Source organism: Embleya hyalina, from assembly GCF_003967355.1.
Classification (GTDB): Bacteria; Actinomycetota; Actinomycetes; order Streptomycetales; family Streptomycetaceae; genus Embleya; species Embleya hyalina.
This window is the reverse complement of record NZ_BIFH01000026.1, coordinates 225,617-280,851: the sequence shown is the minus strand read 5'-3', so window position 1 is coordinate 280,851 and position 55,235 is coordinate 225,617. Positions and strand designations below refer to the sequence as shown.

General features: G+C 73.0%; 56 protein-coding genes (1 of these 56 cut by a window edge). 25 read left to right on the top strand and 31 right to left on the bottom strand.

Going from position 1 to position 55,235, the window contains the following annotated elements; translation table 11 throughout:
- Positions 1-57: 57 nt before the first annotated feature.
- Both EMA17_RS29035 and EMA17_RS29030 read right to left on the bottom strand, forming a co-directional pair.
- On the bottom strand, positions 58-426 hold the full coding sequence (locus EMA17_RS29035) for a hypothetical protein (RefSeq protein WP_126640094.1): 369 nt from the start codon (positions 424-426) through the stop codon (positions 58-60).
- A 248-nt stretch (positions 427-674) separates the two neighbouring features.
- Positions 675-1,625, bottom strand: a complete 951-nt coding sequence (locus EMA17_RS29030; RefSeq protein ID WP_126640093.1) for a tyrosine-type recombinase/integrase — start codon at positions 1,623-1,625, stop codon at positions 675-677.
- Between the two features lie 232 nt (positions 1,626-1,857).
- Between EMA17_RS29030 and EMA17_RS29025 the strand changes: the two genes are divergently transcribed.
- Together EMA17_RS29025 and EMA17_RS29020 are read left to right on the top strand one after the other, a co-directional pair.
- Positions 1,858-2,298 (top strand): Lrp/AsnC family transcriptional regulator, encoded by a 441-nt coding sequence (locus tag EMA17_RS29025; RefSeq protein WP_020549917.1) that lies wholly within the window; start codon positions 1,858-1,860, stop codon positions 2,296-2,298.
- A 123-nt stretch (positions 2,299-2,421) separates the two neighbouring features.
- On the top strand, positions 2,422-4,038 hold the full coding sequence (locus EMA17_RS29020; protein WP_126640092.1) for an amidohydrolase: 1,617 nt from the start codon (positions 2,422-2,424) through the stop codon (positions 4,036-4,038).
- A gap of 22 nt (positions 4,039-4,060) precedes the next feature.
- On the opposite strand, the gene yczE is transcribed toward EMA17_RS29020, so the two are convergent.
- The gene (yczE, locus tag EMA17_RS29015) at positions 4,061-4,750 is read right to left on the bottom strand and encodes a membrane protein YczE (RefSeq protein WP_126640091.1); all 690 of its coding nucleotides are present in this window, start codon (positions 4,748-4,750) and stop codon (positions 4,061-4,063) included.
- Positions 4,751-4,853: 103 nt separating this feature from the next.
- Between yczE and yczR the strand changes: the two genes are divergently transcribed.
- On the top strand, positions 4,854-6,341 hold the full coding sequence (yczR, locus tag EMA17_RS29010; protein WP_126640090.1) for a MocR-like transcription factor YczR: 1,488 nt from the start codon (positions 4,854-4,856) through the stop codon (positions 6,339-6,341).
- A gap of 609 nt (positions 6,342-6,950) precedes the next feature.
- Here yczR and EMA17_RS29005 read toward each other — a convergent pair.
- Entirely contained in the window at positions 6,951-7,400 is a 450-nt protein-coding gene (locus EMA17_RS29005; RefSeq protein WP_126640124.1) for a flavodoxin family protein, read from the bottom strand.
- Between the two features lie 242 nt (positions 7,401-7,642).
- Here EMA17_RS29005 and EMA17_RS52000 point away from each other — a divergent pair, with 242 nt between their 5' ends.
- From EMA17_RS52000 to EMA17_RS28980, 5 genes are all read left to right on the top strand, one after another.
- Positions 7,643-8,023, top strand: a complete 381-nt coding sequence (locus EMA17_RS52000) for a hypothetical protein (RefSeq protein WP_160161599.1) — start codon at positions 7,643-7,645, stop codon at positions 8,021-8,023.
- Positions 8,024-8,046: 23 nt separating this feature from the next.
- Positions 8,047-8,241, top strand: coding sequence for a DUF2304 domain-containing protein (locus tag EMA17_RS28995; protein ID WP_126640088.1), 195 nt, complete (start codon positions 8,047-8,049; stop codon positions 8,239-8,241).
- A gap of 223 nt (positions 8,242-8,464) precedes the next feature.
- Complete coding sequence (locus tag EMA17_RS28990) at positions 8,465-10,048, top strand: ATP-binding protein (RefSeq protein WP_126640087.1); 1,584 nt, start codon at positions 8,465-8,467, stop codon at positions 10,046-10,048.
- A 260-nt stretch (positions 10,049-10,308) separates the two neighbouring features.
- Complete coding sequence (locus EMA17_RS28985) at positions 10,309-12,828, top strand: ATP-binding SpoIIE family protein phosphatase (RefSeq protein WP_126640086.1); 2,520 nt, start codon at positions 10,309-10,311, stop codon at positions 12,826-12,828.
- Between the two features lie 266 nt (positions 12,829-13,094).
- A complete protein-coding gene (locus EMA17_RS28980; RefSeq protein WP_126640085.1) occupies positions 13,095-13,469 on the top strand; it encodes an RNA polymerase-binding protein RbpA in 375 nt (124 codons plus the stop codon).
- 140 nt (positions 13,470-13,609) lie between these two features.
- On the opposite strand, the gene EMA17_RS28975 is transcribed toward EMA17_RS28980, so the two are convergent.
- The 3 genes from EMA17_RS28975 to EMA17_RS28965 are packed head-to-tail and all read right to left on the bottom strand — an operon-like array spanning position 13,610 to position 15,319.
- Positions 13,610-14,173: an FxsA family protein gene (locus EMA17_RS28975; RefSeq protein WP_126640084.1), complete on the bottom strand. Its 564-nt coding sequence runs from the start codon at positions 14,171-14,173 to the stop codon at positions 13,610-13,612.
- Between the two features lie 4 nt (positions 14,174-14,177).
- Positions 14,178-15,074, bottom strand: coding sequence for a polyprenol monophosphomannose synthase (locus EMA17_RS28970; RefSeq protein WP_126640083.1), 897 nt, complete (start codon positions 15,072-15,074; stop codon positions 14,178-14,180).
- Positions 15,071-15,319, bottom strand: coding sequence for a hypothetical protein (locus EMA17_RS28965; RefSeq protein ID WP_126640082.1), 249 nt, complete (start codon positions 15,317-15,319; stop codon positions 15,071-15,073). Before EMA17_RS28965 ends, EMA17_RS28970 begins: the two co-directional genes overlap by 4 nt.
- Positions 15,320-16,307: 988 nt before the next feature.
- Here EMA17_RS28965 and EMA17_RS28960 point away from each other — a divergent pair.
- The gene (locus EMA17_RS28960) at positions 16,308-17,630 is read left to right on the top strand and encodes a bifunctional folylpolyglutamate synthase/dihydrofolate synthase (RefSeq protein WP_126640081.1); all 1,323 of its coding nucleotides are present in this window, start codon (positions 16,308-16,310) and stop codon (positions 17,628-17,630) included.
- A 41-nt stretch (positions 17,631-17,671) separates the two neighbouring features.
- On the opposite strand, the gene EMA17_RS28955 is transcribed toward EMA17_RS28960, so the two are convergent.
- On the bottom strand, positions 17,672-18,994 hold the full coding sequence (locus tag EMA17_RS28955; RefSeq protein ID WP_126640080.1) for a hypothetical protein: 1,323 nt from the start codon (positions 18,992-18,994) through the stop codon (positions 17,672-17,674).
- 133 nt (positions 18,995-19,127) lie between these two features.
- Positions 19,128-19,736: a GNAT family N-acetyltransferase gene (locus tag EMA17_RS28950; protein ID WP_160161598.1), complete on the bottom strand. Its 609-nt coding sequence runs from the start codon at positions 19,734-19,736 to the stop codon at positions 19,128-19,130.
- Positions 19,737-19,911: 175 nt separating this feature from the next.
- On the opposite strand from EMA17_RS28950, the gene EMA17_RS28945 reads away from it, so the two are divergent.
- Positions 19,912-20,583, top strand: coding sequence for an SDR family oxidoreductase (locus EMA17_RS28945; protein ID WP_126640078.1), 672 nt, complete (start codon positions 19,912-19,914; stop codon positions 20,581-20,583).
- Here EMA17_RS28945 and EMA17_RS28940 read toward each other — a convergent pair.
- Positions 20,552-21,082: a GNAT family N-acetyltransferase gene (locus tag EMA17_RS28940; RefSeq protein WP_126640077.1), complete on the bottom strand. Its 531-nt coding sequence runs from the start codon at positions 21,080-21,082 to the stop codon at positions 20,552-20,554. The genes EMA17_RS28945 and EMA17_RS28940 overlap by 32 nt on opposite strands.
- A 114-nt stretch (positions 21,083-21,196) precedes the next feature.
- Between EMA17_RS28940 and EMA17_RS28935 the strand changes: the two genes are divergently transcribed.
- Complete coding sequence (locus EMA17_RS28935; protein WP_126640076.1) at positions 21,197-21,601, top strand: PPOX class F420-dependent oxidoreductase; 405 nt, start codon at positions 21,197-21,199, stop codon at positions 21,599-21,601.
- Positions 21,602-22,029: 428 nt separating this feature from the next.
- On the opposite strand, the gene EMA17_RS28930 is transcribed toward EMA17_RS28935, so the two are convergent.
- Entirely contained in the window at positions 22,030-22,503 is a 474-nt protein-coding gene (locus EMA17_RS28930) for a GNAT family N-acetyltransferase (protein WP_126640075.1), read from the bottom strand.
- Between the two features lie 189 nt (positions 22,504-22,692).
- Here EMA17_RS28930 and EMA17_RS28925 point away from each other — a divergent pair, with 189 nt between their 5' ends.
- The gene (locus EMA17_RS28925; protein ID WP_160161597.1) at positions 22,693-23,430 is read left to right on the top strand and encodes a DedA family protein; all 738 of its coding nucleotides are present in this window, start codon (positions 22,693-22,695) and stop codon (positions 23,428-23,430) included.
- Between the two features lie 91 nt (positions 23,431-23,521).
- Here EMA17_RS28925 and EMA17_RS28920 read toward each other — a convergent pair whose 3' ends face one another.
- A complete protein-coding gene (locus EMA17_RS28920) occupies positions 23,522-23,755 on the bottom strand; it encodes a hypothetical protein (protein WP_126640073.1) in 234 nt (77 codons plus the stop codon).
- Between the two features lie 170 nt (positions 23,756-23,925).
- Here EMA17_RS28920 and EMA17_RS28915 point away from each other — a divergent pair, with 170 nt between their 5' ends.
- Positions 23,926-24,903, top strand: coding sequence for a helix-turn-helix transcriptional regulator (locus EMA17_RS28915; protein ID WP_126640072.1), 978 nt, complete (start codon positions 23,926-23,928; stop codon positions 24,901-24,903).
- 41 nt (positions 24,904-24,944) lie between these two features.
- On the opposite strand, the gene EMA17_RS28910 is transcribed toward EMA17_RS28915, so the two are convergent.
- Together EMA17_RS28910 and EMA17_RS28905 are read right to left on the bottom strand one after the other, a co-directional pair.
- Positions 24,945-25,775 carry an ABC transporter permease gene (locus EMA17_RS28910; RefSeq protein WP_126640071.1) on the bottom strand — a complete coding sequence of 277 codons (831 nt, stop codon included), beginning with the start codon at positions 25,773-25,775 and terminating at the stop codon, positions 24,945-24,947.
- 15 nt (positions 25,776-25,790) lie between these two features.
- A complete protein-coding gene (locus EMA17_RS28905; RefSeq protein ID WP_126640070.1) occupies positions 25,791-26,576 on the bottom strand; it encodes an ABC transporter ATP-binding protein in 786 nt (261 codons plus the stop codon).
- A gap of 79 nt (positions 26,577-26,655) precedes the next feature.
- Between EMA17_RS28905 and EMA17_RS28900 the strand changes: the two genes are divergently transcribed.
- The 3 genes from EMA17_RS28900 (at position 26,656) to EMA17_RS28890 (ending at position 29,889) form a co-directional block, all read left to right on the top strand.
- Positions 26,656-27,312, top strand: coding sequence for a TetR/AcrR family transcriptional regulator (locus EMA17_RS28900; RefSeq protein ID WP_126640069.1), 657 nt, complete (start codon positions 26,656-26,658; stop codon positions 27,310-27,312).
- Positions 27,313-27,490: 178 nt separating this feature from the next.
- A complete protein-coding gene (locus EMA17_RS28895; RefSeq protein ID WP_160161596.1) occupies positions 27,491-28,540 on the top strand; it encodes a lactonase family protein in 1,050 nt (349 codons plus the stop codon).
- 515 nt (positions 28,541-29,055) lie between these two features.
- On the top strand, positions 29,056-29,889 hold the full coding sequence (locus EMA17_RS28890; protein WP_126640067.1) for an aldo/keto reductase: 834 nt from the start codon (positions 29,056-29,058) through the stop codon (positions 29,887-29,889).
- Positions 29,890-29,897: 8 nt separating this feature from the next.
- Here EMA17_RS28890 and EMA17_RS28885 read toward each other — a convergent pair whose 3' ends face one another.
- The 3 genes from EMA17_RS28885 to EMA17_RS28875 all read right to left on the bottom strand — a co-directional run bounded on the left by EMA17_RS28885 (position 29,898) and on the right by EMA17_RS28875 (position 32,159).
- A complete protein-coding gene (locus tag EMA17_RS28885) occupies positions 29,898-30,539 on the bottom strand; it encodes a nucleoside/nucleotide kinase family protein (RefSeq protein ID WP_126640066.1) in 642 nt (213 codons plus the stop codon).
- A gap of 157 nt (positions 30,540-30,696) precedes the next feature.
- The gene (locus tag EMA17_RS28880) at positions 30,697-30,966 is read right to left on the bottom strand and encodes a hypothetical protein (RefSeq protein ID WP_126640065.1); all 270 of its coding nucleotides are present in this window, start codon (positions 30,964-30,966) and stop codon (positions 30,697-30,699) included.
- 143 nt (positions 30,967-31,109) lie between these two features.
- Positions 31,110-32,159 carry a questin oxidase family protein gene (locus EMA17_RS28875; protein ID WP_126640064.1) on the bottom strand — a complete coding sequence of 350 codons (1,050 nt, stop codon included), beginning with the start codon at positions 32,157-32,159 and terminating at the stop codon, positions 31,110-31,112.
- A 138-nt stretch (positions 32,160-32,297) separates the two neighbouring features.
- Here EMA17_RS28875 and EMA17_RS28870 point away from each other — a divergent pair, with 138 nt between their 5' ends.
- The gene (locus tag EMA17_RS28870) at positions 32,298-32,906 is read left to right on the top strand and encodes a superoxide dismutase (RefSeq protein ID WP_126640063.1); all 609 of its coding nucleotides are present in this window, start codon (positions 32,298-32,300) and stop codon (positions 32,904-32,906) included.
- 106 nt (positions 32,907-33,012) lie between these two features.
- Entirely contained in the window at positions 33,013-33,714 is a 702-nt protein-coding gene (locus EMA17_RS28865) for a helix-turn-helix transcriptional regulator (protein ID WP_126640062.1), read from the top strand.
- Between the two features lie 13 nt (positions 33,715-33,727).
- On the opposite strand, the gene EMA17_RS28860 is transcribed toward EMA17_RS28865, so the two are convergent.
- Positions 33,728-35,341, bottom strand: a complete 1,614-nt coding sequence (locus tag EMA17_RS28860) for a class I adenylate-forming enzyme family protein (RefSeq protein WP_126640061.1) — start codon at positions 35,339-35,341, stop codon at positions 33,728-33,730.
- Between the two features lie 210 nt (positions 35,342-35,551).
- Between EMA17_RS28860 and EMA17_RS28855 the strand changes: the two genes are divergently transcribed.
- Complete coding sequence (locus EMA17_RS28855; protein WP_126640060.1) at positions 35,552-36,379, top strand: isocitrate lyase/PEP mutase family protein; 828 nt, start codon at positions 35,552-35,554, stop codon at positions 36,377-36,379.
- A gap of 42 nt (positions 36,380-36,421) precedes the next feature.
- On the opposite strand, the gene EMA17_RS28850 is transcribed toward EMA17_RS28855, so the two are convergent.
- Positions 36,422-37,153, bottom strand: a complete 732-nt coding sequence (locus tag EMA17_RS28850; protein ID WP_126640059.1) for an SDR family oxidoreductase — start codon at positions 37,151-37,153, stop codon at positions 36,422-36,424.
- Between the two features lie 133 nt (positions 37,154-37,286).
- Between EMA17_RS28850 and EMA17_RS28845 the strand changes: the two genes are divergently transcribed.
- The 3 genes from EMA17_RS28845 to EMA17_RS28835 all read left to right on the top strand — a co-directional run bounded on the left by EMA17_RS28845 (position 37,287) and on the right by EMA17_RS28835 (position 39,111).
- Positions 37,287-37,877, top strand: a complete 591-nt coding sequence (locus EMA17_RS28845; RefSeq protein ID WP_126640058.1) for a TetR/AcrR family transcriptional regulator — start codon at positions 37,287-37,289, stop codon at positions 37,875-37,877.
- Between the two features lie 120 nt (positions 37,878-37,997).
- A complete protein-coding gene (locus tag EMA17_RS28840) occupies positions 37,998-38,399 on the top strand; it encodes a pyridoxamine 5'-phosphate oxidase family protein (RefSeq protein WP_126640123.1) in 402 nt (133 codons plus the stop codon).
- A 97-nt stretch (positions 38,400-38,496) separates the two neighbouring features.
- Positions 38,497-39,111, top strand: coding sequence for a DJ-1/PfpI family protein (locus EMA17_RS28835; protein WP_126640057.1), 615 nt, complete (start codon positions 38,497-38,499; stop codon positions 39,109-39,111).
- Between the two features lie 72 nt (positions 39,112-39,183).
- Here EMA17_RS28835 and EMA17_RS28830 read toward each other — a convergent pair whose 3' ends face one another.
- Complete coding sequence (locus EMA17_RS28830) at positions 39,184-40,425, bottom strand: threonine synthase (RefSeq protein WP_126640056.1); 1,242 nt, start codon at positions 40,423-40,425, stop codon at positions 39,184-39,186.
- The gene (locus EMA17_RS28825) at positions 40,422-41,177 is read right to left on the bottom strand and encodes a FadR/GntR family transcriptional regulator (RefSeq protein ID WP_126640055.1); all 756 of its coding nucleotides are present in this window, start codon (positions 41,175-41,177) and stop codon (positions 40,422-40,424) included. Before EMA17_RS28825 ends, EMA17_RS28830 begins: the two co-directional genes overlap by 4 nt.
- A 230-nt stretch (positions 41,178-41,407) precedes the next feature.
- On the opposite strand from EMA17_RS28825, the gene EMA17_RS28820 reads away from it, so the two are divergent.
- The gene (locus tag EMA17_RS28820; protein WP_126640054.1) at positions 41,408-42,682 is read left to right on the top strand and encodes an MFS transporter; all 1,275 of its coding nucleotides are present in this window, start codon (positions 41,408-41,410) and stop codon (positions 42,680-42,682) included.
- A gap of 27 nt (positions 42,683-42,709) precedes the next feature.
- Here the strand turns inward: EMA17_RS28820 and EMA17_RS28815 are convergent, their stop codons facing one another.
- The 9 genes from EMA17_RS28815 to EMA17_RS28775 all read right to left on the bottom strand — a co-directional run bounded on the left by EMA17_RS28815 (position 42,710) and on the right by EMA17_RS28775 (position 52,975).
- On the bottom strand, positions 42,710-44,617 hold the full coding sequence (locus EMA17_RS28815; RefSeq protein WP_126640053.1) for an ABC transporter ATP-binding protein: 1,908 nt from the start codon (positions 44,615-44,617) through the stop codon (positions 42,710-42,712).
- Positions 44,614-46,347, bottom strand: coding sequence for an ABC transporter ATP-binding protein (locus tag EMA17_RS28810; RefSeq protein ID WP_160161595.1), 1,734 nt, complete (start codon positions 46,345-46,347; stop codon positions 44,614-44,616). The genes EMA17_RS28815 and EMA17_RS28810 overlap by 4 nt, the downstream gene beginning before the upstream one ends.
- A 477-nt stretch (positions 46,348-46,824) precedes the next feature.
- A complete protein-coding gene (locus tag EMA17_RS28805) occupies positions 46,825-47,028 on the bottom strand; it encodes a hypothetical protein (RefSeq protein WP_126640052.1) in 204 nt (67 codons plus the stop codon).
- A 123-nt stretch (positions 47,029-47,151) separates the two neighbouring features.
- A complete protein-coding gene (locus tag EMA17_RS28800) occupies positions 47,152-48,069 on the bottom strand; it encodes a branched-chain amino acid transaminase (protein WP_126640051.1) in 918 nt (305 codons plus the stop codon).
- A 257-nt stretch (positions 48,070-48,326) separates the two neighbouring features.
- Entirely contained in the window at positions 48,327-49,709 is a 1,383-nt protein-coding gene (locus EMA17_RS28795) for an aminotransferase-like domain-containing protein (RefSeq protein ID WP_126640050.1), read from the bottom strand.
- 27 nt (positions 49,710-49,736) lie between these two features.
- Positions 49,737-50,399: an SDR family NAD(P)-dependent oxidoreductase gene (locus EMA17_RS28790; RefSeq protein WP_307721566.1), complete on the bottom strand. Its 663-nt coding sequence runs from the start codon at positions 50,397-50,399 to the stop codon at positions 49,737-49,739.
- 302 nt (positions 50,400-50,701) lie between these two features.
- On the bottom strand, positions 50,702-51,274 hold the full coding sequence (locus tag EMA17_RS28785; protein ID WP_126640049.1) for a GNAT family N-acetyltransferase: 573 nt from the start codon (positions 51,272-51,274) through the stop codon (positions 50,702-50,704).
- 115 nt (positions 51,275-51,389) lie between these two features.
- Complete coding sequence (locus EMA17_RS28780) at positions 51,390-52,259, bottom strand: PaaX family transcriptional regulator C-terminal domain-containing protein (RefSeq protein ID WP_126640048.1); 870 nt, start codon at positions 52,257-52,259, stop codon at positions 51,390-51,392.
- 38 nt (positions 52,260-52,297) lie between these two features.
- Positions 52,298-52,975, bottom strand: coding sequence for a GNAT family N-acetyltransferase (locus EMA17_RS28775; protein ID WP_126640047.1), 678 nt, complete (start codon positions 52,973-52,975; stop codon positions 52,298-52,300).
- A 162-nt stretch (positions 52,976-53,137) separates the two neighbouring features.
- Here EMA17_RS28775 and EMA17_RS28770 point away from each other — a divergent pair, with 162 nt between their 5' ends.
- The gene (locus tag EMA17_RS28770) at positions 53,138-54,178 is read left to right on the top strand and encodes an alpha/beta hydrolase family protein (RefSeq protein WP_126640046.1); all 1,041 of its coding nucleotides are present in this window, start codon (positions 53,138-53,140) and stop codon (positions 54,176-54,178) included.
- Between the two features lie 86 nt (positions 54,179-54,264).
- Here the strand turns inward: EMA17_RS28770 and EMA17_RS28765 are convergent, their stop codons facing one another.
- A complete protein-coding gene (locus tag EMA17_RS28765; RefSeq protein WP_126640045.1) occupies positions 54,265-54,690 on the bottom strand; it encodes a MarR family winged helix-turn-helix transcriptional regulator in 426 nt (141 codons plus the stop codon).
- A gap of 132 nt (positions 54,691-54,822) precedes the next feature.
- Between EMA17_RS28765 and EMA17_RS28760 the strand changes: the two genes are divergently transcribed.
- Positions 54,823-55,235, top strand: partial view of a RidA family protein gene (locus tag EMA17_RS28760; protein WP_246126960.1) — the 5' portion only. The gene runs 52 nt beyond the window's last position; the window shows 413 of its 465 coding nt (coding positions 1-413); it begins with the start codon at positions 54,823-54,825; its stop codon lies off the right edge, out of view.

Here is a 55,235-nt window from a genome sequence, read left to right as displayed (position 1 = left end):
GAGGTGGTGGGTGGTGGGTGGGTGCCCGTACCCGGGTCGGCCGCGTGCCCGGGTGGGTCAGGCCGTGTGCGAGAAGGGTTGCGCGCGCCAGTCCAGGCCCGGGGGCAGCGTCCGGATCGGGGGCTCGGGGAGGGCCGGGAGCGGTCCGGCGGGGCGGTCGGCCGGGGTGGCGACGGTCGTGCCCGAGCCCGGGCAGGGGCGGACGCTGAACGGGTCCCGCACGCTCGGGCACACCACGTGGTCCGGGACCGTCGCGCCGTCGGCGACCGGGTCCAGGACCAGTACGACGCCGCACTCCGGGCACGCGCGCCGCACGCTCGGGGCGGCGGGGGTCTCCGAGGACCGGTCGGGGTGGTTCGTGTCGTCGAAGTCCTCGACGAGGTCCCGCTGCACCGTTCCGGCGCATGGGTCGACGGCGATGCTCATGGGCTCCCCTGTCGCCACGGCGCCGAGGCGACGGCGCGCTCCGCCGACGATAGTCCGCCCGACCGGAACGTTGCAGTACTGATCCGGGGTGGATTCCCGCGCCGGGACAATCGACCCCGCCGCGCCCGGACCGACCGGCGGCCCGGGCCCCAACTGCCGCTGTCGCCCGCCGCGTTGATCGTGCCCGCGGGCACACCGTCCGGGTCACGTCGCGACCGGGCACCGCGGGCTCGGCGCGACGTCCCGGTTCACTCGGGCACGGTGGTCGGTATCGGCGCGGCGTCGATCGCGCGGCGCAGTTGTTCCAGGCGGTAGGGGAGGGGTTCCCAGCCGGGGCGGCCGACCATGTCCACGTTCAGGCGGACCACCGTGCGGGTGTACGCCCGGGCCAGGCCGCGCGGCATCAGCGGCATTCCGGCGGGCCGGGGCCGGGAGTTGCCGTCCTCGTCGGGGATGCCCGAGTGGTTGCCGCGGACCGACACCCACACGGCGGCCACCTCGCCGCGCAGCGGCCACACCAGGTCGTCGCGTACGTCCAGCCAGCGGCGCAGCGCCGCGCGGGTCGGGCCGGACAGCGGCAGTACCTCGGTGACGGCCGGATTGACGGTGCGGGCCTGCGGGTGTCGCACGATCGTGACGGTGCGCTCGTCCGCTCCCAGGTCGGCCAGCCGCATCGCGCACAGCTCGCCCGCCCGTGCGCCGGTGTCCAGGACCACCCCGATCAGCGCGAACAGTCGAATCCGGCCCGCGTCCGCGCCCGCCCGGTCGGCGTGCTCGCCGAGCCAGTTCAGGAGGAGCGAGCGCTGCCGGGCGCCCACCGGGGTCTTGAGTTCGGGCATGGCCGGCCGCTCCGGCAGCTCCACCGGCACCGATCCGGCCCGGGCCAGGATCTCCAGGCAGTCCATCCGCACGCGCATGCTCGCCGTGGTGGAGATGCCGGCGCCGGCGACCGCGCGGGTGCGCAGCCGGCCGCACCGGGCCAGCTCCAGATAGCGCCGCGTCGGCTCGGCGGACAGCAGCGCCGCGAGCGAGGCACGGGCCTCGGCCGGGAAGCCCTCCTGTACCAGTGCGCGGCGCAACTCACCCACCACCCAGCGCAGTTGCCGGGCGCGCGCGGCCGAGGTGTCGGCCCGCGCGGTGACGCGCAGCAGGGCCCGGTCGAGCTGATCGAGCGCGGGGGCGCGGTCCTCGGTGGCCATGTCCGCACTGTAGCCGGCGGCACCGACGAACCGGCCGTGTCGACCGCCGCCGGACGGGGGAGTCGCGGCGCGGGGGCGCGCTCGGCGGCGGCGCGCCGACACCGGATCGTGCGCGGGACCGCTCCCGGACCGCGCGCGGGATCGCGCCCGGGATCACTCCCGGATCGCGCCGGATCCCGCCCGGACCGCACCGGGGCCGCACTTCCCACCTCCGATGCCATAGGTTCCTCATGTGGAGGACCTGGACCGACAGATCGTCAAACTGCTGCTGCAGGACGGGCGGATGAGCTACACCGACCTGGGCAAGGCCACCGGCCTGTCCACCTCGGCCGCCCATCAGCGCGTACGCCGACTCGAACAACGCGGCATCATCCGCGGCTACGCCGCCGTGGTCGACACCGAGGCCATCGGCCTGCCGCTGACCGCGTTCATCTCGGTCAAACCCATCGACCCCAGCGCCCCCGACGACGCCCCGGAACGGCTGGCGGACCTCGAGGAACTGGAGGCGTGCCACAGCGTGGCCGGCGACGAGAGCTACATCCTCAAGGTCCGCGTCCCGACCCCGGGCGACCTGGAGACGCTCCTGGCCCGAATCCGCCTCCAGGCAGGCGTGTCGACCCGCACCACGGTGGTCCTGTCCACCCCGTACGAGGCCCGCGCACCCCGCTTCTGAGCCGACCCCGGACCGGCGGCGGGCGGTTCGGGATGGGCCCGGGCGCGGTTCGTGGCGAGCCCGCGCCGCTCGAAGGGGTGACCTCCGGCTCGGCGTTGCCCCGGGGCGGGCCACACTGGGGGCATGACCACGCTCCTCCTGCGCAACGGCGCCGTGCACAGTCCGGCCGATCCCTTCGCGACCGCCATGGTCGTCGAGAACGACACCATCGCCTGGATCGGCGCCGAGGGGGCGGCCGCGGCCCACGTCGACGCCGTCGACGCGGTGCTCGACCTCGGCGGCGCGCTGGTCACCCCGGCGTTCGTCGACGCGCACGTGCACGCCACCGCGACCGGCCTCGCCGCGACCGGCCTCGACCTGACCGGCGCCCCGTCGTTGGCCCACGCGCTGACCGCGTTGGAGGAGTACACGAAGGCGCGCGGGCTGTACGGGCCGGGCCGCGCCGTGCTCGGGCACGGCTGGGACGACACCGGCTGGCCCGAGGGCCGCCCGCCCACGCCCGCCGAGTTGGACCGGGCCGCCGGCGGCGCGACCGTGTACCTGTCCCGGACCGACGTGCACTCCGCCGCCTGCTCGCCCGCGCTGCTCGCGCTGGTCCCGGGCGAGCACGGCGACACACCGCTCGCCGGCGCCGCGCACCACGTCGCGAGGGCCGCCGCCTACGCCGCGCTGACCCCGGCCGACCGGCTGGCCGCGCAGCGGGTCACGCGGGAGCGGGCCGCCGCCCTGGGGATCGGGACGCTGCACGAGTGCGGTGGGCCGGAGATCGCCGGGGAGGCCGATTTCCGCGCGCTGGCCGGGCTGGCCGCCGAGGAGGCCGGCCCCGACGTCGTCGGCTACTGGGGCGCGCTCGCGCACGACGCCGACCACGCCCGCGCGCTGCGTGCCGATCTGGGCGCGCACGGGCTCGGCGGCGACCTGTTCGTCGACGGCTCGCTCGGCTCGCACACCGCGTGCCTGCGCACGCCCTACGCCGACGACCCCGGCACCGGGCTGACCCATCTGGACGCCGAGCAGGTGGCCACGCACCTCGCCGCATGCACCCGGGCCGGGATCCAGGCCGGCTTCCACGCCATCGGCGACGCCGCGATCGGCTCGATCCTCGCCGCCGCGCGCGATCTGATCGGCGGACCGCACGCGGCCGCGTTCCGGGCCCTGCGACACCGGGTCGAACACGCCGAACTCCTCGACGCCGACGCGGTGAAGGGCTTCGCCGAACTCGGCCTGACCGCGTCCGTACAGCCCGCCTTCGACGCCGCGTGGGGCGGCCCGGACGGCATGTACGCGCGCCGCCTCGGCGCCGAACGCGCCGCGCTGATGAACCCGTTGGCCGCGCTCGGCGCCGCCGGCGTCCCGCTCGCGTTCGGGTCCGACGCGCCGGTGACCCCGCTCGACCCGTGGGGCACGATCCGCGCCGCCGCCTTCCACCACACGCCCGGGCAACGGATCAGCGTGCGCGCCGCGTTCGCCGCACACACGCGCGGCGGCCACCGGGCCGCGGGACGCGACGACGCGGGTGTGCTCGTCCCCGGCGCGCCCGCCACCTACGCGGTGTGGGACACCACCGAACTGGTCGTCCAGGCCCCCGACACCCGGCTCTCCGGCTGGTCCACCGACCCGCGCTCGGGCACCCCGGGCCTGCCCGACCTGGATCCCGAGCTGCCGCTGCCGCGCTGTCTGCGCACCGCCGTACGAGGCACCACGGTGTACGCGGCCGAGGGAGCGCTCGACCCGGCGTGAGCGAACACCGGCGCGACCGGGGTCAGCCGGCCGGCGTCGGCGCCGGGGTCCCCGAGGACCCCGGCGTCCGCTCGGCCGGCTCGGCCGAGCCGGATCCGCCCGCCGCGACCGCCCGATCCGTCGTGCGCTCCGGCACGGTCAGCAGCGGCAGGAAGACCTGCACCAGCGGGCCGATCGTGAGCGCGTACAAGACCGTGCCCAACCCGACCGAGCCGCCCAGCACGAAGCCCACCGCCAGGACCGCGACCTCGATGCTCGTCCGGATCAGCCGCACCGAGCGCCCGGTCCGCCGCACCATCCCCGTCATCAGGCCGTCGCGCGGCCCCGGCCCGAGCCGGGCACCGATGTACGCGCCGCCGGCCACCGCGTTCAGCACCACACCCGAGACCAGGAAGGCCACGCGCCAGGCCCACGCGTCGGGGGAGGGCAACCACCGCAGCGAGGCGTCCACCGCGAGGCCGATCACCACCACGTTGCTCACCGTGCCGAGCCCCGGACGCTGCCGCATCGGCAACCACAGCAGCAGGACGGCGGCGCCGACCACGATCGTCACCACGCCGAAGCTCCACCCGGTGCGCTCGGCGAGACCCTGATGGAACACGTCCCACGGATCCAGGCCCAACTCGGCCCGGATCATCAACGCCATGCTGAACCCGTACAGCGTGAGCCCCGCGTACAACTGGACCAAACGACGGACCCACGACCAAGCCACCGTGCACCTCTGTTCCGCGCCCGACTGCCAAAAAAGAGCCAACGGTGAAAGAATCGCGGACACCGGATCACGGATCCATAGCCAATTCGACAGGAGTGGACTGATGAGCGCGCCTCACCTGACCGTCAGCAGCACCCGCCTCGCCGACCTCCTGCACCCCTGGACCACCGCGACCCAGTCCGCCGCGCGTTCCGGCCCGGCGTACCGCACGCTCGCCGACCGCATCCGCGCCCTGCTCCTGGACGGTCGGATCCCGCTGACCGCGCGCCTGCCCGCCGAACGCGGCCTCGCCGACCGCCTCGGGATCAGCCGGACCACCGTCGCCGCCGCGTACGAGCTGCTGCGCACCGACGGCTACCTGACCAGCCGCCGCGGCTCCGGCAGCTGGACCACCCTGCCCGGGACGCACACCGAGATCCCCACCCGCGGCCTCAGCCCCAGCACCACCACCGGCGTGATCGACCTCGGCGTGGCGGCCCTGCCCGGCCCCGGCCGGGCGCTGCACCAGGCGGTCGCCGACGCCACCGACTCGCTGCCCACCTACACCACCGGCCACGGCTACCTCCCCGGCGGCCTGCCGGTGCTGCGCGACACGCTCGCCCAGCGCTACACCCGCCGCGGCGTGCCCACCACGCCCGACCAGATCCTGGTCACGCCCGGCGCGCTCGCCGCGGTGACCCTGGTGCTGCGTACGCTGGCCGGGCCCGGCGACCGGGTCGCGGTCGAATCGCCCACCTACGCCAATGTGTTGGACGCGATCCGCCAGGCCGGGAACCGTCCGGTCCCGGTGCCGATGACGGACACCGGCTGGGATGTGGAGACCTGGCGCGACACGCTGCGCACCGCGGCACCGCGACTGGCCTACCTGATCCCGGACTACCAGAACCCCACCGGCCACCTCGCCGACCCCGGGATCCGGCGCACGCTGGCGGATCTGGCCCGCAACACCGGCACCACGCTGATCATCGACGAGACCTGCCACGACCTGGCCCTGGACCTCGACCCGGCGGACCGGCCGCTGCCGATGGCCGCGTTCGACCGGACCAACAACGTGATCACCATCGGGTCCACCTCGAAGACGTTCTGGGGCGGCCTGCGGATCGGCTGGATCCGGGCCACCCCGGACCTGGTCCGGCGCATCGCGGCCACCCGTGCGTCCTTCGACGTCGGCGCCCCGGTGCTGGACCAGCTGGTCACCCACCACCTGATCACCGACCACGAGGACGCCATCCTGGAGACGCGCCTGCCCGCGCTGCGCGCCGCCCGGGGGGCGCTGGCCGACGCGCTGACCGAGCACCTGCCCGACTGGACCTTCTCGATGCCCCTGGGCGGCCTGTCGTTGTGGGTGCGCACCGACGGCACGTCCAGTCTGACCCTGGCCGAAACCGCCGCCCGACACGGCGTACGGGTGGCCGCGGGAACCCACTTCGGCACCGACGGCACCTTCGAACACCACGTGCGCCTGCCCTACGCCCACGACCCGGCCACCCTGACCGAGGCGATCCGCCGCCTGTCCGCCGCGGTGGCCGAAACCGAACGCACCCGCCCCACCACCTACGCGGGCTTCTCGGGCGCGGCCGTCATGGCCTGAGGTCCTCCGGCCGGGAAGCGCGGATTCCACACCCCGCGACTTGTCCACAGCCCCCCGTCGGCCGCCGGCGTCCTCGGCGATCCCCGCCACAGTGGCCTCGTACGGAACATCCGGTTCCGCGTCCCGGGAGGGGTCATGCGAGACGTGATGGCGGCGCTGGTCGGCGCGGTGGGCTCGGTGGCGGCGGCCCTGGCAGCGGGCCACGCCCGACGCGGCCCCGCGAGCCGCGGTGGCGTACGCCGCCGACGTCGCCCCCCTCGCCCCGCCCCGCGCCGTGCCCACGCCCGCCGCCACCCTCGCCCGCGCCGCCGCCCGCGCCGCCCCGCGCCCGCCTCGCGAAGCCGAGCGCGCTGAGGCCCGGAGACCTCCCTCCTCCGGACCGGGCCGACCCCCGGCCCACGGCACGCGCCGACGGATCCGACCGACCACCGACGGGCGAGCCCACCGAGCGCGCGTACCGCCGACCTCGGCGGCCACGTCCCCGAACACGACATCGAACACGCTCGCCGCATCGAGGCCGCCGCGTCCGCCGATGGGGCGGTCCCGATCGACCGAGGATTCGGGCGGCCGTGCGATCCACGGCGGCCGGCGGTCGGATCGGCGACCGCCTCACATCAGTTCCGCCGCCACCACCGCGCCCAACTCCGTGCAGGCGGCCAGGGTTTCGCGGTCGAGTGGGCCCGTCACCTCCACCGGCGGACGGACCCGGTGCCACTGGAGGCCCGTCGCGGCGGCTTCGACGGAGCGGACGGCGCCGGTGGTGTCGTTGTTGCCGTGGACGTAGAAGCCGTACGGCCGGCGGGTCGTTTCGTGTTGGCACACGTAATAGACCGTGTCGAAGAAGTGCTTCAACGCGCCCGACATGTAGCCCAGGTTCGCGGGTGTGCCGAGCAGGTAGCCGTCCGCCTCCAGGACCTCGACCGGCGAGCAGGTGAGGGCGGCTCGGACCCGTACCTCCACCCCCTCGATCTCCGGGTCGCGGGCGCCCGCGAGGGTCGCCTCCAGCATTTCGGCGAGCGTGGGCGAGGGCGTGTGGTGCACCACGAGCAGGATGGCCATGGTCACACGCTGCCAGAAGCGGGCCGCGTCGGCGGGCATGCCCCGTGATGCGCGCCGCGAGCCGCCGCATCCCCGCGCCCGGCGGTTCCGCGGGTCCTCCATACGGGTGGTTCATCGAGGAAATGATGGTGATTCCACCCGTTTGATGCTTTGACACGTACGCACCTTTTGTCACGATAAGAGCACTTTAGGTAATACGTCGATAGGCCAACCGGCCGGCATCTCGGGGAGAAACCACCCACATGCGCCTCACCCCCTTGCGGCAACGACTACTGCCCTACCCCCGCGGGAAGTCCCCCGCCGACCCGGCCCCCGAGACCGCCGGTCACACCCCCGCGCCCGCTCCCACCCCCGCCGCCCCGCCCGTTCCCGCGCCCGCCGCCGCACCCGCGGCGCCCACCCTCGTCTCCGCCGTCCGCCGCACGCTCGCCCCGGCGGTCCAGGCCACGAACGCGCAGTCCCGCGCGTTCCACACCGTCTACGCGATCGCCACGCTCCCGCTGGTGATCGCGTTGCACCTCGCCCTCTGGGCGTTGTCCACCCCCGGTCGCCTCGGCGTCACCGTTCTGGTCCTCTACGGGATCGCCCGGACCGGGATCCTCACCCCACCCCCCACGCACTGAGTGCACCGCCCGAAGGAGTCCCCATGGTTCTGTCCATCTCCGGCGTCCTGTTGCTCGGCGTCATCGCCTACATCCTGTTCCGCAAGGACGGATTGCGAATCCCGCACGCCCTCGTCTGCGCCCTCTTCGGCTTCTACCTGGCCGGCAGCTCGATCGCCCCCCACATCACCGCGAGCAGCAACAGCATCGCCAACCTCCTCAGCGGCCTCACCTTCTGAACCGCCGTCCCGCCGCCCCGTCCCGCCGCCGCGCCCGCACCCTCGGCGCCCCGCCTCGGCGTACCGGCGAAGTCCTCGCACAGGCGTTGCCTTCGAGTGCCTCACCGGTGCGCCGAGGCGAACGCGGCGGGCGGTCCGCTCCCCGAATGTCACGCACAGGCCCCGGATCGTCCCCCGAACCGGGGCCTCCCGCCTACCCGCACCAACCCCCCACGGAGACCGCATGCCCCCCGGCCCCAAATCCCTCGCCACCATCGCCCAGCGCGCCAAGGACGGCATCGGCAACACCCGCTCGCGCGCCACGCGGATCCAACAGCACACGCGCGACACCTTCTCGCCCGTGCTCACCCTCGGCCGCGGCCTGAACCGGCAACTCGCCTGGGCCCGGGCCTGGTGGAAGAACGCCTCCGCGGACAAGCGCAAGGCCGGGGCCGCGGCCGTCGCCGGCGCGGTGCTGGCCCTCTACTTCCTGCCGTACGCCCCACTGATCGCCCTGCTGCTGATCCTGGCCGCCGCCGCCTGGTTGGGCCGCGCGGAGAAGCCTCCCGCTCCCGAGCCCGGACCCGACCCCATCGAACTGCGGCTCCAGGCCGTCTACAACGGCCTCGTGCCCCACCTCGCCGACGACCACGACCCGGCCAGGCTCTTCCACCCGGGCGGCGCGTACCGCGACGCCTTCCGCGACTGGGAACTCGACGGCGACCGGATCACCCGCCTCGAACTCACCTACAGCCCCTACTTCACCGACGACGACCCCGGCGCCCGCGCCCGGATCGAGCGGGTGCTCCAGGCCAAGATCGGCCGGGGCCGCGAGTACTTCCACGACTGGGACACCGAGAACAACCGCCTCACCGTCGCCGCGCTGCCCCCGCTGCCCGCCGCCGTCCCGGCCCAGCAGTTCGTCACCGCGCCGTCCGAGATCCTGCTCGGCATCACCGACGCGGACAGCACCAACCGCCGCACCCCGATCCGGGTCGACGGGGCCACCCACCAACTCCCGCCGGTCATCTGGCGCACCGGCAACCGCAGCACCGACCCGCACCTGCTCGCCGTCGCCGCCCCCGGCGCGGGCAAGTCGAACCTGCTGCGCACCATCGCCCTCCAGGCCGCCCGCGACGGCGACATCGTGGTGATCGACGGCAGCGGCTCCGGCGACTACGCCTGCCTGGCCGGGCGCCGCAACATCCTGCGGATCGAGACCGGATACCACGGCGCCCTGGAGACGCTGACCTGGCTGCGGCACGAGACGGAGCGCCGGATCGCCGCCGTCACCCACGCCAAACAACACGGCACGCCGGTCCCGGACAACGCCCGCCGTCCGCTGTGGGTGATCCTGGACGAGATCACCGAACTCAGCGACCTCGCCGCCGGCCAGGGCACCACCGACCCCCAGGAACTGCTCGACCTGCCGCTGCGCCTGGGCCGCGCCACCCACATCGGCGTGATCACCAGCACCCGCCCCACCCACCTGGACCGGCTGCGCCCCGCGCTGATCGCCGACACGCACACGCGCGTCGTCCTCGGCCCGCTCGACCCCGAGACCGTCCGGACCGTCCTGGGCACCGGCCCCGGCGTCTCCGGCGGCGAGGATATGCCGCCCGGGCGCGGCTACGTACGGATCGGCAACGGCCCCGTGGTGCGCATCCAGATCCCGCACACCCCGGACCCGCTCGAAGAGGACACCCCCGAAGCCGAACGCCGGCGCCTGCTCGCGCTGCTGCCGCACCACACCGACGCGCTCACCGTCGAGGACCCCACGATCTCGCTCGCCAAGGAGCGCCGGCGCGAGCCCGAACCGACCGCCTGACCGCACGGCGCGCCCCCGCCGCCCGCCCCCGCGACGCGCCCGCCGTGCCCGCCGCTCCGCCCCGAGCGCCGCGCGGCCCCTGCCCCGGACACCGCGCCGCCGCACTCCTCGAAGGCCCTCCGAGCCACCACGCTCGGAGGGCCTCGACGTGTACCCGGTCTCCGCCCGGCACGCCACCAAATACACAAAACACACCACTTCACCCGCACCGGCGCGCCATGATGGGTGCCCCGTACCCCCACGGAGGACGTGGACGCCCAGTGTTCGACCTCGCCAACTTCACCGTCAGCGACATGGTGGTGTGCAGTTCCGAACTGCGCCGGGTCACCGCCGATTCGGCCACCACCGAGGACGCCGCCCGCGCGATCGTGCAGCACCTGCGCACCACCTTTCGCGACCCGGACACCGGACGGCCCCAACTCGTCCTCACCCGCCTGTTCCAGACCATGCCCTGGCGCAACCTGACCCCGGACCTGGAACAGCGCGCCCTGCGTCGGCAACCCGACCTCGTCCCGCACCCCGACCTGCGCTGCCTCACCCTCCTCGCCACCACCGGCGACCACCCCGACTGGCGCGACCGCACCCGCTCGCGCCAGCACCAGGTGGTCGCCTTCCCCAGCGCCCAGGCGGTCCGCCGGGCGCCGATGATCAGCGCCATGCTGACCCAACTCGGGGTCACCGCCGAGGAGATCGTGGCCGGGCCGCTGAGCGGGGACACCGAGTGGGACCGGCACGACATCACCCACATCCCCGACGCGCTGGCCGGCAGTGCCGTCCCGGACAAGGAGTTCATCCGGAGCCACGGCATAAAATCCGTGATCGGCTACGCCGGCAAGCTCCCCGACGGCGAACTGTTCACCGTGCTGATGTTCACCCGCGTGTACATCCCGGCCCGGATCGCCGAACTCTTCCGCACCGTCGCCGTCTCCACCCGGTTGGCCCTGCTCCCGCTCAACACCGCGCCCCTGTTCGCCGGCGGCCCGGGCCGGCACACCCCCGTCAAGCACCTCGCCGCCGCCCGCGTGGACGCGCTCGAACAACTCCTGGCCGCCCACGAGGGCACCTCCGCGCAGGCGGCCCTGGTCGCCGCCGACGCCCGCGACCGGGTGCGCTCGCAGCAGGAACAACTGGCCTACAAGCAGCGCCGACTCGACCAGGAGACCCGGATCGTCGAGACGCTCTACCGCGTCGGCCAAAAGCTCACCCGCGAACTCAACCTCGAACGCCTGGTCCAGGCCGCCACCGACGCCGCCACCTCGGTGATCGCCGCCGAGCACGGCATCTTCCGCTACGTCGACTACGACACCGGCGGCGTCGCCGACACCCGCTACGCGGTCACCAGCCCCGACCCCACCCTGATCGACCGCCTCCCGCGCCCGCGCCCCGCCCTCGCCGCGCGCACCCGCCCGCAGACCACCGTCGTGCCGCCGAGCACCGTGCGCCGCGGCGACCTCACCGAGGACCCGGGCGCCGCCGGACTGCTGCCCTACCGGGTCAGCGTCGCCGGCGAGCCCCCGGTCCGCAGCCTGCTGACCATCCCGGTGACCACCGCCACCGGCGAGGACCTGGGGGCGTTCTCCTTCTGCCACACCCGGGCCGACGTGTTCACCGAACGCGACGAACAACTCGCCCTCGGCATCGCCGCCCAGGCTGCCACCGCGATCGAGAACGCCCGGTTGTTCCGCAGCGTCCGCGACACCGCCGTGGAACTCCAGCGCAGCCTGCTCCCGCAGGTCCCGCCCGACCTGGACGAGTTGGACATCGCCTTCCGCTACCTGCCCGGGGCCAAGGGCCAGCAGGTCGGCGGCGACTGGTTCGACGTGATCCCGCTGTCCGCCGGGCGGATCGCCCTGGTGGTCGGCGACGTGATGGGCCGGGGCCTGCGGGCCGCCGCCGTGATGGGCCAACTGCGCGCCGCGGTCCGGGCGTACGCGGTCATGGACCTGCCGCCGGCGCAGGTGATGCGGCACCTGAACCGGCTGGTGACCGGGCTCGGCGGCGAGGACCAGATCATCACCTGCGTCTACGCGGTCTACGATCCCGGCGACGCCACCGTGCACTGGTCCAACGCCGGACACCTGCCGCCCGCGCTGATCGGCGCCGACGGCAAGGTCGAACTCCTGGAGGACGACCTCGGCGTCCCGCTCGGCCTGGACGGCACCACCTTCGAGGACGCGATGGTCGGCTTCGACGCCGGCGACCAACTGCTGATGTACACCGACGGCCTGGTCGAATCACACGACGCCTCGCTGACCGACCGGCTCCAGGAACTCACCGAGCACATCGACGGCACCACCGGCGGCACCTGCACCGTCGCCGACGTGGCCGACCTGCTGGCCAAGACCATGCTCACCGGCCAGGAGCCCGACGACGTCGCGCTGCTGCTCGTGCGCGCCCGGCACAACGTCGAGCGCACCGCCGGGCTCGACCTGCCGCCCACCCCGCGCTCGGCCCGCGAGGCCCGCGACTTCGTGCGCGCCACGCTGGCCCGCTGGGACCTGGCCGACCACAGCGACGCCGCCTGTTCGGTGGTCACCGAACTCGTCTCCAACGCCGCCGAACACGCCCGCACGCCCATGGAGTTGCGGCTGCGCCACCATCCGGGCCGGCTGATCGTCGAGGTGGTCGACCACGACGGGCGGCTGCCCAAGGAGATCGCCTCGCCCGGCCACGACGAGCGGCATCGCGGGTTGTGCATCGTGGCCGGTCTCAGTACCGACTGGGGGGTGCGGCCCACCGACACCGGGAAGATCGTCTGGGCGGAAATCCGCGAGCGGTGACACTCGGTGGGGGTTTCGCCGCGTGGCGGTACCCGGCGCCGATGGCTCGTTTTCGGGGCGATTCCGGTTGATCAGACGAGTTTTATGTCACTTTCCCCCGGCGATGTGATGAATCATCCGTTTTCGGGTAGCTACCCACCGTCACGGACCCCGAGCCGTCCCCGTCGACCCCTCGGTCGGGAATCTTCGGGGCCCGTCACGCGTTCTGCAATCGGACGAGACAGCAAGACCTGTCGATGTGGGTTACCAGCCAGGAGGCACGATTCATGAGTGAGCGAGCTCTCCGCGGCACACGCCTTGGCGCCACCAGCTACGAGACCGATCGCGGTATCGATCTGGCGCCGCGTCGCACCGTGGAATACGAATGCCCCCGAGGGCACCGCTTCGAGATGCCGTTCTCCGTCGAGGCGGAGATCCCGTCGACGTGGGAGTGCCGCAGCTGCGGCGCCGTGGCGCAGTTGGTGGACGGCGCGCCGCCCGAGGAGAAGAAGAACAAGGCGACACGCACGCACTGGGACATGCTCATGGAGCGGCGGACCAGGGAAGAGCTGGAAGAGGTGCTCGCCGAGCGCCTCGCCGTACTGCGGTCGGGTGGCATCAACCTCCACCACGATCCGCGCGACAACCGCAAGAGCGCCTGAGCGATCCCCGCGCGAGCCCGCTCCGGGCCCGTGCGGATCCCGTCGACAGGTGGCACCGACGCCCGGGGCGCCGACGACCTTCACGGTCGTGGCGCCCCGGGCGTCGTGCTGGGCACGGTCGACGGCCGGCCGGAGCACCCTCAGGGCAGCGGGCGCGGCGGCGGCGGAGGTGGTTCGTCGTCCCGCCGCGGGTCCGGGTCGATCACCTCGCCCTGGATGATCTTGCCGTCGGGGCGATGGATCCGGGCCTCCCGGGTCATGCCGCTCAACCGGGTGCTGCCCGCCACCTTCGCCGCCACCACGGTGCCGATCAGCCGGCGCACCAGCGGCCGGGTGAACGGCAGTACGCACAGCAGCCCCAGCGCGTCGCTGATGAAGCCCGGGATGATCAGCAGCACGCCGCCCAGGATGACCACACCCGCGTCGGCGGCGGCCTTGGTCGCCTCCTTGCCCTGGGCCGCGATCACGGCCGGGTCGGACCCGCCCTCGCGCTGCGCCCGTTCGCCCAGCGCGCGCAGCCGGTTCAGCACCCGGCGGCCCTCGTACCGGATCACCAGCGAGCCCACCGCGATGCCGGCCAGGATCAGCAGGAAGGTCTCGCCCGCGCCGATGGCGCCGCCCACCAGGGTGATCACATAGATCTCGGCCAGCGGCAGGGCGACGATCGGCAGGAGCTTGACCGCTCGGCGCAGCGGGGTACTCACGAGATCACGTCCTCGGCGGGGTGGCGCCGGTGGTGGCGCCGGAGGTACCGGCGGTGTCGGCGTCGGTCGCGACGGGGGCGGCCGGCACGCGGGCGGCGTCCGGGGCCCGATCGGCGACCTTGCTCGGGGCGAGTGCCGGGGTCGGCTCGTCCGCGTACTTGCCGACCCGACGGCCGACGCCCCACGCGGTGACCCGCCACAGCGCCTCGGCGACGATGGTGTTGCTCATCTTGCTGTTGCCGCGTTCGCGCTCGATGAAGGTGATCGGCACCTCGAGCACGCGGTAGCCCTTGCGGATCGCGCGCCAGGCCAGGTCGACCTGGAAGCAGTAGCCCTGGGAGGCGACTTCGTCCAGACCGATGCCCAGCAGGGTGTCCCGGCGAAACGCCCGGAAGCCGCCCGTGACGTCGTGGATGTCGACGCCGAGCATCAGCCGCGAGTAGGTGCTGCCGCCCCGGGAGATGAGCTTGCGGTGGCCCGGCCAGTTGACCGCGCCGCCGCCGGGTACCCAGCGCGAGCCGAGCACCAGGTCCGCGTCCCGGACCGCTTCGAGCAGTCGGGGCAGTTGCTCGGGCTGGTGCGACCCGTCGGCGTCCATCTCCACCAGGACGTCGTAACCGCGATCGATGCCCCAGCGGAAGCCGGCGATGTAGGCGGCGCCCAACCCCTCCTTGCCCGCGCGGTGCATGACCTGGACGTGCGGGTCGTGCTCGGCGAGGGTGTCGGCGATGTCGCCCGTGCCGTCGGGGCTGTTGTCGTCGGCGATGAGCACGTCGACGTCGGGCACCGCGGCGCGCAGGCGCGCAACGATCGGCTCGATGTTCTCCGATTCGTTGTAGGTGGGGATGATGACGAGCACCTTGCCGAGATCGGCGAAGCTGGTCTGCTCGCGGTCGGTCACATCATCTCCTTGATGGCGTTGGCTTCGATGGCGTTGTCGATGGTGTGGGCTCCGGGTCCGGCATCGGCGCGGGCACGGTGTCCGACGATAGTCAGGATCGCCTCGGGAGCCGAACCGAGCCGGACGGCGCGGGTGCGCCCGGCAGGCGGCGCGGCGGCGGGAACCGGGGTACGCGGGCGGAACGCGCGGGTGCGGCCGACCGCGTGGCCGGCGCGGGGCGCCGCGTCGCGGTCGAACTGCGGCACCGTGTGGCCCCCTCGCCGGGTCGTCGTGGATCGCTGCGGTCGCGCTCGACACGGTGGTGCGCCGGGCGGGTGATGCAGTGACGGTACAACGGACGAGCCGGCCATTCGGTTTCGCCCTGCGGACGGACCCGTGGCTCGTTCGCCGATCGGGTGGATGGCAGCGGGAACCCGGTCGCCCTTCGGGCCGGCCCCGGACCGGCTGGCTGTCGGTCGCGGTGGTCGTTGTCTACTGGGCGACCGGGCTCTGCCGCGGTCTCACCTTCCGGCGTGGGGTGTGCTCGCGTCCGGCGGGGCGACTGCACGGGTGCCGCTCTGCCGTTCGTGGCCGCGTGGGGCGGCCTCCCGGGCGCGTGTCACGTCGGTTCCGGACCTGGCGCCCGGTGGCTGTGCCACCTGTGGCCCGGAGGCGTGCGCGTGCTCGGGGAGGGTGTTCTCCTGCCGGTCGTCCTGCGGTGGACCGGGTCGAACGTACTGGGCGATGCGGGCGCGGTGTCAACAATGCACTGACCTGGGCAAACGTGGTATCGGTGCAGGTCAGACCCCGGGGTGGTGCGGTACGGGTGTGGGTGGTGTGCGCCCGCCGGGTGGCGCAATCGTTCCCCCAATGGGTCGCGTCGCACCATTTCGCCCCCGCCGGCGACACCGCTTCGACGCGTCGGGCGCGGCATCCGTGCTCGTCCCGGGCTTCGGCGTGTCGTACCCGCCGGCCGTACGGGGTGCTGTAGGAGTTGTACACGTACGAGGCCCCGGCACGCGAGCGGCCTCCCTCCGTCGCCACACCGACGAGGAGTTTTCGAACGCGTCGGCATCGAGCCGCGGTCGCCCGGTCGGCCGATCGCCCGACACCACGGCACGAGCGCGCGCGGCGGCGCGCGGCGGACTGCGAGGCTGTGGGCAACTCTCGCACGGGACCCGGCTGTTGTGGGTCGGGTGCGTGCCGCGACGGTGGGTGGTCGAGGAGTGGCGTGGGGTGACACGATCGGGGGTCATGGACTATCGCGAATGTGTGCACGTGGTCGAGGACTATCACCGCGTGCGGGGGAACGGACGGCACTTTCCGGAGCTGTTGGCGGCGTTGGGGCATCCGGAGCGGGCGCTGCGCGGGATGCAGGTGGTGGGCACCAACGGCAAGGGGTCCACGTGCGCGTTCGTGGTCGCGGCGTTGACCGGGATGGGGCTGCGGGTGGGGAGCATGCCGAGTCCGCATCTGCAGGAGCCGCGCGAGCGGATCCGGGTCGGCGGGGTGCCGGTGTCGGAGGAGGAGTACGCGGCCGCCTGTACGGAGGCGGTGGACGCGATGCGGGCGACCGGACTGGCCTACAACGCCTCGTCGTTGCACGCGGCCGCGGCGGCGGCGCACTTTCGGCGGGCGGGGGTCGAACTGGTCGCGGCCGAGGCCAACATCGGCGGGCAGCGGACGGTGGTGCGCAAATTCGGCCTCGACGTGAAGGTGCTCACCGGGGTCGGCCTGGACCACACCGAGCGGCTGGGCGGGAGCGAGGCGGAGATCGCCCGGGCCAAGGTCGGCGCGGCCGTGGACGGGGATCACGTGCTGCTCGGTCGCCTGTCCGCCGAGGCGGCCGCGGCGGCCGAGGAGGTGTTGGCCGGGCTCGCGGGGCCGACCGTGTGGCGGCTGGGGCGGGAGATCCTGGTCGAGGCGCGGGACGGCGGTCCGGGCGGCACGAAGCTCCTCGACGTACGGACACCCCTGGGCGTGCGTCGCGACCTGGTGTGCACGTTGCCGGGCGCGCACCAGCACGACAACCTCGCCCTCGCGGTGGCCGGCGTGGACGCGCTCGTGCAGCGGGGCCATGTGCCCGCGTACCCCGACGAGCGGTTGCGGGCGGGGCTGGCCACGACCCGCTGGCCCGGCCGGCTCGAACTGGTCGCGTCGGCGCGCGTGGGGCGGTGGTCGGGGCGGGTGTTGCTGGACGGGGCGACGAACGTCCAGGGGCTGGCCACCGTCGCGCCGGAGATCGCCCGGCACGCGCGGGCCGCGGATCGGGTGCCGCCGGTGGTCGTCTTCGGCGTCATGCGGGAGAAGCCCGCGGCGCGGATGTTGGCCGCGCTGCCCGTCGACTGGCCCGTGGTGATGACCCGGAGCGGGTCCGGCGACGCGGCCGACCCGGCGGCGCTGTTCGCGCTGCGCGTGGCGGCCGGGGCGACGCGCTCCGACTGCGTCGAGCCGGACGTGACGGCGGCGCTGGGCCGCGCCGGGAAACTGGCCGGGGAGGGCGGCCTGGTGGTGGTCCTGGGCTCGCACAAACTGGTCGGCGAGGCCCGCACCGCGCTGGGTCTGGCCCCCTCCTGAACCGCTGTGTCCGGCGACGGTCCGGCCCGGTTCCGGATCGCTCAGTGGGGGCGGGCCCAGGGCGGGGGGTCCGTCCGCGCGGTGTGCAGGGCCGCCGGCGTGGGGCGTTCGACCGTGTCGGGCACGGTGTCCAGGGGGACGGACAGGGCCCTGGCCCAGGTGCGGCGCCAGTTGAGGCGGCGTTGGGTGCGGGCGGCCTCGCGGCGCGCGCGGGCGGCCGCGCGGCGGGCGATCTCGGCACGGGCCAGGGCCAGGCTGCGCAACCACAGCGGGCGGGTGTGCAGCAGTTCCTCGACGTACGCGGTCGTCCACTTGTTGCTGCGCGGGCGCAGTTCCACGACCACCTCCACCGGCAGCGCGAACAGTTCGGCGACCGCGTCGTCGGCGAGCTGCTCGATCACCGCCTCGGCCGCGCGACACACCGCCTCGGCGCGCCGCTGCTGGGCGTGCCACTCCCGGTCCAACCAGCGGGTGACCGCTGCGGAGGCGTGTTCGAGCTCGCGGTCGGCGTGCAGTTCGAGCAGCCAGCGCGGGGGGTCGGTGGCCAGTCGGTGCAGCAGGTCGGCGCTGATGTGGTGGTCGATCGAGGGGACCCGGTGCGCGATGTCCTCCGCGGGCACGCCGAGCGTGACCCAGACCCGGTGCGGTCGGGCGAGGGTGCGCAGGGCGGCGATCGCGCGCGGGGTGGCGGTGGTGAGCAGGTCCGCGATTTCGTCCGGTTTGTAGCGGCACTGGTCGGCGATCTCGGCGATGTCGCGCACGCGCGGGTCGGCCATGAAGCGGCGCAGCCGGGCGGGCGCGGTGCCGTTCAGCCGGGCCAGCGCGCACGCGAAGGCGATCACGTCGGCCGGGTCGGCCTGCCCGTCGGGGGCCAGCGTGGCCAGGTAGCGGCGTGCGTTGCGCGCCCGCTCGCGGTTGTGGGCGCGGGTGGCGGCGGCCTTGGCGGCGGCCAGCGAGCGGGACACGGTACGGGCCGCCTCGCGCAGTTCGCGGTCGGCGGCGATGTGCGGGTGCAGCGTGTCCACGTCGGCCGTGCGGTAGTAGCGCACCTCCAGGTCGCGGCCGTAGCGCGAGACCCGCACCCGGTCGACGACCGGCAGGCCGGCGGCCCGGGCGACCCGGCGGAAGCGCTCGCGGCTGATGCCGAGGCGGTGCGCGGCCTCGGTGGCGGTCAGCGGTTCCTCGCGTTGCAGGGCGGTGAGGAAGGGGCCCGGGTCGGCGGCGGCGCGGGCGACGGCGTCCGCGTCGAAGGTGCCGTCCTGGTGTTGGGCGAGCAGTCCTGTTCGGGCGGCGAGGCGGACCTGGCGGGGGACGAGCCCCAGCGCCTTGCCGACGCGCGCCGCACCGATGCCTCCTCGGGTCACGACCGGCCCCTTCCGTACGGGTGACACCGAACGGGGCGACGATAGAACGGCTGCGGGGCGCGGGGGAGGTCAAAGGGCGAAATCCGCCCGATCGTGCGGGGAAGCGACGTGGCAGGTTACGGCAAATGGGGGATCATGGGCGACTTCGGCGGCCTTCGTGCGTCGACCCGAAGTCGGGTTCACCGTCGGCCTCGGCGGCGGCCGACCGCGCCCTCGTGCCGGGCGTCGGCCGTGGTGGCCGGTGCGTGTCGAGGCGGAGTTCGAAGCAGGACAGCGGCGCGTGGGCGGTGTACTCCCGGTACGGCGGGATGGGCCGGTAGCCGAGGGCTTCGTAGAGGGCGATCGCGCCGGTGCGCTGCGGGAGGCAGTCCAGGACGCAGCGATCGGCGCCGACGGCGCGGGCGTGTGCGTGCAGGCGGGTCATCAGCGCACGGGCCGTGCCGTGGCCCCGGGCGTGCGGGAGCACGTACAGGCGCTTGACCTCCGCCGTCCCCGGGTCGAGCAGATGTACGCCGACGCCGCCCGCGGGCCGGCCGGCCAGGTGCGCGGTGAAGTAGGCGCCGGGGTGCGCGTAGTAGTCGGCCGGGTCGTCGTGATCGGTGCGGCACCACTCGGGCAGCAGGTCGGGGGACGCCCAGCCGGCGTGGCCGACCTCCTCGGCGGTCGCGTTGTAGTACGCGAAGAGCAGGTCGCGGGTGTGCGTGAGGTCGGTGTCGATGGTCGGGCCCGGGGTGATTGTCATGGCATGTGACTGTAGGGGCGGGTGGGCTCGGCGCCGGGCGAGGGTGGTTCGCCGCGGGCGCGAGTGACCGGGTGGGCGCGGGTGTCGGGCCGGGGCGCGGCCGATCAGTGGAACCTGGACGTGTCGCGGGTCGGCGGCGGCGAATGTCCCGGTTTGTGAATTTACCGTGTCATACATGCGCATTGTCATCGCGGGTGGACACGGAAAGATCGCCCTTCGGCTGGAGCGCCTGCTCGCCGATCGCGGACACACGGTGGTCGGGTTCATTCGCAACCCCGATCACGCGAACGACCTGGTCGCGGCCGGTGCCGAGCCCGTCGTGTGCGATCTGGAGCGGGCCTCGGTCGAGGAGGTCGCCGAGCACCTGGCGGGCGCGGACGCGGTGGTGTTCGCGGCCGGCGCGGGCCCGGGCAGCACCCGTGAGCGCACCATGACCGTCGACTACGGCGGCGCGGTCCTGCTGGCGGACGCGGCCGAGGACGCGGGTGTGCGGCGCTACGTGATCGTCTCGTCGATGGGCGCCTCGACCGCGCCGCCGGCCGACACCGACCCGGACTTCGCGCTCTACCTGACGGCCAAGGGCGAGGCCGACGAGGACCTGCGCTCGCGCGGCGCGCTGGACCTGACCATCCTGCGCCCGGGCCGGCTCACCGACGACCCGGGAACCGGACTGATCGCGCTGTCCGAACGCGAGGGCGGCGGCGCCATCCGCCGGGACGACGTGGCGGCGATCCTGGCCGAACTGATCGCCGAGCCCGGGACTATCGGCCGCACCCTGGAGGTGGTCGGCGGTGACGTGCCGGTCGCCGAGGCGGTCAAGTACGCGGGGGCCGGGCCTCGTTCGTGAGGTCGAGCGCCATCAGCACGTCGTCGACATAGCGCCCGGCGAGCAGGAACTCCCCCTCCAGGACGCCCTCGATCCGATAGCCGCAGGCCGCGTACAGGGCGCGCGCGGACGCGTTGCCGCCGAGCACCCGCAGGGTGATTCGGCGGCCACCGCGCCGGCGCGCCTCGGCCTCGGCCGCGGTCAGCAGCAGTCGGCCGATCCGGCGGCCCTGGTGGTCGGGGTGCACCGCGAGGCCGTTGATGATCTGTACGTGGCCGGAGGCCGGGCACAGGGTGGAGCGTTCGAGTTGTAGATAGCCGACGACGAGGTCGTCCTCGTGGGCGACGAGGGTGTCGCGCACGTGGTCGGCGTCGCGGAAGAAGATCTTGTCGACCGCCCAGCGGGGGGCGGGGGTGACGTCGGGGGACCACGTGAGGTGGTCTATCTCGGCGAGACTGGTCCCGTCCGCCTCGACGGCGGGGCGGACCTGGACGCGGGTTTCCTCCGATGTGCGCGACATCCGATCATCGTCCCATCCACGACCGCGCGCCGGGCAGGTCGGCCGGTGGACGATCTTGGCTACGGCTTCGTGTGCGCCGCGTCCGCGCCGCGCGTGCGCCCTAGACTCACGCGCATGACTTCGCCCGGGACGCCCGAGGATCTGGATCGACTCACGGCGGGCAAATACGTCCTGCTGACCACGTTTCGCCGGGACGGGCGGGCGGTGGGCACACCGGTGTGGGTTTTTCGCGACGGCGATGCGCTCGGGGTGTGGACGGCGCGGGAGTCCGGGAAGGTGAAGCGGATTCGTAACAGCGGGCGGGTCACGGTTGCCGAGTGTGATGCGCGTGGGCGGGTGCGGGGGGAGGCGGTGCCGGGGGTCGCGTCGGTGTTGGACGCGGCCGGGACGGAGCGGTATCGGGGGCTGATCCGGCGCAAGTTCGGGGTGGTGGGGTGGGTGACGCTGCTCGGGAGCCGGGTGCGGCGGGGGGTTGCGGGGACGGTGGGTGTGCGAGTTGTGCTCGGGGAGCGCGGGTAGTCGTGCGCACGAGCCTGGCGGCGCGCGGCTTGGCCTCAAGCGCCGGCCGGGCTGTTTGGCCTCAAGCGCCGGCCGGGCTGATCTGGCCTCAAACGCCGGCCGGGCTGTTTGGCCTCAAGCGCCGGCCAGGCTGAGTGGCCTCAAACGCCGGCCGGGCTGTTTGGCCTCAAGCGCCGGCCAGGCTGAGTGGCCTCAAACGCCGGCCGGGCTATTTGGCCTCAAGCGCCAGCCGGGCTGCTTGGCCTCGAACGCCGGCCAGGCTGAGTGGCCTCAAACGCCGGCCGGGCTATTTGGCCTCAAGCGCCGGCCGGGCTGCTTGGCCTCGAACGCCGGCCGGGCTGTGTGGGCTCGGGTGCTGGGTGGGCTGGGCTGGGCTCAGGTGTTGGTTGGGCTGCTTGGGTTGTGTGTCGGGTGGGGGGTTGGTTTGGTTATTGCAGGGTGAGTTTGAAGCCTACGTGGGAGTCTGTGAAGCCCAGGGTGCGGTAGAAGCGGTGGGCGTTTTCCCGGGTGTTGTTGGAGGTTAGTTGGATCAGGGTGGCGCCTCGTTCTCGGGCGCGTTGGATGGTCCAGTGCATCAAGGTCGTGCCGAGGCCGTTGCCGCGTTCGGTGCTTCGGATGCGGACCGCCTCCACCAGGGCCCTGGTCGTGCCGCGTTGGGACAGGCCCGGGACGATGGTGAGTTGGAGGGTGCCGATCACCTTCGGGGTGCCGGTTTCCGGGTCCGGGCGGGTCATCACCACCACTTCCTGGTTCGGGTCGGCCGACAGGCGGTCGAAGGCGGCCAGGTAGGGGGTCATGTCCTCCTGCGAGTCCCGTCCCGCACCCAGGGTGTCGTCCACCAGCAGGCCGACTATGGCGACGAGGTCGTCGCGGTTCGCCGGCCGGATTTGGATGTCGTTCATGGTGCCCAACGTAGACGGCGACGGTCGGAGGCCGTCTCTCCGGTCCCCGCGCGGGACCGGATGACTTTTGTCAGGTCCATACCGCCAGGGGAGTAGGCGGGAATTCGGCCGCGCGCAGGATCCGTTGACACCATTGAAGGCGGATGCTTGTCAGGCCACATGGCAAGCGGCCTAACGGGGAGGTTCCACGTGGATGCCGTGCACGAGTGGGTGGACCGGCTGGGAGATCTCCCGCCGCTATACGCCTATGTCGTGATCGCACTGGTCGCCATCATCGAGACGGGTCTGCTGCTCGGCGTCTTCGCCCCCGCGGAACCGGTGCTCCTGCTCGGTGGACTGCTCACCTCGACCGGACACCTGGCGCTGGTGCCGGTACTGATCATCGCGACCTCGGCCGCGCTCGCCGGGGACACTCTCGGTTACCTCTCCGGCAGACATCGCAGCGAACGTATACGAACCGGGCGCCTCGGGCGCAGGGTGGGCGAGCATCGGTGGGAACGGGCGGAGGAGATGTTCACCCGCGGGCGGGGCGCGGGCGGGGTGACGGTGATGCTGGGTCGTTGGGTGGCCTTCGCCCGTACGCTGCTGCCGCGCCTGGCCGGGGCGGCGGGGATGCCCTATCGACGGTTCGCCCCGTGGAACGCGGTCGGCATCCTGGTGTGGGTGCCGGGCTCGATCATGCTGGGCCGGCTCGCGGGCAGCGCGTACCCCTCGGCGGCGAGCGTGCCCGGTTGGATAGGGGCCGCGATCGTGGCGATCGGGATCGTCGCCGGAACCGTCACCCTCATTCGGCGCCGGCGGCGGCGCAACGCCGAGGAGGACGGTTCCTCGGCGTTCGCGGACCCCACCGCCGACGCCGCGACGGGTGACGCGCGCCGCGACTTCGCGGGGGCCACGTCGGCGACCCGGGAGGACAGCGCCGCCTGATCGGCCGGCGGGCATACGCGACACGAACGCGGGGGCGGGGTCGTGGACCCGGCCCCCTTCGCCGTGCCCGGGCCCCGGCCGGGGCGGCGGTTCAGTCGCGCAGCGCCGCGTCGCCGTGCTTGGCCACGTGCTCGTCGAGCGCCGCCAGGGCCCTGGTGACCTCCTCGTGCGAGCCGCCGCCGCGCTGCTCCTTCCAGTACGCGGCGCCCAACTTCTTCAGCAGTGCCGACGCGTCCCTGCCGACCTGGACCTCTTCGACCTTCTGCTTGCCGGTGTTCATCGTGTCCTCGGCCATCTTCCTGGCCTTGTCGAGGAAGCCGCTCATGGCGCCGTTCTCCGTTTCGTTCCGGCCCCGAGATCACAGTCGTGCGGAGTCCCCTCGATATTCGATCAACGAACGGCGCGCGACCGAGGATCCCGAAGCCGAGTGCACCGGTTCGGCCGGGCATTTCACCCGTTCGGCGCCGCCGGGCCCGCTCCGTCACACTGGCGATCATGCGCGCGAGTCGGTTGTTGACCATCCTGCTGACCCTGCAGAACAGGGGGCTCGTCACCGCGACCGAGTTGGCCGAGCAGTTGGAGGTGTCCGTCCGGACCGTCTATCGGGACGTGGAGGCACTGGCGGCGGCCGGGGTGCCGGTTCATGCCGAGCGCGGGCCGGCGGGCGGCTATCGGCTTCTGGAGGGCTTTCGGACCCGGATCAACGGGCTGACCAACGACGAGGCCGACGCACTGTCCCTGGCCGGGTTGCCGGGCCCGGCGGCGGAGCTGGGTCTGGGCGCGGTGGTCGCCTCCGCGCAGCTCAAGGTCCGGTCCGGGCTGCCCGCCGAACTGCGCGAGCGCGTCGAGCGGGCCCGACCGCGCTTCCACCTGGACGCGCCGGGGTGGCACCGGGAGGCGGACCGCTCGCCGGAGCTGTCCCGGATCGCGGGCGCGGTGTGGACCGACCGGCGGATCCGGGTGCACTACCGGCGCTGGGCCGGCGAGGTCACGCGCGAGCTGGAACCGTACGGCCTCGTGCTCAAGGCGGGGCAGTGGTACCTGGTGGCGCGCACCGTCGGGGCGGGGGAGCGTCGCGACCGCACGTATCGGGTGGTGCGGATCGAGGAGTTGCACGTGCTCGACGAGGTGTTCGAGCGTGATCCGGACTTCGACCTGGCGGCCTACTGGGCGGACTCGTCGCGGGGGTTCGCCGAGCGGTTGCGCCCGATCGACGCCGAGGTGCTGTTGACCGAGGGCGCACGCCGGCTGGTGCGGCCCATGTTCGGCGCGCACGTCGCCGACGTCGTGGAGGAAAGCGCGGGGGAGCCGCTGCCCGACGGTCGGGTGCGGGTCCGGCTCCCGATCGAGACGATCGAGGTGGGGACGGCCGAACTGCTGCGACTGGGGCCGGAGGCGGAGGTCCTGGGCCCGCCCGAGCTGCGCGCCGCGATCGCCGCCACCGCACGCGCGACGGCGGCGCGGTACGGGTAGGCACCCGCGCCGCGCCGCCGAGGCCCCGGATCGGCCGACCGCTACGCCCCCGCCCGCCGGAACAGCCGTACCGCCGCCGGAACCGACACCGCGGTCAGGCCCAGCGCCGCCAGCGCCCCCGTGCCGACCGTCCCCCCGTAGTCCCCGACGAACGCCGAGCGCACCGCCAGGACCACGTACCGAAGCGGGTTGGCCCGGGACAGCCCGTCCAGCCAGTCCGGGGCCAGCGACATCGGCAGCAGGATCCCGGACAGCAGCATCAACGGCAGGTTGACCGAGTTCACCACCGGGGCGAACTCCTGCGGGCTGTCCACGCGCATCGCCAACGCGTAGGACAGCGACGCGATCGACGCGGTCATCAGCGCGACGAAGCCGAATCCGACCAGCATCCCGAGGATCGGCGCGCGCAGCCCGAAGGCCACCCCGACCAGGACCAGCAGCAGCGACTGGACCAGCAGTTGCACGATGTCCTTGAGCACCCGCCCGAGCAGCAGCGCCACGCGGCTCACCGGGGTCACCCGCATCCGCTCCAGGATGCCCTGCTGCTTTTCGATCAGAATGCCGAAACCGGCGAACGCGGCGCTGAACAGCCCGAGTTGCACCAGCAGGCCGGGGACGAGGGTCTGCCAGGAGTCGCCCTTCCCGCCGAGCGGGACCTCGCGCAGGAGCGGCCCGAACAGGACCAGGAACAGCAGGGGTTGGAGCAGCCCGAACACCAACCCGACCCGGGCGGCCAGGGTCTGGCGCAGGTAGCGACCGAAGATCAGCAGGGTGTCGGCCAGGAGCGCGGCCGACGCGGACGGGGTGTTCGGGCCGGGAGTGGCTGGCGCGGCCGGGGCGGACGCCGTGGAAGGCGCGGATGGCGTGGACATGGTCACCTCGGCCGGTCAGACGGCGATCGGAGTCTCGGCGGGCGCGGGGACGCGCCGGCCGGTGATGGCGATGAAGGCGTCCTGGAGCGAGGCGTCGGGGGAGCCGGCGTACTCGGTCTTGAGCGCGTGTGCGGTGCCCTCGGCGACGACCCGGCCGTGGTCGACGACCACGAGGCGGTCGGCGAGCGCGTCCGCCTCGTCGAGGTAGTGCGTGGTCAGGAAGACCGTGGTGCCCCAGTCGTCGCGGATCCGCCGGACCAGGGCCCACAGGTCGACCCGGCTGCCCGGGTCCAGGCCGGTGGTCGGCTCGTCCAGGAACAGCACCTCGGGGCGGTGGAGCAGGCCCATCGCGATGTCGAGCCGGCGGCGCTGGCCGCCGGAGAGCGCGGCGCACGGGCGGTCCAGCAGGTCGGCCAGGTCCAGTTCCGCGGCCAGTTCGGCGGTGCGCGCCCGGGCGGCGGCCCGGTCGAGGCGGTACAGCCGGGCCTGGGTGGTGAGTTCCTCGCGCACGGACACGCCGGGGTCGACGCCGCCGGACTGGGCGACGTAGCCGATCCGTCGACGCACCCCCGCCGGATCGCGCAGCAGGTCGTGACCGGCCACCGCGGCGCTGCCGCCGGTGGGGGCGAGCAGCGTGGTGAGCATGCGCAGCGTGGTGGTCTTGCCGGCGCCGTTGGGCCCGAGGAAACCCAGGATCTCGCCCGCGGGGACGGTCAGGTCGATGCCGCGGACGGCCTCGACCGTGCCGCGCTTGGTGTGGAAGGTCCGGGCGAGCCCGGAGGTGTGGATGACCGGTGTCATGGGACCACCGAAACATAGTCGCTTAAATTTTGCAACGACACCAAAATTTGGATGACCCCAAGTTGACTACAATGGCGACATGACGGAGATCGCACCCGCCGAGGGTCTGCGCGAGCGCAAGAAGCGCCGCACTCGGACGCACATCTCGGACATCGCGACGGGGATGTTCATGGAACGCGGGTTCGACGCGGTCACCATCGCGCAGATCGCCGAACTGGCCGAGGTCTCGGTGAACACCGTCTACAACTACTTCCCGAACAAGGAGGACCTGTTCTTCGACCGCGAGTCGGAGCTGGTGGACCGCCTGTCCCACATCGTGCGCGAGCGCGCGGTGGGCGAGTCGGCGACGCGCGCGGTGCTGGCGGTGTTGCGCCGCGACGTGGAGGAGCGGTCGCCGTACGTCGGTCTGGTCCCGGGCTACGAGCGCTGGGCGCGGGTGATGCTGGAATCGCCGGCGCTGGTGGGCCGGTTGTGGCGGATGCAGCAGGCCGGCGCCGACGCGCTGGCGCGGACCCTCGCCGAGGAGGCGGGGGTGGCGCCCACCGACCCGGTGCCGGAGTTGATCGCCGGCCAACTCGCCGGAATCCAGCAGGCCGTCTACCGGGGGATCGGCCGCCGCCTGGCCGACGGCGTCGATCGGGACGAGACGGCCGATCGCGCGTTGGCGCAACTGGACGCGGTCGAAACGTTGTTGAGCGCCGAGGTGCTGGGCTACGCGGTCCGCGGGTCGGAGTGAGCCGGCCCCGGCGCTCGCGCGGGGGTGTGCCGGCGGTGGGGTCGGGGAGGAGCATGACATCGGCCGCGGCGGCGCGTTCGATCCGCGATGATCTGCGTGGTCGGCGTCGCCGGCTCGGTCGATGGATCAGGAGTCGACCGATGATCGGCCGCCACCGGCCGGACCACAGGAGAACCGTGTGACCTCACCAAATGCTTCCGATCGACGCGGACCGCTGGTGTACGTGGGCTCGTACACCCCCGACATGGACGGGCACGGCACCGGCATCACCGTGTGCCGGCAGGACCCGCAGAGCGGACTGCTCGGTACGCCGTCCGCGGCCATTCCCGCGATCTCGCCGTCGTATCTGACCCGGCACCCCTCGGGCCGCTTCCTGTACGCGGTCAGCGAGCGGGCCGGCGAGGGCGCGGTCGGCGCGTACTCGGTGCAGGACGAACGGCTCGTGCCGCTGGGCGAGGTCTCCACGCGCGGCGCCGGACCGTGTCATCTGGCGGCCGACCCCACGGGGCGGTTCGTGGTGGTGGCCAACTACGGCGGCGGCAGTGTGACCGTGCACCCGATCGCCGACGACGGCACGCTCGGCGAGGCCGCCACGCACGTACGGCTGACCGGATCCGGGCCGGTGGCGGACCGGCAGGCGGCCTCGCACGCGCACCAGGTGACGTTCGCCGCCGGCGGCGGGTGGCTGGTGGTGTGCGACCTGGGCTCGGACACCGTGTACCACCTGAACTTCGACGCCGAGGCGGGGACCATCGCCGAGGGGCCGAAGGTGACCCTGCCGCCGGGGACCGGGCCGCGGCACATCGCGTACGGGCCGAAGGACCTGGCCTGGCTGGCGGGGGAGTTGAACACGACGGTCACCCCGCTGCGCGGTGATCCGCGTACGGGGGCGCTGACCGTGGCGGGCAAGCCGTTCGTGTTGTCCGGCGGCGAGGGCGCGCCGTCGGGGATCGTGGCCTCGGCGGACGGGCGCTTCGTGTACGCGGCCAACCGGGGGCCGGACACGATCTCGGTGCTCGCCGTCGACGGCGCGGAGTTGTCCCTGGTCGAGGAGATCCCGACGGGCGGGGCCTGGCCGCGTGATCTGGCCCTGGTCGGCGACGTGTTGTACGTGGCGAACCAGCGCGGCGACACGATCACCGGATTCCGCTGCGACCCGGGCTCCGGCCGGCTCGCCGCCCTCGGCGTCGCGCTCGCGACCGGAAGCCCGACCAGCGTGCTCGCGTAGCCGCTCCCGGGCCCGCCTGCCCGCCGGACGGGTCGCCCCGATCCGTCCGGCGTCGGGCCGGACGCGCCTCGCTTCAGTGCCGTGCCCGGTCGTGGGCGGGCGCGCCGAGCAGCGCACGGCCCGCGGTGGTGACCTCGGTGTGGACGCCCTGACGGTCGGTGCCGCACGGACAGCGCGAGAGCAGGCCGTGCCCGCCCCGACCTTCGTCCCGGTCGCCGCGGGCATCGCCCGCCCGGTACCCGAACAGACCCCGCCCGGGGTGCGTCCACGGCACGAACTCGCACGGCTACGCCTCGGCGCACCGGCCCCGGCGCTGCCGGCCGGGGTGTCGGAACGGCGTACGCCCACCCGTTCGCGCATGGTCGCCGGACACCTTCCCGGTGTGGCCGAGGCCGCCGGCGGGCAGAGCGGGCAGGGTGACTCCGGCGTGCCGGAGTCGGCGACCCCTCGGCCCGTCCGGCTTCCCGGCCGGCCCCGAGCCCTCCCGTCCCCCACCACGAAGGACCGTCCCCATCATGAGTTCCACGCCCGTACCCGACGTCACCCTCAACAACGGCGTCACCATCCCGCAGCTCGGCTTCGGGGTCTTCCAGGTCGGCGACGACGAGGCCACCGCCGCCGTGACCACCGCCATCGAGGTGGGTTATCGCAGCATCGACACCGCCGCGATCTACGGCAACGAGGCGGGTGTGGGCCGGGCCCTGGCCGCGTCCTCCGTCCCGCGCGGGGAACTGTTCGTCACCACCAAGTTGTGGAACACCGAGCAGGGATACGACTCGACCCTGGCCGCGTTCGACGAGAGCGCGCGGCTGCTCGGCCTGGACTACGTGGACATGTACCTGATCCACTGGCCGGCGGCGAGTCGGGACCGCTACCTGGACACCTGGCGCGCGTTCGAGAAGCTGCTCGCGGACGGCCGGGTGCGCACGATCGGGGTGTCCAACTTCCAACCCGAACACCTGACCCGACTGCTCGAACACACCGCCGTGGTGCCCTCGGTCAACCAGGTCGAACTGCACCCCTACCTCCAGCAGGGCCGGGTCCGCGCCTTCGACCGGGCCCACGCGATCGCGACGGAGGCGTGGAGCCCGCTGGGCAAGGGCGGCGCGCTGCTGGCGGACCCGGTGATCACCGAGGCGGCCCGCGCGCACGGCCGATCTCCCGCCCAGGTGGTGCTGCGCTGGCACCTGCACCTGGGGAACATCGTCATCCCCAAGTCGGTCACGCCGGCGCGGATCCGGGAGAACTTCGAGGTGTTCGACTTCGACCTGGACGCGGCCGAACTGGACGCGATCGGCCGGCTCGACCGGGGCGAGCGGCTCGGCCCGGACCCGGACGAGGTCGACTGAGCCGACGGTCAGCGGCGGAGCGGCTCGACCAGCGCCGGATGCGCGGGATGGTCGTAGCGCACGGTCAGGTCCGCCTCGGTCGTGGGCACGATCTCCTCGGCGTACCGGGTCAGCGCCTCGATGGTCCAGGCGTCCTCGGCGGGGGTGCGCCGGCGCAGCGCCCCCGGGGACAACCACAGATGCACCGTCAGCTCCAGCGGCAGGCCCTTGCCGAGCAGCAACGGCCCGTCCAGGAGCAGTACTCCGCCCTCGGGCAGCACGGTGTAGTCGGCGCGGGTGGCCCGGTCCCGGGCCGCGTCCCACAGGCTCGGCAACACCCGCCCGGTGCCGTCGGCCGCCAGCGGTTCCAACACCTCGCGGCGCAGCCCGGCGTCGTCCAGCCAGCCCCACAGGTACGACTCGGCGTCGGTGTGCCCGTACTCCAGGCGCACCGACGCGGGCCGCAGGAAGTCGCGGGCCCGCACCCGCAGCACCGGATGTCCGCGCAGGCGCAGCGGCGCCACCAACGCGTCGGCGAGCGCGCCCGGTTCGGCGGCGTCCGCGCCGTCCACGGCCACCCGGGTCCACGGCCGGTCGGCGGCGCGTCGGGCGATCGCCTCGACCAGTTCGTCCACGAGGGCGGTCGGGGTGATCGGTCGCACGCTCACCATCGGCGCGCCGGGCGGGGTGCGTTCGGTGCGGTCATGGGGCCATTGTCGACCGCGCCGAGCGAGCGGGTGCGCCCGACCCGGGTCGCGGCGTGGTGACACGCGCGGTTCGGGCCGAGGGCGACCGTACGGGACGCGGGCGTGGGCGGCTCCGCCGCCGTCAGAAGGTGGGCATGGGCGGCATCCGCGGCGCCGGGACCACCGGTGCGGGTACCTCCACGAAGCCGCCGGAGATGCCCTGGTGCACGCCCACCACGGCCGGACGCAGGTCGTGGAGCACGTCGTCCTCGCCGATCATGCCGATCATGCCGACCTGGACGGTCTCGCTCGTGATGGTGTCCGCGTGGCCGTCGGCGAGCGCGGGGGCGGCCGGGGTCAGGGCGAGCAGGGCGCCGACCGTCGCGGCGGTGAGCAGCGGGGTGATGCGCATGGGGGCTCCGATCATTGAGTGGTTCGCCGGTGCCGCACGGCGTGTGCCATGCGGTGCGTGCGGCACCAGCGAACGCAATCGGCTGCGCCGAGTGGGGGAATCTCACCCGTTCGAGGGCGTGTCGCCTTGCCCGGCGCGACCGGTCAGTGCTCCGGCGCGATCAACTCGGCCGCGAGTGTGCCGGCGGCCAGCGCGCGGGTGTCGCCGGAGCGGGCGAACACGTCCACCGCGGTGTCCACGAGCTTGATCACGTGCTCGTCGCCGTGTGCGAGGGCACGCCGTCCGGCCTCGACGGGATCGGGCGCGGGAGCGGGTGTCCCGGTCGCGTCCTCGCGGCCCGAGTAGACCGCGAAGACCGCGCTGCTGGTGGCCCAGGCCGTGGTGTACGAGGGGATCCACTGCTCGCGCGGCAGCGCCGGCAACACCCGCAGCACCGCGCTCGGGGCGGTCACCGCGTGCACGTTCATCACCCCGCTGCCGTGTCCGCGGCGCAGGTAGCGCAGGGTCGCCGCGTGCACGGTGTCGGCGAGCAGCGCCTGTGCCTGCTCGGGGGTCGTGGCCTCGCGCACCGACAGGGTCGGGGCCAGCCACGCGTCCCACCCGGCGAGGAAGTCCAGGCGGCGGCTGATGTGGTCCTTCTCGTCGATCGGCAGGGGCGGGACCGCGTCCAGTGCCTCGAACGGCGTCCGGCCCCCCGCGAGCCGCGGCAGTTCGGGCAGGGCCTGGTTGCTCGACGCGAAGTAGGCCATCGCGTGGGCGAACTCGGCGAGGCGGACCGGGCTCTCGCCGAGGTCCAGCAGGGCGCGGACCGCGTGTCCGACCCGGATCACCCCGTGGGTGGCGCCGCCGGGCAGCCCCGGGAGCAGCCTGGGCCACCACAGCGCGAGCACCTCGCGCCACGGCCGCTCGGCGATCTCGTCGGTGAACAGGGCGATCCAGTCACCGTCCCGGGCGCGGTCGCCCAGCGCCTCGCGCCACGCGTCGCGGGCGATGCGCTCGGTGGGTCGCAGAACCGGTTCGAGCCGGCGGGTGTAGGAGTCGAGCCAAGCGGGCACGGCTTCCCACTGGCCCGCGTGCACGAGGGCTTCGACGGCCATCGGACCGTGATTGGACAGCTTGTCGTCGAATTCGGAGCCGGTGCGGTGCAGACGTGCGAATGCTTCGTCCAAGGCTTCGGCGGCTTGTTGTCGCATCGTTCGTTTCCTTCGTGTGCCGAGTGTGGACCGGGGACTTCCGGTTAGGACAGTTAAGTCTTGCCTAACTTGCCGGTATTCCCGCGGGAAGCATAGGGTCGACTCTGTCACCGCAACCACTGCGCAGGAGGAACTCCCGTGGCCGACACGGTCTACACGCTCCCCGACCTGACCTACGACTACGCCGCCCTGGAGCCGCACATCAGCGGCGCCATCATGGAGCTGCACCACGACAAGCACCACGCGGCGTACGTGGCCGGTGCCAACACCGCCCTCGAGCAGCTCGCCGACGCCCGTGACAAGGAGGCCTACGGCACCATCTCCAAGCTGGAGAAGGACCTGGCCTTCCACGTGTCGGGCCACGTGCTGCACAGCCTGTTCTGGACCAACCTGGGCCCGACCGGCAACGGCGAGCCCACCGGCGACCTGGCCGAGCAGATCGGCGTCGACTTCGGCGGCTTCGAGCAGTTCCGCGCGCACATGACGCAGACCGCGATGACCGTGCAGGGGTCGGGCTGGTCCGTCGCCGCGTGGGAGCCGCTGTCCCAGCGCATCGTGGTCACCCAGGTCTACGACCACCAGGGCAACATCCCGCAGGGCACCGTGCCGCTCCTCGCGATCGACGCGTGGGAGCACGCGTTCTACCTCCAGTACAAGAACGTCAAGGCGGACTTCTTCAAGGCCGTGTGGAACGTCTTCAACTGGGACGACGTCGCCACGCGCCTCTCGGCCGCCAAGGGCGCCTGAGGAACGACGTCCGGTCCGGGGCCGCGCGGGGGCTTCCCGTGCGGCCCCGTCCGGTGGGGGTGACACGCACTCGGGGTACTCGGGACGAACGAGGGAGGCGAGCGGGGTGAGCGAGCAGGACGCGTTCGCACTGTTGCCCGAGACCCGGCGTGAGATATTGCGGCGCCTCAAGGGCGCGGGCGAACTGCGCGCGGAGGAGTTGGCCGAGGCGGTCGGGATGACCGCGAGCGGCATGCGCCAGCAGTTGGCCGGACTGGTCGCGGAGGGGTATGTGACCCACCGGCAGGCCCGATTGGGGCCGGGCCGGCCGAAGCACGTGTACCGGCTGACCACGGCCGGCGAGAACCTGTTCCCCCGGCGTTACGGCGACCTGGTCGGGGACCTCCTGGAGACCGCGCAGACCGAGGAACCCGGCTTCGTGGACCGCCTGTTCGACCGACGCCGGGAGCGGCGCCTGGAGCGTGCCCGGACCCGGACCACCGCGCCCGACCTCGCCGATCGGGTGGCCGCGATCGCCGCCATCCTCGACGAGGACGGCTACCTGGCCGCCGCGCGGCCCCTGGCGGACGGCGGCGGTTGGCTGATCGTCGAGCAGAACTGCGCGATCTTCGACGTGGCGATCCGGTGCGGCACCGCGTGCTCGTCGGAACTGGAGTTCCTGCGCGAGGCGTTGCCCGACACCGAGGTGCGGCGGGTGAGCCACATGGTGGCCGGCGCGCCGCACTGCGCGTACGAGATCCGACCCCGGGGCACCCGGCCCGAGACGGGGTCGACGGAGGCCGACGCGGGGTTGTCGGGCGCCGACTAGGACGGGCCCCGGTTCAGGAGTGTGTGCGTTCGGCCCGGGTGTCGGCGCGGCTCCATTCCACGACGCGTTCGCGGAGGGCGGGCTTGCTGATCTTGCCGGTGCCGGTGACCGGCAGCGCGTCGGTGAACACCACCCGGCGCGGGACCTTGAAGCCGGCCAGGTGCGCGCGGCACAGCGTGACCAACTCGTCCGGGTCGAGGGTGTGTCCGGCGGTCGGGACCACCACGGCGACCACCCGCTCGCCCCACCGGGTGTCGGGTTCGCCGACCACCGCGACCTCGCGTACGCCGGGGTGTTCGCGCAGGACCGCCTCCACCTCGCGGGCGCTGACGTTCTCGCCGCCGGTGATGATCACGTCCTTCTTGCGGTCCAGGACGTAGAGATAGCCCTCGGCGTCGAGTCGGCCCAGGTCGCCCGTGCGGAACCAGCCCGCCGCGAACTCGCCCGTGTCCACCTGCCAGTAGCCGTCCGCGACCTGTTCGGACCGGACCGAGATCTCGCCGGCGGCGCCGGTGGGCAGCGGCTGGCCCGCGTCGTCGACGATCCGGATCTCCACTCCCGGGCCGGGGCGCCCGGCGGCGGAGTACAGGTGCGGGCGGTCGGTCGCGGCGTCGCGGTGGTCGGCGGCGTTCAGGAACACCGCGTTGCCTGACAACTCGGTCATTCCGTACCCCTGCCCGAGGCCGCAGCCGAGCAGCCCGTCGACCCGGCGGATCAGCTCGGGGGTGATCGGCGAGGCACCGTAGCTGATCGAGCGGACGCGCTCGCGCAACCCGTCGCCCTCCCGCACGTGGTCGAGGAGCGCGTCGATCATGGTCGGCGCCAGGGACAGGCTGGTCACTCCGAACTCGCGGACCACGGACGCCAGTTCGGCCGGCAGATAGCGGCGCAGCACGACCACCGGGCGGCGTGCCAGATGGTGTGCCGACACCTGGTAGCCGGCCACGTGCGCGAGCGGGAAGGGGGTCAGCACGACGGTGTCCGGGTCGACCGGGCGGCAGGCCAGCGAGGCGCGCATGGCCGCGGTCAGGCTGCGGTGGGTGAGCCGGACGCCCTTGGGCGGGCCGGTGGTGCCGGAGGTGAACAGCAGCCAGGTCAGGGCGGATTCGTCGGTGGCGGGGTCGAAGGCGGTGTCCGCCCCGGGGTCGGCGGCGCTCCACCCGGCGTCGGTGTGCTCGCCGGTGACGGCCGCGCCCAGTTCCAGGCTCGGGCCGCCCGGCCAGGCGAGCGTGCCGAGCAGGTCGGCGTCGCCGAGGAGCAGTTCCGCCCCGGAGCGGGCGAGTTGGTCGGCCCATTCGCGCGGGTGCAGCCGGGGGTTGAGCGGGACCAGGACGCGTCCGGCCCACGGGACGCCGTAGTAGGCGGCGACGTACTCGGCCCGATTGTGCGCGAGGATCCCGACCCGGGCGCCCGGCGAGGTGCGCTTCGCCACGGTGGTGGCCAGGGCTCGGGAGCGGGCGGCCAATTCGGCGAAGGTCCAGGAGGTCGTGGCCGGGTCGGCGGGCCCGGGGGACGGGTCGGCGACCGCGCCGGGCCGTGTGGTGCGGAACGGGTGTCCGGGGACGATCAGCGCGGTGCGGTCGGGTACCTCCCGAGCCGCGGCGACCAGGATCTCGTGCAGCAGCATGGGGCCTCCGACCTTCTCGCCCGGACGCTACCGCAGGTGGGCGGCGGGGTTTTCGAGGGGGGAGCCCGCCGTCGGTCGCCCCGGGCGGGTGCGGCTTCGGACCTTCGGGGGCAGGCCGGGGTTTCGGCTGTCGGGAGCCGGGGCGGTGGGGGAGGATCGTCGGGGCCGGCCGTGAACGGGCGGTCGTCGTCGATCCGGAGGGCATGCTCGATGAGTACTGTGAACCAGGCCGCCAACGCCGATCGTTACGCGGAATTCCTGGCCCTGCATCGGGCCGGGGCGCCACTGGTGTTGCCGAACGCGTGGGACCACGCCTCGGCGGCGGCGCTGGTCGAGCGCGGGTTCCCGGCGATCGGGACGACGAGCCTCGGCGTCGCGATCGCGGCGGGCAAGCCGGACGGGGTCGGCGGCACGCGCGAGGAGACGTTGCGCCTGGGGGTCGGGATCGCGCGGCTGCCGGTGCCGGTCAGCGTCGACGTCGAGGGCGGCTTCGCCGAGCGTCCGCAGGACGTCGCGGCGTTGGGCGCCGAACTGGCGCGGGCCGGGGTGGCGGGGATCAACCTCGAGGACGGGCGGGCCGACGGGACGCTGACCGACGCGGACCACCACGTCGCGGTGATCGCCGCGATCAAGGAGGCCGCGCCGACGCTGTTCGTCAACGCGCGCACGGACACGTACTGGGCGGGCGGGCCGAGCGCCTCGCTCGACGAGACGGTGCGGCGGATCCGGGCTTATCGGGCGGCGGGAGCCGACGGGGTGTTCGTACCCGGTGTTCAGGACGAGGCGGTGATCGAGACGCTGGTGGGTGCCACCGACGCGCCGCTGAACATCCTGTACAGCCCCACCGGCCTGTCCCGGGCCCACCTCGCGCGGCTCGGCGTGCGGCGGATCAGCACGGGGTCGCTGCTGTTCCGGGTCGCGGTGCGGAGCGCGGTGGACCTCGCCTGGGCGGTCGCGCACGACGGGGAGGCGACGGCGGGCGAAGTGCCGACGTACGCGCAGGCGCAGGCGATGTCGGAGGTCTACTGGGCGGACTGAGGCCGGGTCGCGTGGCCGGCGGGCCCATCCCCGGCCGCGGACCTATCCCTGGGCGGTGGGGCGAACGACGATGTCGCCCACATCGACCCCGTCCGGCTGTTCGACGGCGAAGGCGATGGCCCGGGCCACCGCGTCCGGCGAAAGACCGATCTCCATCATCTTCTCGATGCCGTCCTTCACGGCCGGGTCCATACGTTCGGCGAAATCCGTGCGGACGGCGCCGGGCGAGACGACGGTCACCCGCAGACTGTCGCCGGCCTCCTGGCGCAGGCCCTCGGAGAGGGTGCGCACGGCGTTCTTCGTGGCGGCGTACACCGACTGGAGGGGCACGATGCGCAGTCCGGCGGTGGACACGGTGTTGACGAAGTGCCCGAAGCCCTGCTCCCGGAAGACGGGAAGGGCCGCGGCGATCCCGTACAGGACGCCTTTGAGGTTGACGTCGATCATTTCCTCCCAGTCCTCGACGCGCAGGTCGTCCAGAGGGGAGAGCAAGCCGACCCCGGCATTGCCGACGAGGACGTCCAGCCTGCCGTGGCGATCACGGGCCAGTTCGACCAGGCCGGAGAGGTCCGCGCGACGTGTCACGTCCGTGCGGGTCCAGGCGGCATCACCGCCGGCCCGCACGATGCGCGCGGCCAGTGCCTCCAGGCGTTCCGTGCGGCGTGCCCCGAGGACGACCTTCGCGCCGCGCTCGGCGAGGAGCAGCGCGGTCGCTTCGCCGATGCCGCTGCCGGCGCCCGTGATCGCGACGACTTTTCCTTGGATTCCCGACATGACGGACGAGTCCTTTCGGAGAGGGAGTGGGGGCGGGCCATGCCCTAGAGTGAAAGTGGAGGCTCCGCCACTTTGCCCAGACTAAGTGGCGGCGCCTCCGGTCAGCAACCTGCAGAGCCGAGGAGAGCCGCCGATGGGCCGAGAAGCAGGACGTCCGCTGAGAGCCGACGCGCAGCGGAACCGGGACAAGATCCTGGCCGCCGCGGTACGGGTGTTCACCGAGGAGGGACTGGACGCGCACTTCGAGCGCGTCGCCAGGGAGGCCGGCGTGGGAACCGGCACCCTCTACCGCAACTTCCCCACCCGGGAGGCGCTGATCGAGGCGGCGTACCGCAACGAGGTGGCCCGGCTGTGCGACGCCGTCCCCGGCCTCCTCGCGACGATGTCGCCGCCCGAGGCACTGCGCGCCTGGACGCGCCGCTTCATCGACTACGCCACCGCCAAATTCGGCATGGCCGAGGCCCTGCGTGCCGTCGTCGACGCGGGAACCAACCCCTACGCCGACAGTCGCGAGCTGATTCAGGCCGCCCTCTCCGCCCTCATGGACGCCAATACCGCCGCCGGGACGATCCGGACCGACATCGGTCCGACCGACATGTTCGCCGCCCTCGCCGGGATCGCGCTCACCTCGGCCCGGCCCGAGCAGCGAGAGCAGGCCGAACGCCTCCTCGACCTCGTCCTGGACGGCCTGAGGCCGGTGCCGCCGCGGCTCCCCGAGAGCTGACGGCGCCGTCGAACGGGCCGCGACGCGGAGGGCGGGGCGGTGGGCGGCATACTGCTGGGCGGTGGGGCCGGGACGGCCTCGCCGGATCCGGCCGGCTCGATCGTGAAAGACCTGATCTCGATGACGTTGCACGTTCCGCCGACCATCACCGCGGAGTTCCGGGACTTCTGGCGGGAACGACACCTGTGCCTGCTGGTCACCCACCGCCCCGACGGCACACCGCACCAGGTGCCCGTCGGCGCCACGTACGACGACGTGTCCGGGATCGCCCGGGTCATCTCGCACGGTGCGAGCAAGAAGGTCCGCAACGTGCTCGCGGCGGCTCCGGGTGCCCGCGTCTCGCTCTCCCAGGTCGCCGGGCGGCGCTGGTCCACGCTGGAGGGGATCGCGACGGTCGACCGCGATCCGGAGGCCGTCGCCGAGGCGGTGCGGCGCTACACCGAGCGCTACCGCGAGCCGAGGGTGAATCCGGAGCGGGTGGTGATCGAGATCGCGGTGACTCGGCGGATGGGGACGGTGTAGGGGCGGGGCCGCGCTCGACCGCCGTGGGGTTGTCGGGCCGTCGAGGCGTAGCCTGCCGGGAGAGTGCGGGCACACCGACGCGAACGGGGACGGACCGATGACCCAGGTTGCCGTGGTCACCTTCGACGGCTTCAACGAACTGGACAGCTTCGTGGCGGCGGCCATCGTCAACCGCTGTCGCCGGGACGGTCTGACGGCGTACATCACCACGCCCACACCGACCGTCACCTCGATGAACGGCGTGGAGATCACCGGACAACGCGCGTTCGACTTCATCCCCGAGGCCGACGTGGTGTTGATCGGCAGCGGCATCAGGACCCGCGACGTGGTCGCCGACGACACGCTGCTCGCGAGCCTGCCGCTCGACCCCGGCCGGCAACTCGTCGGCTCCCAGTGCTCCGGCGCCCTGGTCCTGGCCCGACTCGGCCTGCTGACCGACCTGCCCGCCTGTACCGACGCCACCTCCCGGCCGTGGGTCGAGGCGGCCGGTGTCGAGGTCCTCGACGCCCCCTTCCACACGTCCGGCCCGATCGCCACCGCCGGCGGCTGCATGGCCTCGCAGTACCTGGCCGCCTGGACGATCACCCGAACCCTGGGCGAGGCGGCGGCCCGGGCGGCGATCGACTACGTGGCCCCGGTCGGCGAGAAGCAATCCACCGTGGAGCACGTGTTCCGGGTCCTGCGCGCGGGCGAGCGGGTGGCGACGGGCTGACCGGGGCCCGGCGGCCGACGTCGAAGTCGTGCCGGTTCGGGCCGGGGCGGGTTTGCCGGCCCGGCGCCGCGGCTACACGGCGATTCCCGACGCCCGCAGGCGCGCCTCGACCCCCGCCCATGTCGGCTCCACCGGTTCCGGCCGGTGGGTGCCGACGTCGAGGTCCTTGAAGCCGCTGGACGTGGCCACGCACACCACCGGGCCGTCGATCGGCCCGTGCGCGCGCAGGCCCGCCAGGCCCGCCGCGGCCGAGGTCTCCACCCAGATGCCCTGGCGGCTCAACTCCGTGCGGGCCGCCGCCAGTCGGTCGTCGGTCAGGAGCAGGGCCCGTCGTTCGTCGTGCTCCAGGGCGAGGACGCCCCGGTAGCCGCCGACGGGGCAGTCGATCGCGTACGCGGTGGTCCGGCCGACCGGGACGCGTGCGGCCGGCAGGCCCGCGCGCACCGCCGCGGCCAGGGGCCCGCCGGCGGCCGGCTCGCAGGAGAACAGCCGGGGTGTGCGGTCGGTCAGGCCGAGGCGGCGCAGTTCGGCGAAGCCCTTCCACACCCCGAACAGCAGCTCGCCGTATCCGGTCGGGACGAACACCGCCGCCGGGACGCCGAGTTCGGCGTGGATCTCGTACGCGATGGTCTTGTAGCCCTCGGGGCCGAAGGCGTGGCCGGTGTGCGTGGCGGTGAGGTTGCTCAGCGGATGGAAGCCGAGCCGGTCGACGATCTCGCGCATCAGCCCCCACCGCGCCTCGGCCGGTACGGGCAGCACGGTCGCGCCGTACGCCTCCAGGAACGAGTACACCGCCGGCGGCGCGTCCGAGGACGCCAACACCACCGCCGGCAGCCCGGCCCGGGCCGCGAAGGCGGCGGCCGACGCGCCGTGGTTGCCGGAGGAGGACACCACGACGCCGGGCGCGCCCACCGCGAGCGCGGCGGAGACGGTACAGCGGTTGATCCGGTCCTTGTGACTCCAGGTGGGGTTGCGCGACTCGTCCTTGACGTACACCCCGTCGCCGAACTCGATCAGCGGTGTGTCGCCCTCGCCCAGACCCGGCCCGAGCAGGGGCGGCAGCAGCGGCGCCCAGCGGGCCGAACCGGTGCGCGGCCGACCCGGCGCGAACAGTTCCGGCTCGACCCGGTCGTAGGCGTAGTCCACCTCGACCGGATAGGCGACCTCGTCGGTGCTGGTTACCGGACACCCGGACACCAGCGGCGGCCACAGCGGAAACTCGACACTCGGATCGCCCAGCGAACGCTGCACCGTGGCCAGCGATTCACCCGGGCCGGACGGGTTCGACCGGGGCGAGGAGTCTTCGGAGATCATGACGGTCGAGCCTGACGCCGCGGCTCCGCCGCCGGGCGACTCGCCTGTTGCTCCGGGCGGTTCGGCGAGCGCACCGCGTGCCAGTCGTGGGTGTCGGTCAGGTTGGCGTCGGCCTGGCGCGCGGCCTCGGCCGGATCACGCTCGCGCAGCGCGCGGAGCAGGTCCTCGTGGCCGGCGGGTGCCGCGCCCTGGTAGCCCGGGTCGGTCCAGGAGTCGGCGACCGAGGCCCGCACCGGGCCGGACAGGTTGCGGTACAGCTCGGCCAGCAGCGGATTGTGCGCCGCGTCGGCGACGCCCAGGTGGAACTCCCAGTCGGCGGTGATCCACGCGTCGAAGTCGCGCGCGTCCCACGCCGCCCGGCGCCGGCGCAGCGCGTCGTCGAGCACGGCCAGGTCGCCCTCCTCGGCCCGGATCGCCGCGAGCCGGGCGGCTTGGAGGTCGAGCGCCTGGCGGACTTCCAGGACCGGGCCGATGTCGCTGCCGCCGTAGAGGCGTTCGACCGCGCCGGAGAGTTCGCTGACCGCGCGGACGTACGTGCCGTCGCCCTGGCGCACGTCGAGCAGGCCCGCGTGGGCGAGCGCGCGCACCGCCTCGCGCAGCGTGCCCCGGGCCACCTGAAGCTGTGTCATCAGTTCGGGCTCGGGCGGGATGCGGTCGCCGACCGGCCAGTCGCCGGAGGTGATCCGCTCGCGCAGCCGGGCGATCACCTCGGCGGACAGCGCCGGCCGGCGCACGGATTCGAGGCTGCTCATCGCGCGCGGGCTCCTGACCTGGGACGTCGGCGGCGGCCTGGGCGGCCGCCCTGCGGGCGACGACGGGAGTTCGAGGACGGGTCGTCGACGACCGGCTTGCGACGATCGGCTTGCGACCGGAATTCGACGACAGGCCCCGAAACCGTCGCGGGACCTCAGGATACCTCCGCACACGTCCGATGATCGGATGTCACCTGGACAGGATTCATCAGACGTCTTACCTTTGACCCATGACTTCCGCCGCCCCCACCCCCACCTCGCTCGCGGCGCCGACCGCCGATCCGGTCGCCCGTCGGCGCGCCGCGTGGTTGGCCGGTGTGGGCATCGTGCTGATCGCGTTCAACCTGCGGCTCGGCATCAGCAGCGCGGCGGCGCTCCTGGAGGCGCTGCGCGACACGCTGGGTTTCGGCGCGGTGACCGCGTCGCTGCTGCCCACCCTGCCGACCCTGTGCTTCGCCGCCGCCGGGCTGACCGCCTCGCCGCTGGCCCGCCGGTTCGGCACCGAGCGCGCGGTCCTGGTGGCGCTGGTGGCGCTCGCCGCCGGGCTGGGGCTGCGGATGGTGCCGGCCACCTGGGCGCTGCTGACCGGCACCGTCGTGGGCATGTCGGGGCTGGCCGTGGGCAATGTGCTGCTGCCCGCCCTGCTGCGCGGGCACTTCCCGCACCGCGTGTCGGTGCTGACCGGGGTGTACACCACGGTGATGGCGCTGGGCGCGACGCTGGCCGCGGCGGTGGCGGTGCCCGTGGCCGACGGGTTCGACTCGCCCTCGCTGGGCCTGGCCGTGTGGGCGATCCCGGCGGTGGCGGCGCTGCTCGTGTGGTCCCTGGTCCGGGCCCCGCACGCGGCGGCCGGCGGCACCGGCGCCGCGGGGCACGTGTCGCCGTGGGCGATGGCGCACACCCGCCTGGGCCGCCTGGTCACCGCCTACTTCGCGCTTCAGGCGTTGAACTGCTACGCGCTGGTGGGGTGGTTGCCCACCCTGCTGTCGGACCGGGGGATGAGCCACGGCGGCGCGGGCGCGATGCTGGCGATCACCCAGGGCGCGGGTATCCCGGCCACGTTCGCGCTGCTCGCGTTCGTGCGGGCCACCGGGCGGCTGCGGCCGGCGTTCGTCCTGGTCTCGGTGAGCATGCTGATCGGCTTCACCGGCCTGCTGATCGCGCCGGTCGCGGCGCCGGTGGTGTGGGCGGTGGCGGTCGGGGTGGGCTTCTGCTCGTTCCCGCTGGTGCTCTCGGTGATCGGGGGCAGTGGCGCCGGCGCCGCCGAGACGACCGCGCTGTCCACGCTGGCCCAGTCGCTCGGCTACGGGGTCGCCGCGACCGGCCCGTTCGCGCTCGGCCTGATGCACGGCGCCACCGGCGGCTGGACGGTGCCGATGGCGGCCCTCGTGGTCACCGCCGTCGGCCAACTCCTGGTCGGCCTGGTGCTGTCCGGCGGCCGGGGCGCGGCCGGCGCCGCCGAACCCGAAGCCGCGCCGGCACCCGCCCGGCGGTCCGGCGCCTGACCCACCGGCGCCGGACCGCCCACCGCGCTAGAGGACTTCCGCCGCCGGCTGGGCGAACTGCGAGGCGTACAGCCGGGCATAGGCGCCATCCGAGGCCAACAGCGCCTCGTGTGTGCCCTGTTCGACGATCGAGCCCGACTCCATCACCAGGATCACGTCCGCGTCGCGGATCGTGGACAACCGGTGCGCGATCACGAAGCTGGTCCGGCCCCGGCGCAGCGAGTTCATCGCCTTCTGGATCAGCACCTCGGTGCGGGTGTCCACCGAGCTGGTCGCCTCGTCGAGCACCAGGATCTGCGGCTCGGTCAGGAACGCCCGAGCGATGGTGAGCAGTTGCTTCTCGCCGGCGCTGAGGTTGCCGGCCTCGTCGTCGAGCACGGTGTCGTATCCGTCGGGCAGGGTGCGCACGAAGCGGTCGGCGTGGGTGGCCCGGGCCGCCGCGACGATGCGCTCGCGCGAGACGTCGCCGACGCCGTACGCGATGTTGTCCGCGATCGTGCCGCCGATCAGCCACGTGTCCTGGAGCACCATCCCGATCGGCGCGCGCAGGTCCTCGCGGGTCGTCGTGGCGATGTCCACGCCGTCCACGGTGATCCGTCCCTCGGTGACCTCGTAGAACCGCATCAGCAGGTTTACCAGCGTGGTCTTGCCCGCGCCGGTCGGCCCGACGATGGCCACCGTCTGGCCCGGGTGCACCTCCAGGTCCAGGTTCTCGATCAGCGGCTTGGTCGGCTCGTAGCGGAAGGAGACCCCCTCGAAGGCGACGTGACCGGTCACCTTCTCCAGGCGTACGGCCGGCTCCGGGTCCGGGGACTGCTCCTTGGCGTCGAGCAGCGCGAACACCCGCTCCGCCGAGGCCACTCCGGACTGGAGCAGGTTGGACATCGCGGCAACCTGGGTGACGGGTCCGTTGAACTCGTACGAGTACTGGATGAACGCCTGGATGTCGCCGAGCGTCATCGCGCCCGAGGACACCCGCAGCCCGCCGATCACCGCGACCAGCACGTAGTTGAGGTTGCCCACGAAGGACATCGCCGGCTGGATCAGGCCGGAGATGAACTGGGCCTTGAAACCGGCCGTGTACAGCGCCTCGTTGTGCTTGTTGAAGACCTCGGCGGACTCCTTCTGCCGACCGAACACCTTGACCAGCGCGTGACCGGTGTACATCTCCTCGATGTGCGCGTTGAGCTTGCCGGTGCTCGACCACTGTTTGACGAACTGCGGCTGGGCGCGCTTGCCGATCACCACGGTGACCAGGATCGAGGTGGGCACGCTGATCAGCGCGACCAGCGCGAGCAGCGGGGAGATCCAGAACATCATCACCAGCACGCCGACGATGGTCAGCAGCGAGCGCACGATCTGGCCCATCGCCTGCTGGAGGGTCTGCGCGATGTTGTCGATGTCGTTGGTGGTGCGCGAGAGCACCTCGCCCCGGGGCTGCTTGTCGAAGTAGTTCAGCGGCAGCCGGGACAGCTTGGTCTCGGCCTGCTCGCGCAGCCGGTAGGTGGTGCGCTGCACGATGGTCGCGGTCAGTCGGCCCTGGACGAAGGCGAACAGCACCGAGCCGGCCACCACCGCGAAGGTGACGAGCAGGATGTCGCGGACGTGGTCGTAGTCGATGCCCCCGCCGCCGCCCACGCCGGTGAAGATCGCGTCGGTGGCCTTGCCGAGCAGTCGCGGGGTGAGCACCGCCAGGCCGACGCCCGCGATGCCACAGAACAGCAGTGCGTACAGCCGGGCGCGCTCGGGGGCCATCATGCGCAGCAGTCGCCGACTGCTGGCCTTGAAGTGCATCGACTTCTCGACGGGCGGGCCGCCGATCATCCGCGTCATCGGCCCACCGCCGGCCTGCGGTCCGGGGCGGCGGGCGGGGACGGCGGCCTCGGTGTCGGTCTCGGTTTCGCCCGGGCCGGTGCCCTCGTCGGTGGTGGTCACGCCGCCTCCTCCTCGGTGAGCTGGGACAGCACGATCTCGCGGTAGGTGTCGTTGTCGGCCATCAACTCGGTGTGGGTGCCGGTGCCGACGACACGGCCCTCGTCCAGCACCACGATCCGGTCCGCGTGCCGGATGGTGGCCACCCGCTGGGCCACGATCACCACGGTGGCCTCGGCGGTTTCCGCGAGCAGCGCCGCGCGCAACGCCGCGTCGGTGGCGTAGTCGAGCGCGGAGAACGAGTCGTCGAACAGGTAGATCTCCGGTTTGACCACCAACAGCCGGGCGATCGCCAGGCGCTGCCGCTGGCCGCCGGAGACGTTGCCGCCGCCCTGGGCGATCGGCGCGTGCAACCGCTCGGGCAGGGCCTCGACGAAGTCGCGGGCCTGGGCGATCTCCAGGGCCCGCCACAACTCCTCGTCGGTGGCGTCCGGATTGCCGTAGCGCAGGTTGGAGGCGACGGTGCCGGAGAACAGGTACGGCTTCTGCGGGACCAGGCCCACCGTGCGCGACAGCAGCCCGGCTTCGATCTCGCGGGTGTCCACGCCGCCGATCAGCACCGAGCCGCCGGTCACGTCGAGCAGGCGCGGAATCAGGCCGAGCAGGGTGGTCTTGCCCGCGCCGGTGCTGCCGATCACCGCGGTGGTCTCGCCGGGCCGGGCGATCAGGTCGATGCCGCGCAGTACCGGTTCCTCCGCGCCCGGGTAGCAAAAGCTCACGTCGCGCAGTTCGAGCCGGCCGTGCGCGTGCAGCGCGGTCACCGGTGCCTTCGACACGGTCAGGCTGGTCTCGGTGTCCAGGACCTCGGTGATCCGGTCGGCGCACACCGCCGCGCGCGGGATCATCATGGTCATGAAGGTGGCCATCATGACCGAGGTCAGGATCTGCATCAGGTAGCTGAGGAAGGCGACCAGCGCGCCGATGTCCATCGACCCGTCGCCGATTCGGTGTCCGCCGATCCACACGATGACGATCGCCGAGGTCTCCCACACCAGCAGGACCGACGGATACATGAACGCCATCAGCCGGCCGACGGACAGCGACACGTCGCGAATGTCCGCGTTGGCGTCCGCGTAGCGGGCCTGTTCGTGGCCGTCGCGGCCGAACGCGCGGATCACCCGGATCCCGGTGATCTGCTCGCGCATGATCCGGTTCACGTTGTCGATCCGGCCCTGCAGCGTGCGAAACAGCGGCGGCATCGCCCGTACGATCCAACCCACGGCCAGGATCAGCACCGGCACGATCAGCAGGAACAGCAGGGACATCGGGACGTCCTGGTTGACCGCCATCAGGATGCCGCCGAAGCACATGATCGGCGCGGACACCATCAGGGTCAGCGTCAACAGCGCCAGCATCTGGACCTGTTGCACGTCGTTGGTGGTGCGGGTGATCAACGACGGGGCGCCGAAGCGGCCGACCTCGCGCGCGGAGAAGGTCTGCACCCGGTCGAACACGGCGGAGCGGATGTCGCGGCCGACGCCCATGGCGATGCGGGCACCGAAGTACACGGCTATCGCGGCGCAGACGATCTGGACCAGGGTGACGCCGATCATCGCGCCGCCGACGCGCAGGATGTAGCCGGTGTCGCCCTCGACCACGCCGTGGTTGATCAGGTCGGCGTTGAGGGTCGGCAGATACAGGGTGGCGAGGGTCTGGATCAGTTGCAGGAGTACCACCAGGCCGATCGGCTTGGCGTAGGGGCGCAGATGTGCGCGCAGCAGTCGGATCAGCACGATGTCCTCTTCGGGTCGGAGGAGCGCGGCCGACAGGAGGCGCCGGTGGGGAGCGGCCTCGGGCGGGGGTTCGTGCGGAGCGCCGGTCCGGGGTACGGGTCGGGCGCTCGTCGTCGGGGCGGGTCCTGGTCCCGACGGTAGTGCCCGTGGCCGGGACGGTCGATCGTATTGCGCGCGACGGCCGGGTGGTGGTGCGGGTGGACGTCGGTGGACGGCGGGCTGTGCATGGCGGATCTCCCCGTGAGTGGTCCAAGATGCCGGACGCGGGCCGGCGACGGTGCCCAGGCGACACGTCGAAACCGTGGAGACTTCGGTTCGAACCGTAGGACTTCAAGTCGACTTGAAGTCAAGGCGCGGGCGACCGGGATGCGTCGATGCCCTGGGGCCGTCGCCGGCCCTTGTGCACCGTACACAGCAAAGCGGCCCGCCCACCCCGGGGGTGGACGGGCCGCTTTCCGCGTTCGCTGCGGGCGTACGTCAGTGGATCGAGACGTGCGTGTCCTCGACGTGGAACGCGGCGAGCTTGCCGCCGTGGTGACCGCAGCCGTTCGCGATGAGTACGCCGGAGACGGTGGTGTGGTCGACCTCGACGCCGCTTTCGTGGGCCTGGGCGGTCCCGGCGCCGGCGAAGGCGAACAGAGCGGCGCCGGCGACGGCGACCAGGGTGGTACGGATACGCATGGTCATCTCCCAAGGAGTGTGCGTGAGTAGGGCGAGCTGCCAATATCCTAAAAAATGCACATCATGTGATATTTAGGCTGTTTGGCGCGCGTCCGTCGCCGGCCGCGACCCGTTCGGCCGCCGTCACTGGTCCACGAGGGTGAGCCAGTGCTCGTATCGCTCGTCCCTTCCGGTGACCGCCGCGGTGTACGCCGCTCGGAGCTTGCGGGTGATCGGACCGCTGCCCACCTCGCGGTCGTCCAGCGACGCCACCGGGATCACGCCGGCGGCGGTGCCGGTGACGAACACCTCCTCGGCGGTGTACAGATCGGTCCGCAGCAGGTTCCGCACCCGCACCTCGATGCCCAGGTCGCGGGCGAGGGTGAGCACGGTGTCCTGGGTGATCCCGCGCAGCGCGCCGGCGCTCGGCGGCGGAGTGCAGAGCACGCCCTCGCGGATCGCGAACACGTTGGCCGCGCTGCACTCGCCGACGTACCCGTCCGCGTTCAACAGCAGCGCGTCGTCGTAACCGGCGCGCAGCGCGGCGGTCTTGGCCAGCGCCGAGTTGAGGTAGCCGGCCGTGGCCTTGGCCGCCGGCGGCATCGCGTTGGGGTCGTTGCGCCGCCACGAACTCGTGGCGAGCCGGATGCCGCGCTCGGCGCCGTCGCCGAGGTAGGTGTGCCACTCCCAGCCCGCGATGCTCACCTCGACCGGCAGTCCGGGGTGAAAGCCCGGTCCCATCTCGCCGTAGCCCAGGTGCGCGAGGTGGCGCAGGTAGCACTCGTCGTGCCCGTTGGCCGCGATCAGTTCCAGCGTCGCGGCACGCAGTGCGGCCGAGTCGTAGGGCGGTTCGAAGCCCAGGATGTGCGCGCTCTCCCGGAACCGGCGCAGGTGGTCGTCCAGGCGGAACACGGCGGGGCCGCGCGGGGTGGCGTGCGCGCGGGTGCCTTCGAGCACGCCCGTGCCGTAGTGCAGGCCGTTGCTGAGTACGTGCACCTTGGCGTCGGCCCACGGCACGAGCGCGCCGTTCATCCAGATCCGGTCCGCTTCGATCAGTGCCATCGCTGCTCCCACCGTGGTCGCTCGACTCGACTCGGGTCGACTCGATGCGGTTCGATTCGCTGCCCGAGAAAGTGGATCATTGGCGAGTGTGTCGATGTGCCACTTGCCAAGTGGCACATTAGTCGCATCGATATTGGTCCACTAGGGGGTGTTCACGGATCGGACGGGCCGGCGCCGATTCGATCCTGGGCAGGCCGAAGAAGCGCCGGGGGTACGGGCGTTCGTGGCCCGTGCGGCGCCGGAGGGGCGGGGGTGGGTCAGGCCTTCTTCGGGGTCTCGCGCCAGGCGGCTTCGAGGAGGTCCACCGCCTGGGACAGGACCGGTTCGGGCCAGGCGTAGCCGAGGCGGATGCGGTCGCCGGCGGTGTGCGGTGCGGGGGCGAAGACCGCGCCGGGGGAGACCGCGACGCCGTGGCGCAGGGCGGTGGCGACGAAGTCCTCGCCGTCCACGCCGGGCAGTCGGGCCCACAGGGACAGGCCGCCGCGCGGCGTCGTCCACTCCCAGTCGGGCAGGCGCTCGGCGAGTTCGGCGGTGAAGTGGTCGCGGCGCCGGGTCAGATCGGCGAACCACGCGCCGACCCGGGCCGGGCGGCCCGGGTCGCGCAGCAGGTGGATCGCCAGCTGTTGGTCCAGGGTCGAGGTGGCCAGGTCGGTGCGTTGTTTGGCCTCCACGAGGAGCGAGCGCACGCCCGGGGGCGCGGCGATCCAGCCCAGGCGCAGGCCGCCCCACGTGGTCTTGGACAACGAGCCCAGGCAGACCGTACGGTCCGACACGTGCTCGACCGCCGAGGCCACCGGCCCGTCGGCCAGGCTCGCGAGCGTGCGGTCCTCGACCAGGAGCCCGCCCTCCTCGGCGGCGACCCGGGCGATCGCCTTCGCCCGTCGGGCCGAGACCACCGCGCCGGTCGGGTTGTGCACCGGCAGCGAGAACACGTAGGCGGGCCGGTACCGGCGGATCGCCGCGCGCAGCGCCTCCGGGTCGAAGCCGTGGCGGTCGCCCGGGACCGGGATCGCCTCGGCGCCGAAGCGGTACACCGCCGCGAGCATCCCGGGATACGTGGTCGGCTCGACCAGGACCCGGTCGCCGGGTACGAGCAGCGCGTCGGCGATCAAATGGATCGCCTGCTGCGCCCCGGAGGTCACCACGACGTCGTCGGCGCTGAAGCCGGCGGGCAACTCGTGCGCCGCGATCAGCTCGCGCAGCCGCGGGTCTCCGGTCGGCCCGTAGCCGTCCGGGGGACGGGAGTCGAGCAGGTCCTCGACCCGCAGCGCGGTGTGCGGCAGGAGCGAGGTGTCGGGGACGGCGGCCTTGGCCAGGTCGACGACGATGGTGCCCTCGCGCAGCCAGCGGGCGAAGGTCGGCCGGCCGCCGGCGCGCACGTAGGACCCGCTGCCGTGGCGGCGCTCGACCAGGCCGATCCGGTGCAGCGAGAGATAGGCGGTCGCGACGGTGCCCCGGCTGAACCCGAGGGCGTCGGCGAGCGCGCGCTCGGACGGCAGGCGGGTCTCGGCCAGCAACTCGCCGCCCTCGACCAGGTCGCGCAGCGCGTCGGACAACCGTTCACCACGGGACCGGCGCTCGTTGCGTCGAGGGCGCCCCATCCGCTCCCCGAGCACCACGGCGAACTGCTCGACGTCCACGACCACTACTCCCTCTGCACCCGGGCCTCACGGCCTCGATGGTTGCACGGCCGCGGGTGGATTCTCGTGCACGGGAGGCCCGGCACACCGGAGCCCGCACGTTCGACGCGCACGCCGATCGGACCGAGTCGTCGGCCGACGCTGTCCCGCGCCGGTGTCGGAGCGGTGGGCGCGTTCGGCGACGTTCTGCCGGGGCAGGGGGTGGGTGTCGCGGAAGAAGGCGCCCGTGGGGACCGAGTCGGGGAGGGTGGCGGCCCGGACGATGCCCTTCGCGCCGGCTTCGATCGGGCGGCCGCCCGGGCAGCCCATGTCGATGGGGGTGCCGCCACCCATGTCGGTCGGGGACGCGGCCGCGCTGCTCACGTCGACGATGCGCGGGTGCGCCGAGCGGCGCAGCGGGGGCAGGAACGCCTGTGTCGTGCGCCACGGCCCGTACGGATTGGTGTCGGTCGCCTTGGCCACCACGTCCGGGTGGGCGGTGACGGCGCGTTGCCGGGTGTCGTAGGTGATCTCCGTGCTGTCGACCAGCGCGTCGAGTACGCCGAAACGCCGCTCGACCTCGGCGGCGGCGCGCCGCACGCCGACCGCGTCGGTCACGTCCAGGAGCAGGGGAAGGGCGGCCGGGCTCGCCGCGCGCAGTTCGCGCGCGGCGGTCTCGGCGGCGTCCTCGGAGCGCGCGCCGACCGGCACGGTGCAGGCCCAGTCGGCGGGCCGCCTCGTGGCCGATGCCGCGATTGGCTCCGGTGACGAGCGAGATCGGGGACGCGACGAAGTCGGTCGGGAATCCGGCGGCGGACTCGGTCGCCGCGTTCAACCGGCCGAGCGCGTGCTCGGGCAACACCACGTTCGCGGCGCCGAGGTTGTCGCGCGGTTGCTCGACCGAGCGGGCGCCGATGATCGGGTGTACGGCGCGCGACTTCGCCCGGGTCCGGGCGATCGCCACCCGCGCGGCGGTCACGCCGATTGCCCGCGGCCCGGGCCGTCGACGTGAACTACGCGACCGGATCCGGCACAGCCGACGGCTGCCACTCCCGCCTGAGCAACCCGAACACCCACGAGTCGGATACCTCGCCGTTCACGACGCAGTCCTCCCGCAGCGTGCCTTCCCGCACGAATCCCATCTTTTCCAGGACCCGGGCGGATGCCACGTTGCGCGTATCGGTCTCGGCCTGAACCCGATTCAGGTCCAGCGTCTCGAACGCCCACCGCAGCACGGCGTGCGCGGCCTCCGTCGCGAAGCCGTGTCCCCACATCGCATCGCCGAGACAGTAGCCCAACGACGCGCTGCGACAGTCCTCGTCCCATGCGGTCAGACCGCACCAGCCGACGAAGGCCCCATCGGAGGCACGGTCGATGGCCACGCGGGCCCCGGTGCCGTCGTCCGCCATCGTCCGGCACATCCCGACGAACCGCTCGGCGCGGGCCCGTTCGGTCCACGGCGGGGAGTCCCAGTAGCGCATCACGTAGGTGCTGCTGTGCAGCGCGAAGAGGGAGTCCGTGTCGGCGTCGGTGAAGGGGCGCAGCCGCAGGCGAGCGGTACGCAGTACGGGGGTGGCCAGAGTCATGCGCACCATCTTGCGTCCTCACGGGGCGCACGGACACCGAATATCCGGTCCCGGCACGGCTCTTCGTACGACCGAGCGTGTGGTGCGCGTGGTGGGTTTCGTCCTCGGTGCCGGATCAGGGGCGGGACAGGTCCTCGTACAGGCGGTACAGCCTGTGCGTTGTGTTCGTTTGATCCTGTTCGGACAGTGTCGACCAGGCCTGGGTGAGCAGGGTGCGGGCCTGCCGGCCGGGCCATGGGGTGGGTAGGAGTTCCGGGGGCAGGAGGGGGTCCGGTTCGATCGCACGGCTGAATTCGACGCCCAACTCGACGCCGATGGTGAGTAGTTCGACGTCGGTGAAGTCGTTGCCCGATTGCAGGCGGGCCAAGCGGGGGCGGACGATTTCGAGCAACCGGGCGTAGCGTCCGGCGATTTCGTCCAGTGGCCACAACTTGGCGGCCAGGGACCGTGGTTGGTCGATCGCGCCGATGCGCAGGTCTCGGCTGGTGAGCTGGGTGACCGCGTCGGACACGCCGAGGCGGTGTGCCTCGGCCGAGATCAGCTCGGTCCAGTCGTTGGCGCCCGCGTACAGCCCGCCGTGCAGTGCCGCGCCGCCCAGCCACACGATCGTGTCGCGCAGCGCGTCGCGTGCCGATCGTGCGGACTCCGGGATCGCGAACGCGACCAGCCGCCACGCGCCGTCCCACGGCGCCTCGCCCCGATCCTGGCGAAACGCGTGCCGCACGAACTCGACGTTGGGTTCGAGTGTGCGTCGGGCATCCTCGGTCGCCCTGAGCACCGCCTTGCGTCCGCGTCCCTCGTGGGTGAAGCGGCCCTCGGCGACCAGGCGCTTGACGCACAGTCGCACCTGCTGGTCGGACATGCCGAGCGCGCCCGCGACGGTGTACAGCTCCCCGGTGTCGACGCTGCCGTCGCCGTGTACGAGCGCGTGTACGAGGGTGCGGGTGGGGATTTCGACGCGGCCCGTGTCCGGCGTTCCTGGCATGTTCCGAGCATACGAGCGCCGCACCCGTGCCCTCGCACTCACCCGAGCCCGCCCGGACGCGCGGGCTCGACCCGGCGGACCATCGTGGTCACCGCGCCGAAGCCCATCAGCGCGCGCAGAAAGGGAGTTCGCTGGGTCGAGGTCGCCACGAAGCCGTGCCGCTCGTAGAGCGCCCGGGCCCGAGGGTTGACGTCGATCACATCGAGCCGGATCCGCCGACAGCCGAGCTCGCGAGCCACGGCGGCGACCTCGTCGAGGAGCAGGCCGCCGACGCCCGTGCCGCGCTGCGCCGCGTCGACGCAGATGCCGTCCATCACCAACTCCCCATGCCCGGGCCGACGTTCGAACAGGGCGAGGACGGCGAGCCGGGGCAGCGCGCGGATTCCGCCGTAGGCACGGAGCACGTCGCCGGCGGTTCCGCCGGTCAGGCCGCGGCCACCGTGGGTGTAGCCGGCCAGGCCGACCAGTTCGCCGTTCCGGGTCGCGACCACGGCGCGGTCCGGGTGCAGGTGTTCGGCCAGGAACGCGATCCCGGCCTCGGCGGGGCCCAGGCCGGCGCCCAACTTGCGACCGAACGCCTCCCAGTACAGCTCGGCCGCGCGCCGCCGTGTGCCGTCCGGCAGGCCGCGGCCGATCGCCGGTGGGCCGGGGTGCGGCCGGTGCGGGCCGGGGGGCTTCGGGCCGTCGTGTGGGTGTGGTGTCCGTTCCTGGTCCATTGCCGCCTCCGGGCCGGTGGGTGGCGCCCGACGGGCGAGTGGGGCTGTGGCCGGGCCATCCGAGGCCAGTATATGCAGAAGTGAAAACGTTCGTTTGCGTCACGAGCGTTTGTGATTTGATAGATTCGGTATCGCAGACGTTGTTCGAAGGGAGATGACGACATGGGGATCCGCGGGTTCGTTCGACGCCATCGGGTGCTGACCATCTGCGCGGCGATCCTCGCCCTGCTGCTCACGGTGGGACTGGGCGCGGTGGTGTACGCGGACCGGGCCAACACCTACGACCTGAGGGAGGAGCGGATCGTGTTCCACGACGGCGCGCAGCGACTGGACGGCGTGCTGGCCAAACCCACGCACGGACGTGGTCCGTACGGCCTGGTGCTCCTCGTACACGGCGACGGGGCCCGGAACGCCACCAACGACGGCTTCTATCGGCCGCAGATGGAGGCGTACGCGCGGGCCGGCTACGCGACGCTGTCCTGGAACAAGCCGGGCGTGTCCGGGTCACCGGGCAACTGGCTCGACCAGAGCATGGAGGACCGGGCCCGGGAGACCGAGGCGGCGATCGCCTGGAGCCGGTCCCGGCCGGACGTGGATCATGCGCGGGTCGGCCTGTGGGGTGCCAGTCAGGCGGGCTGGGTGCTGCCGAAGGTGGCGGCGCGCACGCCCGACGTGAAGTTCGTGATCGCCGTGTCGCCGGCGATCAACTGGCTGCGGCAGGGCCGGTTCAACCTGCTCGCCGAGTTGCGCGCGGAGCACGCGTCGCAGGCCCGGATCGACACCGAGGTCCGGCGCAGCGACGAGACTCGGCGGCTGATCGAGCGGGGTGCGGGGCACCAGGAGTACCGCGCCGCGCTGGGCTCGGCGGCGACCATGTCGGCGGACCGGTGGAACTTCGTGCGCAAGAACGCCGGAGCCGACGCGAGCGCGGACCTGGCCGGGGTGCGGGTTCCGGTGCTGCTGATGCTCGGGGGGCACGACGTGAACGTGGACGTGGCCGAGACCGAGGCGGAGTATCGCAAACTGCTCGCCGGGCGGGCCGAACTGACGGTACGTCACTACCCGGACGCGGCGCACTCGATGGTCGACGCGGACATCGAGGGCTCGGAGACGAAGACCTTCCTCACCGCGGTCTTCGCACCGCGCGACCTGTTCGTCGACGGCTATCTGGCCGACCAGCGGCGCTTCCTGGCCGGACGCTGAACGGGCCGCCGAGCCGAGCGTGGGTATGGGCCGGCCGGTGATCGGCTCGTGTTCCGGCCGCGCTCGAGGCCCCGTTTTTCGCGGGCTCAGCCCACCGGGGCCGGGACGGCGCCCAGGGCCGTCGCCACCTCTGCCAGCTGGGGGTCGGTGGCGGCCTTTTCCAGGGCCGTGGTCAGGGCCTGGGCGTAGGTTCGGCCCGCCTCGGTCAGACGGGCGCGGCCGTCGTCCGTGATCACCGTGTACACCCCTCGGCGGTCCTTGGGACACAGGTCGCGTCGGGTGAGGCCGTCGGTCTCCAGCCGGACCGCGAGGCGGCTGACCGAACTCTGGTTGAGCCCGATCGAGTCGGCCAACTCCTGCATCCGCAACTCGCCGTCGGGCGCGACCGCGAGTCGGGACAGCGCGCGGTACTCGGACAGGCCGATGCCGTGTCGTCGCTGAAGTGTCCGACCGAGGTCGTGCTCGACGCGCGCGTGCAGCACGACGACCTGCTCCCAGAGCCTCGCGTCCATGACCCCGTCCCTTCTCCGGCCCCGTCGATCCCGTGTCCGGCCGTCGGTGGGCCGAGCGTGGATCGATTCGCTGTTGACAGCAGATTACATGCAGTGCCAGATTATGCATGCGCAAGCAAATCATGCATGTGCATGCAGATTCTTTTGACCTTGGAGCATGCGATGACCGTCACCACCGCCCACGACGACGCCGCCACCGACACCGTCCGCGCCCGGATCGAGCGCGTCGCGACCACCCCCGACTGGTACGAGCCGTACCGCATCTCCCAGGCCGTCCGCGCCGGCGGCCTGATCTTCGTATCCGGGCAGGCCGGGTTCGACGAGGGCGGAGGCACCGTCGACGGCGGCTTCCTCGCCCAGGGGCGGCAGGCCTTCCGCAACGTGGAGCGGGTGCTCGCCGAGGCCGGGGCGACCTTCGCCGACGTGGTCAAGGTCGGCATCTACGTCCGGAACATGGCGGAGAACCTGGACGAGGTGATCCGGCTGCGCGAGGAGTTCCTGTCCCTGCCGTACCCGGCGGACACCCTCGTCGAGGTCTCCTCCCT

Bases quoted from the DNA above. Each gene is read 5' to 3' on its own strand.
- EMA17_RS52000 (WP_160161599.1), top strand. From the start codon at position 7,643: ATGCGCCTCACCCCCTTGCGGCAACGACTACTGCCCTACCCCCGCGGG.
- EMA17_RS28885 (WP_126640066.1), bottom strand. From the start codon at position 30,539: ATGGTGAGCGTGCGACCGATCACCCCGACCGCCCTCGTGGACGAACTG.
- EMA17_RS29030 (WP_126640093.1), bottom strand. From the start codon at position 1,625: ATGGCCACCGAGGACCGCGCCCCCGCGCTCGATCAGCTCGACCGGGCC.
- EMA17_RS28940 (WP_126640077.1), bottom strand. From the start codon at position 21,082: ATGTCGCGCACATCGGAGGAAACCCGCGTCCAGGTCCGCCCCGCCGTC.
- EMA17_RS28805 (WP_126640052.1), bottom strand. From the start codon at position 47,028: ATGCGTATCCGTACCACCCTGGTCGCCGTCGCCGGCGCCGCTCTGTTC.
- EMA17_RS29035 (WP_126640094.1), bottom strand. From the start codon at position 426: ATGAGCATCGCCGTCGACCCATGCGCCGGAACGGTGCAGCGGGACCTC.
- EMA17_RS28840 (WP_126640123.1), top strand. From the start codon at position 37,998: ATGACGTTGCACGTTCCGCCGACCATCACCGCGGAGTTCCGGGACTTC.
- EMA17_RS28820 (WP_126640054.1), top strand. From the start codon at position 41,408: ATGACTTCCGCCGCCCCCACCCCCACCTCGCTCGCGGCGCCGACCGCC.
- EMA17_RS28830 (WP_126640056.1), bottom strand. From the start codon at position 40,425: ATGATCTCCGAAGACTCCTCGCCCCGGTCGAACCCGTCCGGCCCGGGT.
- EMA17_RS28845 (WP_126640058.1), top strand. From the start codon at position 37,287: ATGGGCCGAGAAGCAGGACGTCCGCTGAGAGCCGACGCGCAGCGGAAC.
- EMA17_RS28775 (WP_126640047.1), bottom strand. From the start codon at position 52,975: ATGGACCAGGAACGGACACCACACCCACACGACGGCCCGAAGCCCCCC.
- EMA17_RS28855 (WP_126640060.1), top strand. From the start codon at position 35,552: ATGAGTACTGTGAACCAGGCCGCCAACGCCGATCGTTACGCGGAATTC.
- EMA17_RS28945 (WP_126640078.1), top strand. From the start codon at position 19,912: ATGCGCATTGTCATCGCGGGTGGACACGGAAAGATCGCCCTTCGGCTG.
- EMA17_RS28930 (WP_126640075.1), bottom strand. From the start codon at position 22,503: ATGAACGACATCCAAATCCGGCCGGCGAACCGCGACGACCTCGTCGCC.
- EMA17_RS28950 (WP_160161598.1), bottom strand. From the start codon at position 19,736: ATGACAATCACCCCGGGCCCGACCATCGACACCGACCTCACGCACACC.
- EMA17_RS28765 (WP_126640045.1), bottom strand. From the start codon at position 54,690: ATGGACGCGAGGCTCTGGGAGCAGGTCGTCGTGCTGCACGCGCGCGTC.
- EMA17_RS28905 (WP_126640070.1), bottom strand. From the start codon at position 26,576: ATGACACCGGTCATCCACACCTCCGGGCTCGCCCGGACCTTCCACACC.
- EMA17_RS28785 (WP_126640049.1), bottom strand. From the start codon at position 51,274: ATGACTCTGGCCACCCCCGTACTGCGTACCGCTCGCCTGCGGCTGCGC.
- EMA17_RS28990 (WP_126640087.1), top strand. From the start codon at position 8,465: ATGCCCCCCGGCCCCAAATCCCTCGCCACCATCGCCCAGCGCGCCAAG.
- EMA17_RS28880 (WP_126640065.1), bottom strand. From the start codon at position 30,966: ATGCGCATCACCCCGCTGCTCACCGCCGCGACGGTCGGCGCCCTGCTC.
- EMA17_RS28825 (WP_126640055.1), bottom strand. From the start codon at position 41,177: ATGAGCAGCCTCGAATCCGTGCGCCGGCCGGCGCTGTCCGCCGAGGTG.
- EMA17_RS28900 (WP_126640069.1), top strand. From the start codon at position 26,656: ATGACGGAGATCGCACCCGCCGAGGGTCTGCGCGAGCGCAAGAAGCGC.
- EMA17_RS28860 (WP_126640061.1), bottom strand. From the start codon at position 35,341: ATGCTGCTGCACGAGATCCTGGTCGCCGCGGCTCGGGAGGTACCCGAC.
- EMA17_RS28920 (WP_126640073.1), bottom strand. From the start codon at position 23,755: ATGAGCGGCTTCCTCGACAAGGCCAGGAAGATGGCCGAGGACACGATG.
- EMA17_RS28915 (WP_126640072.1), top strand. From the start codon at position 23,926: ATGCGCGCGAGTCGGTTGTTGACCATCCTGCTGACCCTGCAGAACAGG.
- EMA17_RS28835 (WP_126640057.1), top strand. From the start codon at position 38,497: ATGACCCAGGTTGCCGTGGTCACCTTCGACGGCTTCAACGAACTGGAC.
- EMA17_RS28800 (WP_126640051.1), bottom strand. From the start codon at position 48,069: ATGGCACTGATCGAAGCGGACCGGATCTGGATGAACGGCGCGCTCGTG.
- EMA17_RS28980 (WP_126640085.1), top strand. From the start codon at position 13,095: ATGAGTGAGCGAGCTCTCCGCGGCACACGCCTTGGCGCCACCAGCTAC.
- EMA17_RS28780 (WP_126640048.1), bottom strand. From the start codon at position 52,259: ATGCCAGGAACGCCGGACACGGGCCGCGTCGAAATCCCCACCCGCACC.
- EMA17_RS28770 (WP_126640046.1), top strand. From the start codon at position 53,138: ATGGGGATCCGCGGGTTCGTTCGACGCCATCGGGTGCTGACCATCTGC.
- EMA17_RS28875 (WP_126640064.1), bottom strand. From the start codon at position 32,159: ATGCGACAACAAGCCGCCGAAGCCTTGGACGAAGCATTCGCACGTCTG.
- EMA17_RS29020 (WP_126640092.1), top strand. From the start codon at position 2,422: ATGACCACGCTCCTCCTGCGCAACGGCGCCGTGCACAGTCCGGCCGAT.
- yczR (WP_126640090.1), top strand. From the start codon at position 4,854: ATGAGCGCGCCTCACCTGACCGTCAGCAGCACCCGCCTCGCCGACCTC.
- EMA17_RS28850 (WP_126640059.1), bottom strand. From the start codon at position 37,153: ATGTCGGGAATCCAAGGAAAAGTCGTCGCGATCACGGGCGCCGGCAGC.
- EMA17_RS28910 (WP_126640071.1), bottom strand. From the start codon at position 25,775: ATGTCCACGCCATCCGCGCCTTCCACGGCGTCCGCCCCGGCCGCGCCA.
- EMA17_RS28890 (WP_126640067.1), top strand. From the start codon at position 29,056: ATGAGTTCCACGCCCGTACCCGACGTCACCCTCAACAACGGCGTCACC.
- EMA17_RS28960 (WP_126640081.1), top strand. From the start codon at position 16,308: ATGGACTATCGCGAATGTGTGCACGTGGTCGAGGACTATCACCGCGTG.
- EMA17_RS28935 (WP_126640076.1), top strand. From the start codon at position 21,197: ATGACTTCGCCCGGGACGCCCGAGGATCTGGATCGACTCACGGCGGGC.
- EMA17_RS29005 (WP_126640124.1), bottom strand. From the start codon at position 7,400: ATGGCCATCCTGCTCGTGGTGCACCACACGCCCTCGCCCACGCTCGCC.
- EMA17_RS28995 (WP_126640088.1), top strand. From the start codon at position 8,047: ATGGTTCTGTCCATCTCCGGCGTCCTGTTGCTCGGCGTCATCGCCTAC.